The sequence below is a fragment of the Allobosea sp. 47.2.35 genome, assembly GCF_024655635.1.
Lineage (GTDB): Bacteria > Pseudomonadota > Alphaproteobacteria > Rhizobiales > Beijerinckiaceae > Allobosea.
This window is the reverse complement of the sequence record NZ_JANLGI010000012.1, coordinates 114287-170658: the sequence shown is the minus strand read 5'-3', so window position 1 is coordinate 170658 and position 56372 is coordinate 114287. Positions and strand designations below refer to the sequence as shown.

The following is a 56372-nucleotide window of genomic DNA, read 5'->3' as shown; positions in this document are numbered from 1 at the left end:
CGGATACGGCGGTGGCTGCGGGCCGAGGCGGCGATCCGGTTGTGGGGGATCGCCTTTCCGGCGGTCACGCTTGCCGTGCTGCTCGGCTACGGGCTCTGGCTGATGCGCGAGACGGTCGCGAACCCGCGCCAGCCCGAGATGCGCGTCGAGGTCACGGGGGAGCAGTTCTGGTGGCGCGTCACCTATGACGGCCCGGCCGGCAAGCCGGTCGCCGAAGCCAACGAGATCCGCATCCCCGTCGGTGTCGAGGTCGAGTTCGTGCTGCGCAGCGCCGACGTCATCCATTCCTTCTGGGTGCCGAGCCTTGGCGGCAAGCTCGACATGATCCCGGGACGGACCAACCGGATGTGGCTCAAGGCCGAGCGCCCCGGCATCTATCGCGGCCAGTGCGCCGAATATTGCGGAACCGCCCATGCGCAGATGGCGCTGGAGATCGTGGCGATGCCCCAGCCTGAGTTCGACGCCTGGCTCGCCGCGGCCGATAGCCCTCCCGCGCCGGCCGGCGAGGCCGTGGAGCGCGGAGCTGCTCTCTTTCTCGCCTCGGGCTGCGGCGCCTGCCATGCCGTGCGCGGCACGCCGGCCGCAGGCGCCATCGGCCCGGATCTCTCCCGCATGGGCGGACGGCGCTTCCTCGCCGCCGCGACAGTGCCGAACACGACCGAGAACCTCGCGCGCTTCATCGTGGAGCCGGCCGCGCTCAAGCCGGGCAGCCTGATGCCGCCCTTCGCCATCCTCTCGGGCGAGGAGCGACAAGCGATCGCCAACTATCTTGCGAGCCTGAAATGACGGCCTCCGACTCTCACGCTCCGGACGAAGCGGCGGGCCTGCCGTCCGCGCTGCCGCGGCCCGAGGGCGAGCGCGAGCGCCTCGAGGCCGTCTGGCGCTCGCCGCGCGGCTGGCGCGTCATCACCGAGGTCAACAACACCGTCATCGGCTATTTCTACATCGCGACGGCGTTCCTGTTCTTCCTGCTCGCCGGCATCCTCGGCCTGCTGATCCGGCTGCAGCTCGCGGTGCCGGGAAACGATTTCCTCTCGCCTCAGACCTACAATCAGATCTTCACCATGCATGGCACGGTGATGATGTTCCTGTTCGCCGTGCCGGCGGTGGAGGCGGTGGGCATCCTACTGCTGCCGCAGATGCTCGGTGCCCGCGACCTGCCGTTCCCGCGCCTCGGCGCCTTCGCCTTCTGGGCCTATTTCGTCGGCGGCCTGGTGTTCTTCTGCACGCTGTTCTTCGGCACGGCGCCGGATGGCGGCTGGTTCATGTATCCGCCGCTGACTGGCGAACGCTTCTCGCCCGGAATCGGCGCCGACTGGTGGCTGCTCGGCATCGGCTTCATCGAGATTTCCGCGATCGCCGGTGCGATCGAGATCATCGTCGGCGTGCTGCGCACGCGCGCTCCGGGCATGACCCTGACGAAGATGCCGATCTTCGCCTGGACGCTCCTGATCTTCGCGGGGATGATCGTCTTCGCCTTTCCCGCCGTGATCCTGGCGACGATCCTGCTGGAGCTGGAGCGGGCCTTCGGCTGGCCCTTCTTTATCGCCGAGAAGGGCGGCGATCCGCTGCTCTGGCAGCACCTGTTCTGGTTCTTCGGCCACCCGGAGGTCTACATCATCTTCCTGCCGGCGGCGGGCATGGTCTCGATGATCGTACCGACCATGGCGCGGGTGCCGCTGGTCGGCTACCGCCTGATTGTGGTGGCGCTGATCGCGGTCGGCTTCTTCTCCTTCGGGCTGTGGGTCCACCATATGTTCACGACAGGGATTCCGGCGCGTTCGCTCGGCTTCTTCTCGGCGGCGAGCATGGCGGTGGCGATCCCGAGCGGCATCCAGGTCTTCGCCTGGATCGCCACCATCGCGGCAGGCCGGCTCAGGATCACCGTTCCGTCGCTCTTCGTGATCGGCTTCCTGATCATCTTCACACTGGGCGGGCTGACCGGCGTGATGGTGGCGATGGTGCCGTTCGACCGGCAGGCTCATGACAGCTATTTCGTCGTCGCCCACCTGCACTATGTGCTGTTCGGCGGCATGGTTTTTCCGCTCTTCGCGGCGATCTACTACTGGGCGCCGGCCTTCAGCAGGCGCCCGCTCTCGGAACGGCTGGGGCGCTGGTCCTTCGGCCTGATCTTCCTCGGCTTCAATATCGCCTTCCTGCCGATGCATGTGACCGGGCTGATCGGCATGCCGCGACGCGTCTACACCTATCCGGCCGGAATGGGCTGGGAGACGCTCAACCTGGTCTCGACGCTCGGCGCCTTCATGCTGGCCGCGGGCATCCTGGTCTTTCTCGTCGACGTCATCAGCAACATCCGCCTGACGACCGCGGAACCTGCCGGCAATGTCTGGGATGCCGGTTCGCTGGAATGGCTACCCAACCATGCCTTCGGCACGCGCAGCATTCCCAGGATCGACAGCCGCGAGCCGCTCTGGGATCGGCCAAGCCTCGTCCGCGAGGTCGAGGCGGGCGCGCATTACCTGCCCCGAACCGCGACCGGCGGGCGCGAGACGATCGTAACCTCCCCGGTCGAGGCCGAGCCGCAATATGTGATGCGGCTGACAGGCCCGGGCTATGCCCATTTCGCGGCGGCGGTCTTCACCGCCGGCTTCTTCCTGCTGCTGACGGTCAAGGCCGTGGTGCTCGCCGGTCTCTGCGGCATCGGGGCCATCGTCGCGATCATGCGCTGGATGTGGGAATGCGATCAGGCGCCGGTCGGCGAGATCGATATCGGCGGCGGCGTCAGGCTGCCGAGCTATGCCTCGGGATCGATGTCGCATAGCTGGTGGGCGATGGTCGTGCTGATGCTGGTCGCCGCCGCGCTCTATCTCTCCTATCTCTTCGGCTATCTCTATCTCTGGACCGTCGCACCGCAAGTCTGGCCGGGGCGAGAGCAGCTTTCGGCACTCCCGGCCCTACTGGTGCCGATGGTCTTGCTGATTGTCAGCGGCCTGCTCCTCGAGGCCTCCAGGCGGCTGCTCGACGGCGGAGGCGGGCGGCGCGGCATCATCGCCGTCCTCTTGCTGCTGGGAGCGATCGCTCTCGTCGGCGCGCTCGGCGTCGACATTCTGCAGCATTGGCGGGCGGGCCTCAGGCCGCAAACAAGCGGTTACGCCGCCATGGTCTATGCGAATGCCGCGTTGCAGGCGCAGATCGCGGGGGCCGTGCTGCTCTCTGCCGGATTCGCCGCAGCGCGGCTGGCGACGGGGCGGGTCGACCGCATACGCCGCGTCGTCTTCGACAACCTTGCGCTGCTCTGGGCCTATTCGCTCGGACAGGCCGCCTTCGGCCTCGCGCTGACACATGGCTTTCCGCGGCTGGTGGCGACATGAGAGCGGCTTCGTCTCTGCGCTTGGCCGCCAACGTCATCGTCGGCCCGATCCTCTGGGCCACTCATTTCCTCGCGGTCTATGCCTCGGAATCACTGCTCTGCCGGGCCGGCCTGCCGGGCTGGCACAATAGTTTGGCGACGGGGGCCACCCTGGCGGCACTGATGGTTATAGCTTGGCACTTTGCGAGCTTGTGGCGCCGGACAAAAATTGCGGGAGCCTGGCATGAACGCACCCACATCGCGATCGCCTTGGACGTACTCTCGGCGCTTGCTGTCTCCTTTACGGCACTGGCGGCCGCAGCCTTGCCGGCCTGCGTCTGAACTTGTGATGCGTGAGATGATTCGAGGCATGCGTCTGCGACTCGCGGTTAGTTTGTGGGATGAACCTGAGCAGTCATGAGGAGCGAGATTCCCGCTGGGAAACCCCGGCCGTCGAAGAAAATTCTGCAGCAAGGAGGCGATCGCCTACGTCTACGCCGGCGAAAGCGAGCGGGAAGCCTGTCGAGCCCGTGCGATTAGAGCGGCTCTGATACGACTAAGACGGTCGTTCTCGAATCTGCAGCGGGTGGCGACTTTCGGCAATGGAACTACCGCTGCGTACATCGTCGCTCGGGAACGGGAGGATCGGTTTGCGACGACGCGCTCGAACCCTGAGCCAGACAACTTGCCCGGCTCGCATTGGCGTATTCAGGAGGTGGGCTAACGCTAACGCTGAGATAGGATTCAAAGGCATAAATCGCCCCAAATTCGGAGGGCATTCCCTTCGCACCCGCCCGTAACCCGGAGCCCCGAGGGCACGGCTTTGGTTTGGCTAGAACACGATCATTCTATGGACTAGTAGCAGCCTGCGGACGTCCTGACTCTGGAGCCGGCAAAGTGGCGGCCAAGACCAATAGGAGGTCGGAAATGGCAAACGGAAACCGTGAACTGCTCGACGATCGGATCGCGCTCCTGCGAAGGCAGGTCTCGGACCTGACTCAGCGGGCCTCAGCTGCTGATCCACCCCCGTTGAATTGGTCCACCCTGAACTATGTCTTTTGGCAGACAGGAGGACCGCAATGCCGAAGAAGCGTCACAAGCCCGAAGAGATTGTCGCGAAGCTGCGCCAGGTCGATGTGCTGGTCTCGCAGGGTCAATACGTTGCCGATGCGATCCGCTCGATCGGCGTGACGGAGGTTAGTTATTACCGCTGGCGCCGAGAGTTTGGCGGCCTGAAGACGGATCAGGTGAAGCGGATGAAGGAGCTCGAGGCCGAGAACGCCCGGCTTCGTCGCGCCGTCGCGGACCTGACGCTCGACAAGCTGATCCTGAAGGAGGCGGCTTCGGGAAACTGGTAAGCCCCGCGCGTCGCCGTGCCTGCATCGATCATGTTCGGCTCGTCCTGAAGGTGTCGGAGCGGCGGATATGCCATGTGCTCGGACAACATCGCTCGACCCAGCGCCGGATCCCGCGCGGACGCGACGACGAGGAGAGGCTTACGGCCGACATCGTCGAACTGGTCCGCCGCTATGGCCGCTACGGCTATCGCAAGATCGCCGCGCTGCTGCGCTCGACGGCAGGCTGGGTGGTCAACGACAAGCGGGTTGAGCGCATCTGGCGACGCGAGGGGCTGAAAGTTCCAGCCCGACAACCCAAACGCAGCCGTCTCTGGCTCGCGGACGGAACCTGCATCCGCCTTCGCGCCGAGCGGCCCAATCACGTGTGGTCCTACGACTTTGTCGAGGACCGCACCCATGATGGGAGAAAATACCGGATGCTGAACATCATAGACGAGTTCACGCATGAATGCCTGGCAATCCGCATCGATCGCAGGCTGAAGGCGATCGACGTCATCGACGTGCTCTCGGATCTGTCCATCCCGCGCGGCGTGCCGGAGCATGTTCGGTCAGATAACGGGCCCGAATTCGTCGCCAAGGCCGTGCAGGACTGGATCGGTGCGGTCGGCGCCAAGACCGCCTATATCGCGCCCGGAAGCCCCTGGGAGAACGGCTTCAACGAGTCGTTCAATGCCCGGTTGCGAGACGAGCTTCTCGACGGCGAGATCTTCTATACCCTCGCTGAAGCGAAGATCGTCATCGAAAGCTGGCGGCGCCACTTCAACACGGTGCGCCCGCATGGCTCGCTCGGCTACAAGCCGCCGGCTCCGGAAGTCTTCGTGCCCGCCATGACCGCGCGGGCGGCTGCGCTATCCAGACCGGCTACGCCGCCTGCGCTGGCGCCGAGGCCAACCGTCCACTAACAATCCCCATGGACCTCTCGGCGGGGGCGGATCAAGTGTCACGTGCGCTGCGGCCTCGATGTACCGGCTGTGGATATCGTCGGGGTCTCCGGGCAGCCCCCGGCGCGTCAGGACCAGCGGGCTGCCTCGCTTTGCAAGGATGGCGACGCCGTTCCAGCTCTTCTGGCCCTGCCAAATTGCCTCATACCCCGCCTGCCGCAGTTCCCGCTCTGGAAATCGGGCGTCGGAATATTTCAGCTCCTGCAGGCAGACCACATCCGGCCAGTCCTGCTTGAGCCAACGCAGGAGAACCTGAAGGCGGCCGTTGATGCCGTTAACGTGTAAGTAGCGATTTTCAACGGCGCCTGTCCTCGCGACGCGCACTCCCGGCCAAGCCCGTCACAGGTGCTCCCGCAAAAACGCCTGCGTCCTCGATATCGCGTCAGGCCAGCTCGCTACGGAGAGCCCGTGTCCTTCGTCTGGATAGATGTGGCTCTGGACCTGGCCGCCATTGCTCTTGATCAGTTTCTCGATCGCGCCGGCGTTCGATACCGGAACGACGCGGTCGGCGTCCCCATGCAGAATGAGCGTAGGAGGAAATGATGCCCTCTCCAATCCTGCCGGGAGGAAACCGAAGAAGTCAACGACAGCCTTGACCCTGCTGTCGCGAGCGGCGAGTGCCAGAGCCAACGCTCCGCCGAGCGAGAAGCCGACAACAGCGAACCGATCCTGTCTTTCGACCTTGATGGCCTCGATCGCTTCAAGCCAGATCGGAAACTTGGTCTTGATCTCACAGTGGCGGGCTCGGCGATCGCCCGTTGCCTGGAAATAGCGCGGTAGCCAGACACTGTAGCCGGCGGCGACGATCATCTGCGCGGCGAACTCGTATCGACCGCCGTTGGTCAGACCATCGGAGCCGTGAAGAAGGATGACGCTGCGTCCAGGAGCCATCGGCCCGAAGCGATCGACCGCGATGCTCGCGTGAGCCGGGCCAGCGACGATTGTCGCGCCTACGCTTGCCACGAAATGGCGTCTGTCCATCAGTCGGTGGCCTCGGACCATCGCTCTTTCGCCTCAGTAGCCGGGACGATCAGCTTGATCGTGTCGCCTTCGATGCCGATGACGAGCCCCAGGTCGATGTAGTGGTGAGCGCCGCCCGACTCGGGGTCATTCTTCTTGAGTTTGATGAGCTGGCCGCTCAGAGCGTCGACGGTTCCGACGTGACCTCCATCGGATCCGATCACGCGCTGGCCTTCCTTAATCTGCTCGACGAACATCATCGCTGGATTTCCTTCCTGAAGCTGTCCCGGAGCAACGGAGGGTCGTGTGCGGAGGTTCCGCCCGGCGCAGCGGAACCATCGCTCGCCCGCGAAGTTTGCAGCGGCGATGCAGTTCGTCAGGGCAGGCGTTATGGGTGCGGACGGATTTCGGTGCGATAGTTGCGGCTCGCCTAGTATCGCCGTGCCCTCGGACCTACGGCCCACCAGCGATGTGTGTTGCGGCGGCTGCTCCCGCCGCCTAGCGACCTGGTCGGAGTATCGCGCCTTCGTGGCGACGGCAGTCAGAAAGGGCGCGAAGGGCCGTCGGCCCCTCGTCGCTGATCCGCTCTCCGCATAGGTTTCTCTCGCGGCTGTGAAAGCTTGGTGAGCCCGACGGCGCCCTTTTGCCTGCGATGAATAAAGACGAGCTGCAATGTCGAAATGCATCAGGCTGTTGAGCGGTCGGGAACTCAGGCACCTCACGGCAGCGAAAGCCTATTTCAGCGGACTGCGCGAAAGCACCCCGATCGGATCTCCAGTTGCCTTCGACGCGGCATTCTGCCGGAAGCTGCTCAGGTCTTGCGCAACTTGCCGAGGTTCCCTGGAAGGCCCGACAACCGAAGATCGTCCGGACGGTTCAACCCCTCCGCCGGCTCGGGTCCATGATTGTTCGCTCCCTTGTGCTCCTCATCCCAGGCTCGGATAGCTGCGACCAGACCGGCATGTTCGGCCGCGGAAGGAGAGCCCTTGGGCGCATCTGAAAGCGAGCTCGCCCGCGCGACCGCCGCCTCGTAGTCGTCGTGGTTCGAGATTTTCACGCTATTCTCCTTTCCCGTCATGCAGCCAACAGCTTGTCGATGGTCATGGGAAGATTGCGCAGGCGCTTGCCTGTCGCGTGGTGGATCGCATTCGCGATGGCGGCCGCAGTGCCGACGATGCCGATCTCGCCGAGTCCCTTGACGCCGATCGGGCTCGCCTTGTCGTCGTGCTCTTCGACGAAGACCACGTCGATGTCGTAGATGTCGGCGTTTGCCGGGACATGATATTCGGCCAGCGAGTGGTTCACGATGCGACCGAGGCGATGATCGGTCAGGGTCTCCTCATGCAGCGCCATGCCGATGCCCCAGACCACACCGCCTATGATCTGGCTGCGGGCGGTCTTGGGATTGAGAATGCGGCCGGCCGCGACCGCATTGACGATGCGCGTGACACGTATCTGCCCGAGTTCCTCGTCGATCCGAACCTCCGCGAACACGGCTGAATGAGTGTAGGAGGCGTAGCGCATCGCCCCGATCAAGCCGGGGCTGGCGCTCTTCTCCGCCTCCAGTTTCGTTTCGCCGGACGCCGCAATGACCTCGGCCAGAGAAACGGATTTCGCGGGATTGGTTCGTAGGAGTATGCGGCCATTCGCGAACGCGATGTCATCCTCGCCGGCATCCGCGAGCGGCGAGCCATCGACTTTCCGCGCCAGCTTGAAGAGCTGCGCCTGCAACTCTTGGCACGCTGCCATCACAGCGCTGCCAGCTGAGGCCGCCGTCCACGACCCGCCCTGCACCGGCGAAGCCGGAAGGGTAGAGTCTGCCAGCCTCACGGTGACCTGTTCCATCTCCAGGCCAAGCGTCTCGGCGCCGATCTGGCTCAGGATGGTGTAGGTTCCAGTGCCGATGTCGGAGGTCGCGCAGGAGAGCTCCAGGCGGCCATCGGCCGTGAAGACCGCGCGCGCGGCTGTCTTCATCATGCCTGCCTCCCAGACGCCGCTTGCCATGCCCCAGCCGATCAGCTCGCGGCCGTCGCGCATCGAGCTCGGCTGTGCGTTGCGCTTGCTCCAGCCGAACCGTGCTGCGCCCTCGCGATAGCAGGCCCGGAGCTCCTTCGAGGTGAAGGCCTTGCCATTGTTCTCATCATGGTCAGTGTAGTTCCGCAGGCGCAGATCGATCGGGTCGATATTCGCGGCGATCGCCAATTCGTCCATCGCGCTTTCGAGCGCGAACAGACCGAGCGGTGCGCCCGGCGCCCGCATGTCTCCGGGAGAGTAGATGTCGAGCTTGGCCAGTTCGTAGCGCAGGTCGACATTAGGCGCGTGGTAGAGCATTCCCGACCAGTTGACGACGTTCTCCTGGTGATCCTCGAACTGCGAGGTCGCGGCGACCGCGTGGTGCTGGATCGACACCAGCTTGCCGCCGGCATCGGCGCCGAGCGACACGGCATTGATCGTCTCCGGCCGGTGGACGTGGCTGAACATTTGCTGACGCGTCAGCTCGACGCGCACCGAGCGTTCGAGCGCCAGTGACGCCATCACGGCGAGGAAGAGCTGGTGCTGTGGGCGCAGGCCGGAGCCGAAGCCTCCACCGACGTAAGGCGCGACAACGCGGACTTCGTCGCTCGAAAGCCCGAAGACGCTGGCGACATAGGCTTGGCTGTTCTGCACGCCCTGAGTCTTGTCGTGGACCGTGATCTTGCCCTTCCCCTCCCAGATCACAGTCGTCGCGTGCGGCTCCATCGGATTGTGGTGCTCGGCCGCGATGGAGTACTCCGCACTGACGCGGACCGTAGCCTCGCTGAACGCTCTGACGGCATCCCCGCGCGGGTCGGGCGGAGGGGCGATGCCCATGCGCTTTTTGGGGGGCTCGTAGGCATCGCTGCGGGCGATGCTCAAATCCGTCATATGCGGTTCCTCCTCGTAGGAGACCGAGACGAGAGCGGCAGCTTCGCGGGCGGCGTCGAAGCTGGTCGCCACGACCAACGCGATGGGCTGCCCGCTATACTGGATCTCGTCGCTGTAGAGGGGGCGGAAGGGCGAGCCGGGAGGTCCGACCTGGTCGCGGTACTTGTAGGTGAACCAGGCGGTCTGAGGCCGATTTTCGTGCGTGAAGATCTTGATCACGCCGGGTGCCGCTTCCGCCGCGCTGACATCAATCGAGCGGATGCGCCCGCGGGCGATCGAACTCTCGACGATATAGCCGTAACCGAGACATTCGGCGGCGAACTCGGCCGCGTAGGTCGCGGCGCCGGTTACCTTGGCCGGCCCATCCACGCGGTTGCGGGGAGAGCCGATATGCGGATCGTTTCTCAGCATGGCGTTCTCCTCACGCGATCCGCTTGTCGGTCAAGGACTGCGGTGTGCCGGCCGCCGCCTGAGACAGCGCGCGAACGATCGCGCGGCGCGCGAGATCGATCTTGAAGGCGTTGTGTTCGTGCGGCTGGGCGCCTGCGAGCAGGATATCGGCGGCGCGGGAGAAGGGTGCGTCGTCAGTGGACATGCCAACGAGAACCTCCTCGGCTTCCAGCTTCCGCCACGGCTTGTGCGCGACGCCGCCCAGCGCCAGCCGCGCCGCAGCGATCCGCCTGCCGTCGACCTTCAGTGCCGCCGCCACCGAGACCAGCGCGAAGGCGTAGGACAAGCGGTCGCGCAGTTTCAGGTAGGTGTAGTTCCCGGCGAAAGCTGACGCCTCTCGCGGCAGCGTTACCGCGACGACGATCTCGCCTGGGCGCAGGGTGTTGTCGCGCTGAGGTTCGTCTCCGGGAAGGCGATGGTAGTCGGCGAAGGCGATCCGCCGCTTGCCATCCGGCCCGACAACCTCGACCTCAGCATCGAGCGCTGCCAATGCGACGCACATGTCCGAGGGATGCGTCGCGATGCAGTAGTCGCTTGCACCAAGGATGGCATGGATGCGGTTGACGCCACCGATCGCGCTGCAGCCCGAACCCGGTTCGCGCTTGTTGCAGGGCGTGGCGACGTCGTTGAAGTAGTAGCAGCGGGTGCGTTGGTTGAGATTGCCGCCCGTCGTGGCGGCGTTCCGCAATTGCGGCGTCGCACCTGCGAGCACGGCATGGGCCAGCAGCGGATAGCGCGCGTTGATGCGCTCGTCATAGGCGACGTCGCTGTTGGGCACGAGCGCGCCGATGCGCAGCCCGCCATCCGGGGTCTCGGAGATGCCGCGCAGTTCGTCGAGACGGGTCACATCGACCAGTTCACCCGGGCGCTCTACCTCGTATTTCATCAGGTCGACGAGGTTCGTCCCTCCTGCGATGATCGCTGCGGCCGGGTTGCCCCGGAGATGTGAGATCGCGTCCGCAAGTGTTTCTGCGCGATGATAGGAAAAGCGGTTCATTCAGCGGCCTCCCGACTTACGCCCGAGCGCTGGACCAGCACGTCCTCGATCGCGTCGACGATGTTGGGATAGGCGCCGCAGCGACAGATATTGCCGCTCATCAACTCGCGGATCTCGTCTCGCGTGGCGGCATGCCCTTCCTCGATCAGCGCGATGCCGGAGCAGATCTGTCCAGGCGTACAGTAGCCGCACTGGAAGGCGTCGCGCTCGATGAAGGCCTGCTGCAACGGGTGCAGTTGGCTGGCCTGCCCGACGCCCTCGATCGTGGTGATCTCCTTGCCATCCTGCATGACGGCAAGCTGAAGGCACGAATTGATGCGACGGCCGTCGATGAGTACGGTGCACGCGCCGCATTGCCCGTGGTCGCAGCCCTTCTTCGTTCCCGTCAGGCCCAGATCGTGCCTGAGCAGGTCGAGCAGCGTGTTCGACGCCTGCACCGCAATGCGGCGCGGCTCGCCATTGATCGTGATCTGGATTTGAATACCGGGCGAGCCGGGTTGGGTCTGGGACATCCGGAACGCTCCGATCCGATGATGACGACCCCCCGGCCGCTGATGAGGTTCAACAGGGCGCCTCGATTGAAGTTCCCTGGAATTGGAATAGCTCGTGCGTCGTCGCCGCTCAGGCGGGCAGATCGACGTCCTCCAGTTTTCGAGGCTGGTGCATCGGGCAACCGCTGTGCTCGGATCGGAAGCGCGCCGAGCTGCGATAGGCAGCCTTGCGCAACCGCATGATCGAACCGAGCGGACGATGCGCCGCGAGCCCATGCCAGGGACTGAAGAACTGACCGTCATCGATCGCGCGCGACTTCTCCTCGTTCCAAGCGACCTGCGAGGGGGCACTGATCGTCGCGACGGTCCGATATGGACTCTGTTCCTCCGGCCACTCGACGCTAGCGTCCTCGATCGGCATCGTCTCAAGGTCGGTGCAGAGCTGGACGCGGAGCTCCCAGCGGCCGCCATGATGGGCGAAGAAGGCGTTGCAGGCCTCGCGAAGCCCGTCCGGGTGCCCAAAGACCTTGACCGGCTGATCGGTGAGGCTGGTCAATTCAGGGAGGACGGGGACGAGCTGGACCTTGGCCATGTAATCCCCAAACAGGATCGGCGCGGCGCTGAAATAGGTCTCTCCGAGCGGATGGACCGCAGGGTGGGCGCCGAGCTGCTTGAGCGTCGCGCTCTCGCCGCCAACAGCTTCGACCGCGCTCTCGATGCCGCGGAGGGTGTAGCTCAGGGCCTTCTTCAGGAACTGTAGCTTGTCTGTCGTCGCGGCGAGCAGTTTCAGCTTACCCAGGAAAGCCTTGCCGGTGGGAGCGGCGAAGACGGGGCCATTGACGAACACGAAATCCTGGACGACGTCATTCTCCGAACCCGGCAGCCTTTCGCCCTCAACCCCGATCACCTTGAACGCCAGACCGCGAGGCACCGAGACGTCGTCGTCGAGGACGTCGCCGGGGATCGTCGAGAGCCGCATGATGACGGGGTAGCGGCCGGGCGCGGAAAACAGGCCCTGGGCGAGTTCGGGCGGAAGGTCCGGGGCTACCGCCAGTTCCCCTTGGAGCAGCGCATGGCTCTTGGCGTGGACGCTGCGCAGCGCAAGACCCTCTTCCTTGAATGTCGTTTCGCTGATGCTGCGCAGCGTCGAAACGAGCCCATCCTCCGTCGCGCGCTCCTGCGGCTCGGGTTGTTCGAACTCTGGATGATAGACCAGAGGCGGGGTTGGTAGCTCGCTTTGGCGGGACATTGGGGGCTCCTGGGTGAACCCTTGCCAAACACCATTCGAGCTCGACCAGTTCCAGACCATCGACTTTGAGCGCCGATGCGCCCCCGTACGGAGCTGCGCCCTGATGCGGTCCTTGATAATTCGAGTATCCGCGCATCGTCTCACTGCGGCCGCTGCAAAAGGGGAACATCCCTTGAATCGGGCTGTTCTGCTCAGAGTCAAAGCGCTGGGGGAACTGCGCTCGTAGACGGCGGGAACCATGTCCCGCGTCTGCGCTGCCCAATCCTCTGGAGAGCATAATGGTCCGCACCGTCTCGGATTTCATCTGGAGCCGACTGCACGAATGGGGTGTCAGGCGTGTGTACGGCTACCCCGGTGACGGCATTGGCGGACTGATCGCGGCCCTGCGGCGGCGAGAGAAAGACATCGAATTTGTCCAGGCCCGGCACGAGGAGATGGCGAGCTTGATGGCATCGGGCGAGAGCCGCTTCACCGGAAAAGTCGGAGTGTGCATCGCCACGTCGGGACCGGGAGCTGTGCACCTTCTGAACGGCCTCTACGATGCGCGGCTTGATCACCGTCCCGTCGTGGCGCTGGTCGGGCAGCAGGCTCGCTCGGCGATGGGCTCCCACTATCAGCAGGATCTCGATCTTCAGTCGCTCTTCAAGGATGTTGCGGGCGCCTATATCGAGACAGCTTCTGTCGCTGCTCAGGTGCCTCATCTCATTGATCGGGCCTTCCGGATAGCCGAGGCGGAACGTCGCGTGACCTGCGTCATTCTGCCGAACGATCTTCAGCTCGAAACCATGGAAGAGCCGACGCGCGAGCACGGTATGACCCATTCCGGTGTCGGGATCGAACTTTCGCCCGTGGTCCCGGCAGGGCCGGCTCTGCAGCGCGCGGCCGATGTGCTCAATGCAGGACAGAAGGTCGCTATCCTGGTTGGAGCCGGTGCACTAGGCGCGACCGATGCCGTGCTCGCCACGGCGGAGAAGCTGAAGGCCGGCATCGCCAAAGCGTTGCTCGGCAAAGCCGCTGTCCCGGACGACGTGGCGTTTTGCACCGGGTCGATCGGATTGCTGGGCACAAAGGCCAGCTGGGATCTGATGCAGGGCTGCGACACGCTGCTGATGGTCGGTTCGGGCTTTCCGTATACGGAATTCTTGCCGGCGCCGGGACAGGCCCGCGGCGTCCAGATCGACATCGATGCAGGCATGTTGGGTTTACGCTATCCGATGGAGGTCAACCTCATCGGCGACGCCGAGGCAACGCTGGAGGCTCTCATCCCTCTGCTGAAACCCAAGGCGGACGGCGAATGGCGTACGACGATTGAGGCGAATGTCAGCGAAGCCTGGCAAGAAGCCCGGGACAGCGCATCGGTTGAGGCCTCGCCGATCAATCCCCAGCGCGTGGCATCGGAATTGTCGGATCGCCTTCCGGACCACTGCATCGTCACCGCCGACAGCGGGACCACGACCGTCTGGTATGCCCGGCATCTCCGATTTCGGCGCGGGATGATGGGATCTGTTTCCGGAACTTTGGCCACGATGGGCTGTGCCATTCCTTATGCGATTGCAGCGAAGTTTGCGCATCCTGGCCGGCCTGCGATCGCTCTAGCCGGCGACGGCGCGATGCAGATGAACGGTATGTCCGAACTCGTGACGATTGCGAAATACTGGAAGCGGTGGAGTGATCCCCGCTTGATTGTCATGGTGCTGAACAATCGCGAGCTGGCCTATGTGACCTGGGAAGAGCGCATCCAGGCCGGCGACCCAAAATGGCCGACCAGCCAGGATCTTCCTGATATCCCGTACGCCGATATCGCGAAGCTCATGGGTCTGGGCGGGCGTCGCGTCGAAGACCCCGAGCAGGTCGGGCCGGCATGGGACGAGGCCCTCGCAGCCGACCGCCCCTTCGTTCTCGACATAGTCACCGATCCAAACATTCCGCCGTTACCGCCTCACATTACCTTCGCTCAGGCGCGTGGATTGGCGGGCGCCCTGATTAGCGGCGATCCCGAAACCGGCAACGTGGTCACCAATACCGCGCGTTCGCTCATCGGGACGCTTTTGCCGTCGCGAAAAGATCGCTGAGTACCCCCGCCGCAGGTGGGTTCGCCAGAACGGCCTTCAGCCTCAAAAACGATTGGATTTCCAAATGACGCTCAAGATCTTGGCTCTCAATTGTACCCTGAAATCCGAAGGTGAGTCTTCAACCCAGCGCATCCTGGAATTGGCTCTCGATGAGTTCCCCGACAACTGTAAGCAGGAAATCGTTCGAGTCGCCGCGCTCAACATCAAGCCGGGTGTCTCCTCCGATGAAGGGAAAGGCGACGACTGGCCGGCACTCAGGCGCAAGATCGATGCTTGCGACATCCTGCTGATTGGCACCCCGATCTGGCTCGGGCAGACGTCGAGCGTCGCCAAGCGGGCGCTGGAGCGCATGGATGCGTTCCTCGACGAAGCGGACGATCAGAACCGAACGCCTGCCTACGGCAAAGTCGCTGCCATCGCGGTCGTGGGCAACGAGGACGGAGCCCACCACGTCTCCGCCGAAATCGCCCAGGCATTGTTCGACGTCGGGTTTACGATCGCGGCGGGCGGCCCGACCTATTGGGTCGGCGAGGCGATGGGCAGCGTGAACTTCATCGATCTCGACGAAATTCCTGAAACGACCGCCAAGACGAACCGCATGCTCGCGCGCAATGCAGCACATCTAGCCGGGTTGCTGAAGCGGCATGCCTATCCGGGGTACTGAGAGAAAAGAACGCCGTTGGGGCGCTGCCCCGGCGAACTCGAACCTTACTCGCCCAACTGGGCCCGCCTTTTTCGCCACGTGGCAGAAGTCTGCGGCTTCACAAAGACCGAGACGATGTCCGAGCGGCGTTTCCTCAACCTCGCTTCGATGCGCTCCACGCAATCCTCGATATCACCGGTGGATCTGTCATCCTTGAATTCGAGACTGAGAGCCACGACGATCTGGTCGGGCCCCAGATGAACCGTTGTCAGGCCGTTGACACGCTCGATATCCGGATCACCCTCGACCGCATCCCTGATCTCTTCCTGCACATGGGGCAGAGCGGCTTCCCCGATAAGCAAGGCCTTGCTTTCCCGTGCGAGGAGCACCGCGGTGGCCGCAAGAATGATGCCGATCAGGATCGAGGCCACTCCATCGAGCTCGGGCCGCTCGAAGTAGGCCGCTGCGCTAATGCCAATGAAAGCGATGAGCAAGCCTAGCAGTGCTGCGGTGTCTTCGAACAGCACCGTGAAGACGCTCGGGTCCTTGCTCTGGCGCACGGCGGCGAAATACCCCAGTGAGCCGTTGGCCTCCCTGAACTCCTTCAACGCAATCCGCCAGGAATAGCCTTCGAACAGGGCCGAGAGGCCGAGCACGACATAGTTCGCGGTCAGGTTCGTTGCTGGATGCGGCGTAACGACATGCGTCACGCCCTCGTACAGCGATACGCCGGCCCCAATCGCGAAAACCAGCAGCGCAACAATGAAGCTCCAAAAATAGAGTTCACGGCCATGCCCGAAGGGATGCGTGAGATCGGGTGGCCGAGCGGCCCGATTCAAGCCATAGAGCAGAAGCGCGCCATTGCCTGTGTCGACCAAGGAGTGGACGCCCTCCGACAGCATCGCCGAGCTGCCCGTCCAGGCCGCAGCGATGAATTTGGTCACCGCGATCAGGAGATTGCCTGCCAGCGCCGCATAGATGACTTTTCGTGATCCCGAATGCGCCGCCATGCCGCCTCCCGCCTCGGCGCAACGAGCGGTCACGACAAGGGTTCCCGACCCGCATCGACGAGCACAAATAGAGGATGGTCTCCCGTCGCCTTTGCTCAGAGGACCCGTCGAGCGCCGCTCTGCTACGCGACAAGCGTGCCGCGTTTTCGTCAAGCTCGCGTCCCCCGATGCCCTGATCGAACTCCGACGACGTGAGGCAGATTTCCCCGAACCCGAAGCCCCGGCGCAGGCGAGGCTGCTCTAAGTCGCGGCAGCGCGGATCCCCTCTCCAGATCACACGCCGAGACGCAATCGATCAACGGAAAGGAGGGCCGGCGTGACCAACCCGGCGGCGAGCATGATGACGACAAACGTCCTCAGCCAGACGGCGCGGGTACGGGGTGAAAAGATCCAAGAAATCTGCATGCTTTTGCGACGTCACTGGCCGGTTTTAGCGGAACGCCCCATCCAGCCGTGAAGTGTGGCAGTGGGTGAATATCGGAGTGCGCCCGCATAGTAGGCGACCTTGCCGATCAGTGCTCTCGAGGCGGCCCGAGCGCCGGGAACGCGATGCGTCGAGGTTAACATTCCCGATTAGGCGGCTAGTTTGGCGGCGTCCATTTCGATTTCTGCGACGAGGCCGGAAGCGCGCCAGTCGAATTCCATGCGGGCGCCGAGCTGCGATTTGGCCGCGCGGTCGACGAGCAGGCTGCCGAACCCCTGCCGTTGGGGATTGCTTACGATCGTAGGCCCCCCTTGCTCCTCCCATCGCAGTAGAACGCGTTCGCCGGCAGCCCGGACGGTTACCCGCACCTTGCCGGCATTGGTAGAAAGAGCTCCGTGCTTGACGGCGTTCGTGGCGAGTTCGTGGAACACGAGGGCAATGGCGGTCGACGACGACTGGCCCACTTCGACTTTGTCGCCGTGAACTTCGATACGGCTCTTCCCGCCGCCGTTGTACGGCGCGACCAGACGGCCGATCAGTTCAGAGAGAATGTCAGGTGAATGGTCGCCCACTTTTTTGAGGACGATGCTATGGGCTCGGCTGAGGGCCGAAATCCTTCCGACAATCTCGTGGGCGAAGTCAGCCGCTGCTGGCTCCTCCCGCGCAGCCATCGATATTAGGCTGCCGATCACGGTGAAGATGTTGTCGATGCGATGCTGGAGTTCGCGGGCAATCAACTCGCGCTGCTCCTCCGCAGTGCGGCGGGCCGTGATGTCGATATGGGCTCCAATGAGCTTCATTGGCTTCCCGGCATCGTCACGCTGGATTTCGGCCTTGGCCAGAATCCATCGCAACTCCCCGTCCGCGGGCCGAATAATCCTGTATTCGGCCTCGTACTCGCTGTCGGAACCGAAAACGCTGCGATGGAAGTGGCTGACGACACGCTCGCGGTCTTCCGGATGAATCCGCGCGACCCACGCCTCGTGCGTTTCGTCGGCCGCCTCGGGCGGCAGGCCGTGAACCGCGAGATACTCCGGCGAGCGCTTATTGCGAAACGCACCTTCTCGGAGGTCGACCTCGAGGCCACCGATCTGGCCGATACGCTGGACGCGCGCAAGCTCGGCCTCTCGCGAGCGCAATTGTCTGAGGGCCTCGTCTAGCGGCAATTTGCCCCCCCTGCTCAAACTGATATTCACTTCGGTAACCGTCGCTGTTGCCGTTCGCTACCGTTTTCTTGCGATCGGCGACCGATAACCGGCTTGCAGATCCTACACTCGATCTTTCGCGGAGACCTTCCAGGCGCCGGCTGTGATTTGGCGCCCGGAGCTTGCCGTAGACGAAAACTCTACTGCGGCGCATCGCCTCGGCAGATGCAGCGAGCGCATGCGGTGAACCTCGTTCGCTCGCGGAGGAACCAAAGAAGTGCGGCTGAGTTCTTCGCCGTCTGGACAGGGCTTTCTGCAAAATGGCGCAAGCGTTGGTCGTGTGTCGGGTGGGCACGCAGTGGGCATTCCGTGATGTGACCGGAGCGTTCTACGGGCATTCTTCTGAACTGCATTCCACCATGGAATTGGCGCAGCACATGGCTGCGCGGGCTGGTAGCCATGTCGTCCTCAGCGCAGAGGCAGACGAGGCGCTTCGCTCCTCGACATGTTCCAAGGGGTTTGACTCCGGACGGGCCGCCGAGAAAAAACCTCGTCCTCGTTTCGGATTGCTATGGGCGCGCCTTGGACAAGTGCGGCGGAGAAAGTGAAACCGACAGTCGACGGGTTCACGGTCGCTCTGCCTTGGTACGAGCCCGAGGACTTGGAGCAGCTCTGGTATCTCGCGCATGAAAGGCGGAGATGCCGAAGGGTTACGACTTCTGGCACGCTGCTGCGACGAGGGTCATCAACGAATGGCTGGCTCGTGGAAGGGGGCTTGAGATCGTTAGGCTAAAGCCGGACGAGTTCCTTTCGTGGCCCGACGCGCAGGGGCTGCCGAATACCGCCGCCTCACGCTTGAAGTACGTCGAGGAGCGAGCATCGGGAGCTCAAGGTCCTTCCCCAAACGGCACGCCTGAGGGCCAGCCCAACCTGCCGCCGTCGGTGCATTAGCACCGGACTCGACACTGTTGTTCCCCGAACACGTCGACCTGTGTGTAAGGTCAGCCAGAGACCGTCGCGATATGATTGGGGACGCCACCCAGGCGCCGCTGCCAGCAGAAATGGCACCTCGGAACTAGTAGCCTCGCGATCCATTGATCCGCTCAAGGGAGGATCGAATGGCAGACGACAGGACCAACCGCGGCTACCGGGACCGCTCTCGCATCGATGTGAGTGAAGACTTTGAAGTCCGCTACTGGACCGACAGGCTCGGCGTTTCCAAATCGCAGCTTGAGGAAGCAGTCCGAGAGGTCGGCCCCACGGCGGAAGCCGTGGAAACCGAACTTCGCAGGAAGACCCTGGCGGCCGGTCCGTGAACGAGACTCTCACGATCCGCAGACTGGGTGACGACTGGCTCATTTGCGAGCCCGGCTCGCGCACCCGCATTGTTTCGCCCGGCAGCGGCGTGGTGGAGCACATCGTGGCCGACTGGAACGCAGAGGAGACGAAGCCTGTGAATATCGATTCGATCGCGGCCTACGAAGCGGCGGCGGCCAAAATCCACTAGCTTGCTGATGCCAGAGAAGGGTCGCCGGAGGCGGCCGAGTTGGCTGCTTTGGTCGCGGCGGTGAAGAATTGGGAGGAGCGCGGGCAGGGCGCTGGGGCAACGCCAGCTCCCGGAAATTACAAAACGCCCGCGCGGCCGGGCCAGCCAGGCAATGAGCGTGAAGAGAGGCAAGGCCCCAATCCCCGCTCAGCCCACTCCAGCAGTCCCCATCCGCCATACGACGTCAACGATCAGGAGGGCGCGGCGGCGGAAAAGCATGCCGCGGGGGCATCCGATCACCAGGAGTCGGCGGCGCCCGCCAATCGCCCGAGCGGAAACATCAGGTCGACATAGCACGAGCGAACGGCCATCTCACATGACGACGGATCCAATTCGGACCTTCGAGGAACTTGCGCTGGCCTTGAAGCGCTTCGAGGAGCTGTTCGGAGCCGCCGAAGGGTCTCCCGCGGCTAGCGAGCTGCGGAGTGTGTCCGCGCGCCTCAGGAGCTTCGAAGACAGGGTCGCGGCCGCACTGGCAGCTCAAAAGATCCGATCGCGGTGCACACTCGATCGATTGTCAGCCTACTGTCAGAAGCCAGCGAACTCGCCGTAGCCGGAATGCCATCGCCAGACCCCCCGTACCCCTCCGGGCCAAACCATAGCTCTGACGAGGCGCGCGTCAGCGGACTAAGCGTAGATAGGCTTGAAAGTGCTGGGATATTGGCTGAGCGCCTCATCTCGCTCTGCCTTGCGAGAAAGGAGCGCGTTGTGGTGGCGGAATCGTGCACCGCCGGCTTGCTCGGCCAGACGCTCTCATGCTGTTTCGGCGCTGCGACTGCCTTCGAGGGCGGTTTCCTGACTTATACCAAGGAAGCCAAGTCGCAGATGCTGGGTGTACCGAGGGATTTGCTTAGGGGCTGCACCGCGGTTCACCGCCGCGTCGCAGTCTCGATGGCCGAGGGGGCGCTCGCACGGAGTCCCGGCACGGTCTCTCTGTCGGTTACCGGGGTTACCGGCGACGCTCCAGACGAGGACGGCAACCCAATCGGTCGCGTGATTGTAGGTTGCGCGACCGCAGCAGGGACGCAGACAATCCACTGCGAGTTCGGACGACTGACTCCGTCCGCGCTCAATCAGTTGGCGGTCGCTGCCGCGCTGGCATTCGCCCTGCGCCAACTCGGAGATGAGAGTGTCTCTCCAGCCTTCTAAACCTTCGCGCCGTCGCGGTTGCCCTCGAATTGGTCCGTGCCCTGCAGGGCCGACAGCCAGTGCTCCCGTCGTAGCACCCACAGCTCGTACTGCGGGGTAAGCGTGCTCGGAGCGTCGTCGAGCGAACCGATGCGGATCTCGATCTCGTTGCTGCCATCGCTGGACGAGAAGAGCGTCGACCCGCAACTTGGGCAAAATGTCCGGTGATCGGTCGAGCTTGTCCACTGACTGGTCTCGCCCGTCACTCGAACCGCGTCGCTTGGCCATACCGCGAAGGTCATAAAAGCCGACCCCGTCTCGCGCCGGCACGTCTGGCAGTGACAGAGGCCAGTCCTGGTCGGGTTCCCGGCCGCCCGGTAGCGCACCGCGCCGCAATTACAGCCGCCGCTCCTTACCAACGCCATCGGCGCTACTTCTTCACGACCGGGCGGCCCGGGTCGATCGGGCTCCAAGAGGCGGAGGGCTTCCGATCGCCGTCCTCCGTCGCGGGAGGAGTTTGTTGAGCGGGTTTGGGCTGCCCCGCCGCAGGCGTGCCCGAGCCGGGCCGAGGCCTGCTGTCCGTCGCTCGTCGAGGTTGGCCGACTGTGTCGTCCTTGGGGTTGGACATTGCGCTTCCTCCACGTGTTCTCCGCGAAGAATTGCGAACGCGTTGTTTGGTTCCGCGAAAAACAGGAGGGCTAGGACGGCTTCCTGCCTCGTGAACTCTTTCGGCGGCAAGATCGGAGCATCGCATGCCTCCGCCATTTCAAGACCGAACAGCGTTTCGCCCTCGGGATCGGGCGAAACGTCAGGCAGCTGCGGCAAGTCAAGAAATTGGACCCGCTCAGATGCCTGACATCTCGCCAAGGGCGTGAAGGAACAGCAGGCATCCCCGAGGTGTTGCGATCTCACCGTCACCCTCGGGATCGCAGCATGGAAATCCGCGTCGGCTACCGCATAGAGATCACCACGACGCAGCCTCTGTCGTGCATGACGCTGCTCGACCCGCACCTCAGCCGCAGGGGCGATGTGGTCGGCGCCCCGACGCCTCGAGTCACGTCGCTTGGCGACGGCACTGACGTTCCGGTCCGCGAATACATCGACGGGTTCGGGAACAGGTGCCGGCGGCTCATCGTGCCCACGGGCGGCGCACTCTTCACAAACGACATGATCGTCCGTGATGCTGGCGTCCTCGACCAGTGGGACAAGGACGCGCCGGAGGTCCCCCCGGACGACCTGCCGTCCGAGATACTCGAATTCATGCTGTCGAGTCGGTACTGCGAGGTCGACGAGTTGTTGGCCACGGCATGGAGCCTGTTCGGCAACTTCGCCCCTGGCTGGAATCGCGTCCAGCAGATCTGCAACTACGTCAACGCGCAGATTGGGTTCGACTACCAGTTCGCCAGAAACACGCGGACCGCTGCGCAGGCGATGAATGAGCGTGTCGGCGTCTGCCGTGACTTCACACACCTCGCCATCGCGCTATGCCGGGCCATGAATATCCCCGCCCGCTACTGCAACGGATTCCTCGGCGATATCGGCGTTCCGCCGGACCCCGCGCCGATGGACTACAACGCTTGGTTCGAGGCGTATCTCGGCGGCCAGTGGTACGTTTTCGATGCGCGCCACAACGTCCCGCGGATCGGTCGCATACTGGTGGCACGAGGACGGGACGCTGCCGACATCCCCATGATCCACACTTTCGGACCTCACATGCTCCAGCGCTTCGAGATCGTAACCGAGGAGGTCGTCGCCGCCGCGGTGTGATCCGGAACATCCCAAATAAGGTGGCGTTGGAGCCCACGACGCCGCATGGGCGGTAAGGTTATAGGAGATGCTCCGATGGGTAGCACGACCGACAAGATCAAGGGCATGGCCAACGAGGCCGCCGGTAACGTCAAGCAGGCCGCCGGCAAGGCGATGGACAAGCCCGGGCTGCATGCAGAAGGCGTGGCGCAGGAGCGTAAGGGCGAGGCCCAGCAGGCGCTCGGCAAGGGCAAGGAAGCCGTGAAGAACATCGTCGACAAAGCCTGAACGTCTGCGTTTTCGCAGGTGGGGCGGTCGCCGAAGGGCGCCCGCCCTTTTTTCTTTTGAAGCCTCGGCGAGAGCATCGCCGAGGCTTCGCAGCATCAGGCGGCCTTCGCCACGGCAGCGCTGTTGGCCGGACCGCCGAGCTGCGTCAGCGTCTTGTCGGTCTTCGTCTCCTCGGCGAGCGTGGCGTCCAGCAGCTTCACTGCGTCCTTGTGGCCAAGCTGCTGCGCCCACGCTTTGAGCGTGCCGTAGCGGGCCATCTCGTAGTGCTCGACAGCCTGCGCGGACGCCACCAGGCCAGCGTCGATCGCGGGGCTGTCGCCGTAATCCTCGATGACCGCCTTACCTTCCTCTATGATCCCGAGGATTGCGTCGCAGGTCTTGCCGCGCGGGGCCTTGCCAATCAGTTCGAAGACCTCCGCGAGGCGCTCGACATGGCCCTCGGTCTCATCGCGATGGGTTTCGAAAGCCTTCTTGAGCTCTGCGGACTGCGCCGCTTTCGCCATCTTTGGCAGGGTCTTCAGGATCTGCTTCTCGGCGTAATAGACGTCCTTGAGCATGTCGTGGAACAGGTCGTCGAGCGGCTTCGGGGTCGTGGCCATGGTCGTTCTCCGGCGATGAGTGGGTGGTGGAGGCCAAACGGGCGCCAGGCCCCCGTGTTCCTTCCCATTTGAAGGCAGGGGCTTGGAACTTTGGTGGTCAACTTGCCGTTTGGTTGTGCATCGCGGCAAACGCCGCCGCCTGCCTAATGGAGACCATCATGAAAAAGCTGCTTATCGCAACGTTGATCGCCTCCGCGACGTGCTTCGCCGCCCTGGCCCAGACGTCGACGACATCGCCCATGCCGGCGCCCAAGGCCGATGCCGACAAGAACGCCCCGCTGCCGGGTGCCAACAGCTTCACCGAGGGCCAGGCCAAGAGCCGCCTGGAGTCAAACGGCTATTCCAACGTCGGCGCCCTCAAGAAGGACGACAACGGCGTCTGGAAAGGAACGGCCACTCATTCCGGTGCGCAGGTCAATGTGTCCGTCGACTATCGCGGCAATATCACCCGCAACTGATCCGTACCGCTCGCACCCCGAACTTTGGAGAACGACATGACCCGCACCCTGACCCGATCCTACGATAGCCACGCCACGGCCCGTTCGGTCGTCGAACAGCTGGAGGCAGCCGGCGTTTCGAGCAGCGACATCAGCATCGTCGGCCGAGATGGCGAGACCGGTGAGACCAATGCCGCAGAGGGCGCCGGCATCGGCGCGGGCGTCGGCGGCGCCGCTGGTCTGCTGACCGGTCTCGGACTTCTCGCGATTCCCGGCGTTGGTCCCGTCGTCGCGGCCGGTTGGCTGGCGTCCACGGCGGCGGGCGCCGTCGCCGGTGCCGCCGCCGGCGGACTGGTCGGATCCTTCGTGAAGGAAGGTCACGACGAGGACGAGGCCAACTATTACGCCGAGACGGTTCGCCGCGGCGGCTCCGTGGTTTCCGTCCGAACCAAGCCGGAGCACGAGGCCACCGTCCAGGCGATCCTCGACGGCGCCACGCCGATTGACCGCTCGACCCGCGAGGCCGACTACCGCGCTGGCGGCTGGTCGCGTTTCGATGAGAACGCCGATCCGTATGTCCGCGACGCCACGGCGGCCGGGCGCGTGCCGCCAGCGGTCATCTGATCGAGCCCACCCTCGGATTGATGAACGGCCCCGGTAATCCCGGGGCCGTTCCGTTGGCAGGGCGTTGGTGACAATGGAGTCTAATGTTCGCGGCTATTGCCGAGGATGCGTTTTGATCTAGCACGAGAGACAGCTTTTAACCCCCTCAAGACCTACCAATGGGCATGCGAAGGCCTTTGTGGGTGGTAGGCCTACCAACGCCGGATTCGGGCGTTCCTGACCAGGCTTGATGACCCACGGGCGGCCACGTCCCGGAATTCATGTGAATCCATGCATTCCAAATGATATGATGCTCTCTCAGGAGGTTCTGATGACCGCAGTAAGAGAGAAGGCGTTTTCAACATCGCTAACTGGCGATGTCGCGATGCGCGTCAAAATGATTGCACATCGCGAGAACCGCTCACAGGCGAACGTTATCGAGAGTGCCGTGAAGGCGTTCACCCTCCTGCCCAAGGAGGTTCGTGACGTCCTCCTTGATGCGAGCTCGGATGCCGACAAGGGCCGCAAGCGTCTGGCCGAGATCGGCCGGCGGATCCTGTATCAGGATGCGGTGCAGCGGTTCGGCGAGGCGATCGAGAAGGCGGCCAGCCAGATGAAGATCGAGGCGGATCCGGAGGACTATGACGACGCGGTCATCACGGAGAGCTATCCGCGACGTCCCCGCTTCGGGTCGTCCTCGATATCAATTTCTTCGTCCGACTAGCTAAGGCCAGTCTCCAGAAACGATCCAATACCGCCGTTCAGCGCGTATTTTCCGCTATCGCGGCGGGCTGGATCTCCGGACGACCGGTGCAGCTCGTCGCGTCGTTTCAGATGATCGACACGCTCTCGCAGGTCCTTCAACGCCTATCGGTGGAGGATGACGTTGCCGATGAGGTCGCCCGGACCGTGATTGACATGATGGCGAGGGGGCCAGAACAGCTAAGCCCCTATGTGATCCTCGGCGGCAGTCCTGATCTGACGCTCAAGGACGCTGAAGACGGCGGAGGGCTCGCCACAGCGTTCGCTGCCCGCGCCAACTTGCTCGTCACCGACAATCTGGCCGACTTCATGCCGGCTGGATGCGAGTGTTTCCAAACATCGACTATGCGGCTGACCGATGGCACCGAACGGATTCTCACCTGCCAGATCGTAAAGCGGAGCGACGGCCATGAGATCGTGGTCGCGCACCCTGTCGATGTCCAAAACTGGGTCGGCAAGCAGCTCGATGCGACAACGGACAATGTGCGAGCTTTGTTCACCGGACGAAAGCACGTTCCCGCGAGCTCGCAGAAACAGCCGTAGACGCAAGCTCTAGTATGGTAGGCAGGGGTCAAAACCGCTGCCCTACCAATCCGCTGCTGGCGCCTACTCCGCCGCAATTGCCGCCAGCTTGGTAGCGACTGGTATCTCGACCAAGGGGTATAAAAGGCGCGGAACTCCACGACGAAGCCGATCTCAACGCCAAGATCGATCCGCATTGCTTTAAGGTCATGCTCGTCGGCCTTCGGTGGCTGCCACGCGCGGAGGCAAGATGAGGTGGGTTGGAACCTTTGCCGTAGGCTGCTGTTCGCAAGGTTTAACCACCCAAACTGTGGAGGCAGGCATGCCACGGGGTGAAAAATCCAAATACACGGACAAACAGGAGCGCAAGGCCGACCACATCGCCAAGGGCTACGAGAATCGCGGAGTTTCCGAGAAGGAAGCCGAGCGCCGGGCGTGGGCGACCGTCAACAAGGATGATGGCGGTGGGAAGAAGGCGGGCGGGTCCGGCCGCGGGAAGGAAACCGGCCATCCCGCCGCGCATAAGGGCGGCGAGAAGGGCGGCAAGGCTTCCGCCGAGCGCAGCGCCGCCGATCGATCGGCATCGGCAAAGAAGGCGGCGGCGACGCGAAAGCGCAATGCCGAGCACAGAGCTAACCACTGAAAAGAGGTTGGAACAGCCCGGCGCCTGGGTGGTTCACTCCATGACCGCTCAATCGGTCGTCTCACCTCAAACCGAGATTCTCCGATTTTTCGGAGAGCAATATATGGAGCGAGTGATGGCTCATAACCAAGGCTTCGCCAACAACCCCCGACAAGGCCCGCGAGGCGGGTAATAAGGGAGGCGAGCACAGCCACCAGAACGAGCGCGGGCAGCAGTCCGCATCGAATAGCGATCGCCACCAGAGCGGATCGGACGGCACCGAGCGTGGCGGAACGGGCAACTTTGCCAGTGCCCGCGAGCGCGCGTCGGAAGCAGGTCGCAAGGGCGGCCAGAACTAAATCAGCGTCGCAGTGCGAATTGGGTTGGGCGGGTCCTTCGGGGCTCGCCCTTTTCACAGTAGGGAGGCCAGAATGCTTCAAGTTCAGAAGATCACCCGAACATACGAGACGTTCGAAGACGCCCGAAATGTCGCGGTCCGCCTGGCCGAGGCTGGCATTCAACCAGAGAGCATCGGCCTTCTCGGGCAGCAAGCCGGCGGAGACGACAATACGGCTTCAGCGGCGGGAGTAGGAGGCGCTGCTGGTGCCGCAACGGGGCTCGCTCTTGGCTTGGGCGCCCTGACCATTCCGGGCGCCGGGCCGATCATTGCGACCGGCTGGTTCCTGTCCGGCGCGGTTACCGGCGCATTGGCAGGAGGCGTTTTGGGCGCGCTTGTCGATGCCGGTGTACCGGCGAATGACGCCGAACGTCACGCCAGCGAACACGCGCTGGGTCGGTCTGTTGTCTCCGTGCGTGTAGAAGAGCCCGACGTCGCGCTGGCAACGCGGATCATGGATGCCGCAATGCCTGTTGAAGCAAGTGAAGCTCCTCAAGCCGACCTCGCTAAGGTCGTATCCTGACGCCCATTCTCGGCCGCAAAGGGGGAACTAGTCCTGGCCGAGACGGTTCGACGACAAAGCGCTGGGGGGCGATTAGCTGCGGCAGCGCCGCGGCCCGACGTAAGGAATGTCGAATGCTCAAAGATGCCATGATCCACGAAGACGGCCTTCCGGGGCATGAATTCGCCCTGACACCGAAGCCGGACTGGGAGCCGCGCTATCCGGGAAGCGATCGTCTCAAAGGAAAGGTCGCGCTCATCACGGGAGGGGACAGCGGCATCGGCCGAGCGGTTGCCGCGCTTTACGCTCGCGAAGGAGCGGACGTCGCCTTCGTTTACCTGAGCGAACGTGATGACGCGCAAGAGACGGTGCGCATCATTGAGCAAGAGGGGCGGCGAGCCATCGCGATCGCTGGCGATATCGGTGACAAGGCGTTCTGCAGCACCGCCGTGTCACGGACGATCGAGCAATTTGGGAAGATCGATATCCTGGTCAATAACGCCGGCGAGCAGCATCCGGACAAGGATATCACTGACATCACCGAGGAGCAGCTTCGCCGGACGTTCCAGACCAACATCTTCGGCATGTTTTTCATGACGCAGGCGGCGCGTCCGCATCTGAAAAGTGGCGCCGTCATCGTCAACTGCACATCGATCACCAGCTACCAGGGTTCCAGCGAGCTGCTTGATTACAGCTCGACAAAGGGCGCCATCACGTCGTTCACGCGAGCCCTTTCAGAGAACCTGGTTGGGAAGGGAATACGTGTGAATGCGGTGGCTCCCGGGCCGATCTGGACGCCTCTCAACCCGATGGGCGGAGCAAGCCCCGAGAAGCTGAAGCATTTTGGCAAAAGCACGCCGATGAAGCGGCCGGGACAGCCGAACGAGGTCGCGCCTAGTTTCCTGTTCCTGGCTTGCGACGATTCTAGCTACATGTCCGGTCAGGTGCTTCACCCGAACGGCGGCACGGTCGTGAACGGGTAGGTCAGGCCAATGGCGATCGACAGACCACCCCCGCCCAAAGCAAGAAAGGCAGCTATCGGCGTCGCTGTCGTGGTTGCCTTAATCATCGTGGCGATATTCATCGGCTTCAACCTGAACCATGCTCAGACGCAGCGTCAGCTGCAATCCGGCCGCGTCGATCCAAGAGATGCTCCGAAGAGCCCCACGGATCTGCAGGCGCCGAGGCCTCCTCAAAAATGAATACGCTACGCTGAAGACGAAATATATGGGGGAGGACGCCGAGTTATTGATCCAGCGGCTTACGGCGCTCGATCGATACCGCGCCAAGCCGGCGGTCATTTAGGTGGACTCAGAGGTGTGAATTTCACCTCGGAACTTGACTCCTTGAAGGCGATCGTTCTCATAATGTTCTCATTATTGAGGACGCGACCATGCCCCCAGTCGTGCTGAAACAGGCGCCTGCTCCGAAGCCTATGGAGCAACAGATCGATTCCGTCCTGGCGGAGTTCGAGGGCGATGCCCGGGCTGCCATCGGGGCGTTGCTTCACAACCGCGATGAGCTCTTGCGGGATGCCGATCGGGCAGCTTCACTGGGCTTTCTTCGCGGTCGGTTCTCGGAAAGAGCGCGGCCAGTTCGGGAATTGAAGGCATGAACGCCATCGCTCCGATCAGCTATCTCGACGCGCTCAACCCGGCCCAGCGCCGCGCGGTGATCCATGGCGTTGGCGCGGCGGTTTCCTCGCCGCTGCTCGTCATCGCGGGGGCCGGCTCGGGCAAGACCAACACGCTTGCACATCGCGTCGCCCATCTGATGGTGAGCGGCGCCGACCCGCGGCGAATTCTGCTGATGACTTTCTCACGTCGGGCTGCGTCTGAGATGGCAAAGCGCGTCGAGCGGATCGCCCGGAAGGTGCTCGGCGATGGTGCCGGCGTCCTCGCCGACGCGCTCACCTGGGCAGGCACCTTCCATGGTATCGGCGCGCGCTTGCTGCGCGACTATGCCGAGCAGCTCGGCCTTGATCCCGCTTTCACGATCCATGACCGGGAGGATTCCGCCGACCAGATGAACCTGGTTCGGCACGAGCTCGGCTTCTCAAAGACAGAGTCGCGGTTTCCGACGAAGGGCACCTGCCTGGCGATCTATTCGCGCTGCGTGAATGCCGAGCTGCCGATCGACGACGTTTTGCGCCTGTCCTACCCTTGGTGCGCCACTTGGGCCGCCGAGTTGAAGGAGCTTTTCGCGGCCTATGTCGAGGCCAAGCAGAGCCAGAACGTCCTCGATTACGACGACCTGCTGCTCTACTGGGCCCAGGCCGTGACCGATCCCGATATCGCAACGGACATCGGCGGCCGCTTCGACCATGTCATGGTGGACGAGTATCAGGACACGAACCGGCTCCAGTCCTCGATCCTGCTGGCGCTCAAGCCCGACGGGCGCGGCCTGACCGTCGTTGGTGACGATGCCCAGTCGATCTATTCGTTTCGGGCGGCGACGGTCCGCAACATCCTCGACTTCCCCGCCGCCTTCGTGCCGCCGGCTGAGGTTATCACGCTCGATCAGAACTACCGCTCGACCAGCGCCATTCTCTCGGCTGCGAACGCTGTCATCGATTTGGCAGCGGAGCGCTTCACCAAGAACCTCTGGACCGATCGTGCGGCAGGATCGCCGCCGCAGCTCGTGCATGTTCGGGATGAGGCTGATCAGGCGCGCTTCATCGCCGAGAAGGTGCTGGAGAACCGCGAAGGTGGATCGACGCTAAAGCAGCAGGCCGTCCTGTTTCGCGCGTCGCATCACAGCGGCCCACTCGAAATCGAGCTCACGCGCCGGAACATCCCCTTCGTCAAATTCGGCGGGCTCAAGTTCCTCGACAGCGCCCATATCAAGGATCTGCTGGCGCTTCTGCGTTTCGTCGAAAACCCGCGCGATAAGGTCTCTGGCTTTCGGGTGCTGCAGCTCCTGCCCGGTGTCGGCCCGACATCGGCGCAACGCGTCCTTGAGTATGTTGCCCAGACCTCGGCGCCCCTCGAGGCACTGGAGAACGCTCCGGCTCCGCCGCGGGCCGGCGACGTCTGGTCGTCGTTCGTTTCCGCGGTCTGCGAGCTGCGCGCCGGCGCGACGGGTTGGCCGGCAGAGATTGAGCGCGCTCGCCGCTGGTATGAGCCTCATCTGGAGCGCATCCACGAGGACGCCAGCACCAGGCAAGCCGATCTCGTGCAACTCGAACAGATCGCCAGCGGCTATCCGTCGCGTGAGCGCTTCCTGACCGAATTGACGCTCGATCCGCCGGACGCGACCAGCGACCAGGCCGGGGTACCGCATCTCGACGAGGACTATCTCATCCTGTCGACGATCCATTCGGCAAAAGGGCAGGAATGGAAATCGGTCTTCGTGATGAACACGGTCGACGGCTGCATCCCTATCGACCTTGGTGCCGGCGCGCGCGATGAGATCGAGGAGGAGCGTCGGCTGCTCTATGTCGCGATGACACGAGCCAAGGACGACCTGCATCTCGTCGTGCCGCAGCGCTTCTTCACACATGGACAGTCGGCGACGGGTGACCGACACGTCTATGCCAACCGCACCCGCTTTATTCCGAATGCGCTGCTCGGCCAGTTCGAGCGGACGGCTTGGCCCATCGCCGCCGCGGAAGTCTCGCGGGCGCCGTCTGGTGGCCCGAAGGTCGATGTCAGGGCAAAGATGCGGGGTATGTGGCGATGACTGGGCACTGGCCGCACGAGGTCGAGATCAAGCTGGAAAGGACAACCGCGGCCGAACGCCTACGCCGGATCGAGGCATGGTGCACCGTTTGGCAAATCGGCTTCCGCGTTCTGGCGCATGCCGCCCGAGAACTGTTGCGAATACTCAAGAGCTATCTATGCCTCCGACCATTGCCGTGGAGCAAGCCAAGGGCTTTGGGCTCTGGATGCAACCCGCGGTGATGTTTGGTCGCGGAGACGAGGTCGTCGACCTGGCGCGCACAAACCTTTTGCCGCGTTGAATCTGGCTAAGAATCGCCAAGCGACCCGAATGATCGAATTTCGTTCATTCGGGCTCGTCGATATCGATCCACGAACACGATGTCCTCGCTTCAACCGACGTCTTGTTCGACACCCGGATCCTACGCAGCGTCGGGGATTGGCCCAAAGCCGACGGAAGATCCGGTTCTTGGCCGCTTGGGCGCTCGGCGCACGCGCCGCTAATGGCTTCCGACAGCGCATGACTGCTTGCTCAGATTTTACCTTCCGCGCGGTACCGGGTGAATAAGTCTGCCGGCGGCTTGAAAAGATGACGACGTCGCGTGGCCGCAGTGCGAGGTCTTTAATCTCAAAGCTACGCGATCAACATCATCCTTTCAAAGCCGAGCTTTAGGAAGTCAGGAGATGCTTTAAGCAATCGTGACAAAGACATGTGGGGTTCATAGGATTGGAAGCGGGCCGGAATCGATCGTTGCGGCAGGCTGTGCTCGATACCGCTGTGCCGCCTTGTTACGCGCGGCAGGAGCCATCAGCCTTCGCAGGCGGTTTCAGGGGAACTCCATCCCCATCTGATCAGGCAATTCTGGGAAGCTGCCAGCGGCAGCGGAAGCCAACTATGCGCGATGCGGCGTTGCGCTCAAAGTAGGTGGAAGCCCATCCAGAGCGCCATGAAGACCATCATCAGGTTTTCGGTCAACGAGACGAAGCCGAGGGGCACCTTGCTGGAGCCGCCGACGCAGGCGCATTTCAGCTCTCGCCCATCGACATAGACCGCCTTGATGACCGAAACGGCGCCGATCGTGCCGATGATCGCGGCAAGTGGCGCCGAGAACCACGTCGCCAGCCCTGCCAGCATCAGCACGCCGGCGGCGAGCTCCGCATAAGGGTAGATGTAGCCGTAAGGCACCCAGCGCCGCGCCAGCAGATCGTAGTTCAGGAACATCGTCGAGAAGGTCTCGACATCCTGGAGCTTCAGCATCGCAAGCAGGCACATGCTGGTCGCGATGAACCATTCGAGCGAGCGGCCGAAAGCGAGCATGCCGAAGGCGGCCCACTGAGCCGCAAGGGCTATCAGAAGCGCAACAGCAAAGACGGCGATGACGGGCCGGTAAGAGGGGACATCGGGATCGGCGACAGACAAGCCGAAATGGCGCCGCAGATCGTCATATCCACCGATCCGAGCGCCCTCGATGAAAACCTGGGGTGTGGTCTTCACATCGTGGCTGCGCTTGTATGCGTCGGTCTCCTCGCGCGAGCGCAGCGGGTGGTCCTCGACGGAAAAGCCTTTCCGTTTCAGCAGGTCGAGCGCCTTGAGGCCATAAGGGCAGACATGTTCGGGCGTGACCATCCGGTAGAGTTCAGCAGACGGCATGAGCCGATCCTCCGTATGCGGGCGTCACCGCGCCTTGCGTTCCAGGTCGCCGATCAGCGAGGTCATCTCCGCGATCTCCTTGCGCTGGGTCGCGATGATGCCGTCGGCGAGCTGCCGGACGCGCGGATCCTCGATCTGCGCGCGTTCGCTGGTGAGAAGCGCGATCGAATGATGGGGGATCATGGCCTTCAAATAGGCGACATCGCCGACCGTCCGCTGGCTGCGCACGGCCCACAGCGCGCCGGCGAAGAGGATGGCGGCACCGACCAGGATCGCGATGTTCGCGGTTCGGTTCCGGTACATCGAGGTCATGAAACCGAGCATCACGACAGCCATCGACGCCCCCATGACGAGCGCCATCCAGAGCCGCGTCTGGCTGAACCAGACATGGTCGAACGCATAGCTGTTGACGTAGGTGAGACAGAACATGATCGCGGTCGAAACCGCGATCATCGCCAGGAAACGTAGGTATTGCATCGCGATATCCTCCGTGGCGCCTGCGGCCATGATGGAGCAACGGGTGAGATCCAGAGAAGGTCCGCCTGTTACCGAATGCAACAATCCGTGCGAGCGGGAGCCACCATCGTCTTCGTACTGCTCAGGACGCTAGCGCCATCGTCACGATCGAAGGCGTTAAGCTTCGCGAGCGCCCGTTTTCCGGTGATCCGCAGAAACGCCACACGGAGGGCAAAGGCCAGGAAGCCGGCGACTAAGGGCCCTGATGACGCCTTCCCGGTCCTGAAAAATCAGGCCTTGCCAGTTCATGCGTCATGCTGTTGCCGGGCCCCGTCGACAGCATCTTCATGGCCCCTTGCGGCCAGCGCGCGGAAGCCTCTGGGCTTCGCGATCATCCTTTGCGTCCGAGCCGAGGCCGAGGCCCCGACCAGCGCTAACGTTGCCCTTGGCCCCGCCGAGATCGAAGCCGGGACGGTTGGTTTCCGCGGCCTGCTTCGCCTTGTCCTCATCGGTAAGGGGCTGCGGCTTGATCTTGTCCGCGCTCATGACGACTGCTCCTCATCGAATTTAGGTCGCCGGTTCGCTGGCGTATCCTTGTACTCGTCCACCTGCACGCCTTTTCCGTCGAGGCCCCTGCCGGGTGAACGTTGCGCCTTGTCGCGGTTGCTGAGGATATCGTTCTTGCGAACGTCCTCGTCCTGCAATTCGGTCAATGCGCCGGTTCCGCTTGTCTGTCCTGCTGGCATTATAGCCTCCCTATGGCTCCGTTGGAGCGGAGCGACATGGAGACAACCCCTCAGTAGCGGAAAGGCTCCGTATGATCGTCTCGCAAGTCGACCGAGGTCTTCCCTAGAAAGCGCCTGCGAGTGTCGCGGTCGTCAGTAGGCGGTGTCGGGCACGGATTAAAGCGGCGCGATGGATCGAGCGAACATTGCCCTGACCACAAGCACAACGATGATACCCCACCAAAGTCAATGATTGCCCGACGGATAGGCACGGCAAGTCAGAAAGATCCTAGCGCTTCTTGGCGTTGGCGCTCCAGATCCCGAACTCCGGCGGGTCGATTAATCGGTATGATAGATGAAGGTCGAGCCGGAGAGGGCGAAGGAGTGCTGAGCCTGGGCCCTTTTCATTGGCAGCATCCGGCTACCCAGAGAAACGCGAAGCTCGATGGTCGGCGGGATGATCCTCATTGCAGCAACGCGGGAGGTCGGGAAGCGGGCAGATTATATATTAGGAGTGATATGAGGCTTCAGTTCGGCCCGGAGGAGCGCTGGACAACAGCTCTCAGGCTCAAGCCCTGAATGACGATCGTGAAGATGACGGCGGCGTAGGTCGCGGCCAGCAGAATTGGCTTTTCGCCGACGCCAGGCAATGACAGCGCCAGCGCGATAGAGATGCCTCCTCGCAGACCGCCCCAGGTCAGAATGGGGATCGTGCCCCTAACGAATTCGGTGCGTGAGCGCAGCGCCAGGACCGGGATCGAGACGGCTAGGAAACGCGCCAACAACACAAGTGGTATGGCTGCCACTGCGGGCCAGAAAAAGATCCGGTCGAAGCTGAGCACCAGAACTTCCAGCCCAATCAGAAGGAATAGGACCGAATTCAGAACCTCGTCGATCAGGGTCCAGAACGCGAAGAGATAGCGCTGAGTCTCGTCGCTCATCGCATCCCTTGGGCCCTGGTTGCCGATCAGGATGCCGGCGACCACGACGGCGATCGGCCCGCTCATATGAAGCTTCGAGGCCAGGGCGTAAGTGCCCATCACGAGCGCCAGCGTAATCAGCGTCTCGATCGGGTAATCGTCGATCGCGCGTGTGGCGCGATAGGCGACATAGCCTGTGATCAGGCCGAGGATGGCGCCGCCGAGCGCCTCGACGAGAAAAAGATGCGCGACGTGTGCAGCATTCACGGCACCGTTACTCGCTCCCGCTGCGATTGCGACGAGGACCGTGAAAATCACGACGCCGACGCCGTCGTTGAAGAGCGATTCTCCGGCCATATCGGCTTCGAGCGTTTTCGGAACGCTGACTGATTTTAGCGTGCTCAGGACTGCGACCGGGTCGGTCGGGCTGATCAGGGCGCCAAAGACCAGCGACCAGACGAGAGAAACCGGTGCGCCAAACACGGCTGATAGCCACCAGAAGCCGACACCGACAACGCCTGTCGAGATCACGACGCCAATGGTCGCCATTAGGCCGACGGCCCAGGCCCTGCTCTTGAGGACGCCGAGATTAACGTGGAGCGCGCCGGCAAACAGCAGGAAGGCCAGCATGCCGTTCAGCACTGCCTCCTGGAAATCAATCTGCCGGAGGAGACTTCGCAGATCATCGTAGAGGGAGATGTTCGGTACGGCGATCTCGACCCCGATCAGGATCAAAGACGAAGCCAACCCCATCACGAGCAGGCCGATCGCATGCGGAAGGCGGATAAAGACGTGATTAAGCCAGCCGAAGATGGCGGTCAGGACAATCAGGATGGCAATGAGGTCGAAAGCTGACAGCATCGCTCTTGGATCCTGGAAGCGTGGCATGCCACTACGGAGTACGGCGACAGGAGGGCTCCATCGCTCATCGCCGATCGGGCCAGACATCGCAACCTGACGCGATGGGCCCGCAATATATCAACCGGCTCCTCTTATGAGCATAGGACCAGGAAAAAATCCGGACAGAACTCGGCACCCTTATAAAATCTCGCTGGCTCTGGCTCGCGTTTTAACTCAGCCGGCGTCGAGAAGTTGATTGCGCCACTGCGTGATCTGGTTCGGATGCACATCGAACTTCTGTGCCAACTCGACGGTCTTCTTTTCGACCCTGACGGCTGCAAGGGCCACCTTCGCCTTGAAGGCCGGCGTGTGGTTCCGCCGCGGTCGTTTCGCAATGGTCTCTCCTGTCGCCGCCATCATGCGCCTTCAGGCAGAAACTCCACTTATCCCGACTGTCCAGTTTTCCCGAGCCTGCTCTGATCGCTTTCCTTCAATCTGGACGCCGCCATGAAGCGGTCGACGGAAGGGCGCCCGTCGTGAAAAGCTATTTCTTTGACGATTGCGTCCCAGCGGCATCGCCGGCAGGCACTGACCACGTTGCAGTCCAGGTCTCGCTCAGGGTGCGATTCCGCGCTCTCAGGAACATGCGAAGCTCGGCCGACTGGCCGTCGGGCAGCGTCGCGTCGACGATGGCGCGCACGCCTTTCAATGGCGCATTGAACGTCAGGATTTTCGTGGTGATCGCGCCGGCCGTCGTCGTCGCGACGAGCTCCAGGCGGTCGGGCTCGCTCTGGTAATAAGCGAGGTCGCCGCCGGCGAAATCGACGATGAAGCGTTTCGTGCCTTGCCCTTGGGAGACGCCGTCCTCGATATCGGAGCCGTTGAAGCTCTGCTGCACCTGCGCATAGGGGTGCAGGTGCCAGGTCGTTGACAGTGCCGAGATGCGGTAGCTGAATGCGGCGGCTTCTCCGACGGGCAGCGGCTTGCCGGGCGTCCAGCAGGCGACGATGTTGTCGAAGGCTTCGTTATTCGTCGGGATTTCGATGAGGTCGACCCGGCCTTCGCCCCAGTCGCCCTGAGGCTGGACCCAGTAGCCGGGCCGCGCATCGTAGCGCGCTTCCAGGTCCTGATAGCTGCCGAAGTCGCGGTCGCGCTGCATCAGTCCGAAGCCGCGCGGGTTCTTGTCGCCGAAGCTCGATATGCGCAGTGCCTTGGGATTGCGAATGGGGCGCCAGATCCATTCTCCGCTGCCGGATTGCAGCATCAGCCCGTCCGAATCGTGGATCTCGGGGCGGAAATCAGTCCGCTGTCCGAGATCACCCTCGCCAGCCTGGAACATCGAGGTCAGTGGCGCGATGCCGATCCGCTCAATCTCCCGGCGCGGGATGATGGTCGCCGTGACATCCATATGCGTGTCCCGGCCCGGGCGGACGACATAGCGGAAGGCTCCGGCGACCGAGGGAGAGTCGAGCAGGGCGTAGATGACGAGCTCGGTCGTGTCGCGCGATGGCTCTTCCACCCAGAGCGCCCGCATGAACGGGAATTCCTCCGCCCCCTGGCCGCCGACATCGAGCGCCAGCGAGCGCGCCGAAAGCCCGTAGCGGTGCTCGCGGCCGATCAACCGGAAATAGCTCGCGCCGAGGAAGGAGATGACCTCGTCCTGCACCTTCGGATCGTTCAGGTTGGTGGTCACAGCGAAACCCGCGAAGCCCAGCGCCGGCGACAGACCCTTGGGGACGGGCACCTTGCCGTATTCGAACAGGCCGGTCGTGAACGGGATCGGGATCGCATTGCCGTGGTTGATGATGTAAACCTGAACCGGCTTGTTGTGCAGAAAGCCGAGATGGAAGGGCAGCAGGCGGAAATCCGAGCCGCCCTCGCGCCAGAAGGCCTTGTCGCGGCGGAAGCGGATTTCGCGGTAGCTATCATAGGTCAGCTTCGACAGCTCGTCGGGGATCTTCGCACTCTCGACATCAAAGGGCTGCTTCGCCAAGGCCGTTGCTTGCTGTACGACGTCTCTATAGCCGAAGGTTCCTTTGGGTGCCTGGGCCTGCACCGAATGGCTTGCGAGCGCGTAAGCGCTCGAAGCCAGAGCGAGAAACGCGCGGCGGGATGGTGCATACACGGATAATCCCCCCGGATTGAAATTGACCTCAATACGCCGACCTTAAAACGCTGCTAATCTAAGCTAGTTCCGCAGACCCTACTTCCCTCTGCGGCCTTCGATCGTCGCCCGGTAAGCGCTTTTGCAATCGAACTTTTGGCGACTGACCGCAGAGGGCAGAGCGGCAACTGCAGGTGCCGCGACTGCGAACCTTGCGCGCCGTGGGCTCCGAGGCCGGCGTACTGGCAGCGTTATCAGGTGCAATCACATTGCGCGCAGGTGATGGCTTGGGCTGCCGATGTTGGTGGGCATCGGCAACAGCTCTATTCCTTCACCCTGCACCCAAATGGGAACTCGTAAAAACCACTGGCGTTGAGCGATTTCGGAGGATCGCTCCTTGACCGGCAAGCTTCAAAGTTATCGCGCCAAACGTGACTTCAGGAAGACGAAGGAGCCCAACGACGACGTGGCCGTGTCATCGTCCAACCGATTGCGCTTCGTCGTCCAGAAGCACGACGCCACGCGTCTTCACTACGACTTGCGCCTTGAACTCGACGGCGTCTTCAAGTCATGGGCCGTGACCAAGGGGCCTTCCCTCGATCCGCAGGACAAGCGTCTCGCGGTCGAGGTAGAGGACCATCCGCTGGCGTACGGCGACTTCGAGGGCACGATCCCGAAAGGTGAATACGGCGGCGGGACCGTACAGCTCTGGGATCGCGGCTATTGGCAGCCAGAGGGAAAACTCAGCCCGGAGCGCCAACTCGAAAAGGGCGATCTCAAGTTCACGCTCGAAGGCGAAAGGCTCAAGGGCAGTTTCGTACTCGTACGGATGCGTCGCGATCGGGACGGCGGCAAAAGGACGAATTGGCTCCTCATCAAGCATCGGGACGCGCACGCGACCGAGGGGAATGGCGAGGCCGTGCTGAAAACCGACACCTCCGTCGCCTCCGGGCGGAAGATGGCGGCTATCGCGGCAGGCGAGGGCCGCTCACCCAAGCCCTTCCTGCTGGCTAAGGATGTGCTGGCGCCTGATGCGGAGTGGGACAGCAGCGAGGGCCTCGCCGCTCGGCGCCGCAAGTCGCCCGCGACAGAGCGTCCAGTTCGCAAGACCAAGCCTGGCAAGATCCCCGCGTTTATCGAGCCCCAGCTCTGCCGGTCGGTGGACAGGCCCGCCAATGGGTCCGGCTGGGTGCATGAGATCAAGTTCGACGGCTACCGGGTCCAGCTCCGCGTCGAGGCTGGCAAGATCACCCTCAAGACCCGGAAGGGGCTGGATTGGACATCCAAGTTCACGGCGATCCAGAAGGCTGCTGCAAGCCTCCCGGATCTTATCATCGACGGTGAGATCGTCGCGCTTGATGAGAACGGGTCCCCCGATTTCGCTGCGCTTCAAGCCGCGATTTCGGAAGGAAAGACCGACGATCTCGTCTTCTTCGCCTTCGACATGCTTTTCGACCGCGACAGGGACTTGCGGGAAGAAACGTTGCTGACCCGCAAGGAGCAGCTCAAGGCCTGTCTCGACGACAACGGCGACGGCGTCATTCTTCGCTATGTCGAGCATTTCGAGACGGGCGGCGACGCGATATTGCAATCCGCCTGCAAGCTGTCGCTGGAGGGCATCGTCTCCAAGGCCGTCGACGCGCCTTATACGTCGGGGCGCAGCGACAGCTGGACGAAGGCGAAGTGTCGCGCCGGGCATGAGGTTGTGATCGGCGGCTGGGCGACGACGGCGGGCAAGTTCAGATCGTTGCTGGTGGGCGTCAACCGGGGCTCGCACTTCATCTACATCGGCCGCGTTGGGACCGGTTACAGCGCGTCGAAGGTCGAGGCCCTGATGCCGCGCCTGCAGGCGGCGGCTGCGAAAACGTCGCCTTTCACCGGCGCGGGTGCGCCGAAGCGAGAGACAGGTGTGACCTGGCTCAAACCGGAACTCGTCGCCGAAATCGAGTTCGCTGGCTGGACTGGCGACGGCATGGTGCGCCAGGCGGCTTTCAAGGGCCTGCGCGAGGACAAGCCGGCCGACGAGGTCGAGACCGACCTGCCTGCCGACCCCGCTAAGACGGAAGCGCCGACACCGCGCCCGTCGCGCTCGCGCGGCGGCAGGGCCGATGTGATGGGCGTCGGCATCAGTCACCCCGAAAAGGCGCTCTGGCCGGACGCCGAGGACGGCAAGCCCGTCTCCAAGCAGGATCTCGCCAAGTATTTCGCTGCCGTCGGCGCGTGGATGCTTCCCCATATCAAGGGTCGGCCCTGCTCGCTGGTGCGTGCGCCAGACGGGGTCGGTGGCGAGACGTTCTTCCAGCGCCATGCGGGAATGGGAACGTCGAATCTTTTCGAGCTTGTCCGCGTCTTCGGGGATAAGAAGCCCTATCTGCAGATCGACCGCGTCGAGGCCCTGGCGGCCGCCGCCCAGATCGGCGGCATCGAGTTGCATCCGTGGAACTGCGCGCCGGGCGACCCCGAGACGCCCGGCCGCCTCGTCTTCGATCTCGATCCGGGGCCGGGCGTCGAGTTTGCCGACGTCATCGACGCCGCGAAGCAGATGCGCCAGCGATTGGAGGCGCTCGGGCTGACGAGCTTCTGCAAGACGACCGGCGGCAAGGGGTTGCACGTCGTCGCGCCGTTGGCGACAGGCAAGCGCGCGTCCGTCGATTGGCCGGCGGCGAAGGACTTCGCCCGCTCGCTCTGTGCGGAACTCGCGGCGGACGAGCCGTCGCGGTACGTCGTCAACATGGCCAAGCGTCTGCGGAACGGGCGGATCTTCCTCGACTATCTGCGCAACGACCGCATGGCGACGGCGGTGGCGCCGCTGTCTCCGCGCGCGCGGCCTGGCGCGCATGCCTCAATGCCGCTGGCCTGGGCACAGGTGAAGGCCGGTCTGGATCCGGCGCGCTTCACAGTCAGGACCGTGCCGGCCCTGCTGAGGAAGACGACGGCGTGGGAAGGTTACGACGACGCCTCGGGGTCGATCGCCGATGCGATCAAGAAGCTCAGCAAACGCGCCAAGGCCGCCTGATGGATTTCGCGCCGCTACGTGGAGGAACGATCTCCGCCGTTCCGGCGTTCAGCCGAGCAGATCGGGAGAGCTCACATGGCGCCGCGGACCTTCTGGAAGGGCTATCTCAAGCTTTCGCTTGTGACCTGTCCCGTCGCGATGATGCCAGCCCGCTCCGAGAGCGAGAAGGTCCGATTTCATACCCTCAATCGAAAGACCGGCCACCGAATCATGAGCCGGTTCGTCGATGCGGTCACGGGCAAGCCCGTCGCCGAGGATGACGAGGTCAAGGGCTATCCGAAGGGCGACGACGACTATGTGATGCTGGAGGAGGACGAACTGGACGCTGTCGCCCTGGAAAGCACCCGCACGATCGACATCGAGACCTTTGCCCCACGGTCGTCCGTCGGCTGGATCTGGTACGACACCCCGCATTACCTTGTGCCGGACGGAAAGGTCGGCGAGGAGGCCTTTTCGGTCATACGCGAGGCGATGAAGCGCACCAGGACCGTCGGGATATCGCGCGTGGTGCTGTATCGCCGCGAGCGCGCCGTTCTGCTCGATGCACGCGACAACGGCATCGTGCTCTGGACCTTGCGCTATGGCGACGAGGTCCGGCCGGAGAAGGACTATTTTTCCGGCATCAAGGATGCCAAACCAGACGCCGACCTGCGGCCGCTGATGGATAAGCTGATCACCAGCCGAACCAAGGACTGGTCGCCCGACCTCGCGCAGGACCCGGTGGAGGACGAGCTGCTTTCCATCATCAAGGCGAAGCAGAAGGGCAAGAAGCCCGCCAAGGCGTCCAAGCCTCAGGCGAGTGACAGCAACGTCGTGAGCATCATGGACGCGCTGAAAAAGAGCCTGGAGCCGCGCCGGAAATAGTCAGCTCGCCTTCTTGCGGGCCGCGGGCGCCTTTGTGGACGCGGCCGCTTTTGTCGGTTTCCTGCTCGCGCTTTTTCCGCTGCCAGCGCCCGCGCTCTCCCGCAGCGCATCGAGGAGACTCACCACCTTGGTCGGCTCCGGTCGCTTCTGCGGCTTCATCTTGCGGCCTTCGATCTTGGCCCGCACGACCTCGGCGAGCGCCGTCTCGTAGCGATCGTCGAAGCCCTTGGGATCGAACTTGCCAGCCTTGGTCTTGATGATGTGCTCGGCAAGATCGAGCATCTCTTCCTCGATCTTCAACTTGGGGACATCGCTGAAGGCATCCTCGGCGGATCGCACCTCGTAGTCGAAATTAAGGGTGGTCGCGATCAGCCCCTTGTCATGCGGCCTGATCAGGATCGACCGCATCCGCCGGAAGATCACCGTTCGTGCGAGAGCTGCGGATTGCTTTCCCTTCATGCCCTCGCGAATCAGAGCGAACGCCTCGGCGGCCACGGGCGTGCTGGGCGCGACGTAATAGGGCCTGTCGAAGAAGATGTCGTCGATCTCGTCGCAGGGCAGGAATGTCTCGACAGCGAGCGTCTTGTCGCTATCGGGGACGGCCGCCGCGATCTCCTCCGGCTTGAGGACGGTGTACTCACCGTCGCCATTGTCGTACCCCTTGACCTGATCCTCGGTTTCCACAGGCTTGCCCGAGACCTCGTCGATGAACTGACGATGGACGCGGTTTCCGGTTTTGCGGTTCAGCGTGTGAAAAGAGATGCGGTCCGAGGTCGAGGCGGCCGTGTAGAGCGATACGGGACAGGTCACCTCGGCGATCTTGAGGACGCCTTTCCAGACCGCGCGCGGAGCCATGGCTTCGTTCCTACATTTCGCGCTGTGAATAAACGCAGGCGAGGAACTTGCGGGAGGCGAGACTGGTTCCGCTCCCAAGCTTCAGTCGAGAGAGGCCTAGCGTAGTACGCTCTTATAAGGAGAATGACGCACTTATGGGGTGCGTAACAAACGGAGAGTGTGACGGATGACTTTTCATAGGGATTGCATCTTGGGGTGTTGGGTCCGAAGCTGAGCTTCGAGGGAGGCGAAGTTATGCGTACGCCTGACAACTCAGAAGCCTCTAAGGCTCGGATCAACGGCATCCTGATCCGCGGTGCCATCGTCGTGGCGATCGCTGCGGCGACGGTGCTTCCACTGATACGCTAGTCGTTTCAGGCTGAAGACGGGCGTCAAAGTCAGCGCCATCTGGGGCTCGCGTTGACGGAATGCCTTTGAATCTGACCGAGATAAAGGCTTTGAACGCTCTGGAGCTTGCTCCGCGCCTGATCGGTATGAAGCTGTTCGTCGACGGCGTCGGAGGAACAATCGTTGAAACCGAGGCCTATCTCGCCGACGACCCAGCTTCGCACAGCTTCCGAGGTCCGACACCGCGAAATGCTGCCATGTTCGGGCCTTCCTGGCACGCTTACGTCTATCGGTCCTATGGGCTTCACTGGTGCCTGAATATTGTCGCCGCGGGCGATGGCGCGGTGTTGATCAGAGCCATAGAGCCGACAGACAGGCTAGCTGACATGCGGGCGCGTCGCGGCAGCGCGGACAACCTATGCAACGGGCCAGGGCGCTTAGCACAGGCGCTTGGGATAACGAGCGTCCATAATGGACTGAGTTTGGAACGGGCGCCTTTCGCGATATTTGACCGTTCTCATGAGCCCGAGATTTCATGCAGCACTCGGATCGGAATTTCGAAGGCTGCGCATCAGCCATGGCGGTTTGGACACGCCGGCTCGCGCTTCTTAAGCCGCGCGATCTTCGAAAGGTAGGCTACCGGGCAACCGCGGAATCCGCAGTTATAGCTGAGACCGTCCGGCTAGGAAGGCTTCGGCCTCGAGGCGATCATTTCCGCCCTCTAACTTTCAGAAAACAAGTTGGGTTGGGGTATATCACCGGTCGCAACCTGGGCCGGCGTCTGATCGCTCCGAGTTGAATCGGTCGCCATCGGCCTCGGCGAAAATCATAGCGAATTGCCGGGAGCAGCCGAGTGCATCGTCGATGAGACTGGGCGAACCGCCAAGTTGAAGGAGCGAGGCGTTTTTGAACTTGAGGTATCGGCCCGCGGCTGAAGTCCTAACAGAATTGCGAAGCTTGATCTTGGAGCGGGGGCGCTCCGTACCGCCGGTATCCGCACCTCTGATGCTTGAAGCAGTTACTTCAAGGAATCAGGCAAGCCCTTTTCGGGCGAAAGACGTCATCCGGAAAAGAATCTGGAAACTCTAAGTCTAAATGAGCGGCCGATGCCTCTCTGGTGAAGGACGTTTTCACCAATCCTCGGCAAGTGTGGCTCGGTGGAGGTGGCGATGCCGACAAAAGATGAAGTCTACGATGCCGCTGACCGGATGCGAGCGAATGCCGAGCGGGTCTCAGTCCGAAGCGTGCAGAAGGCACTCTTGAAAGGCGGCTCGTACCGCTCAATTGGGGAACACTTAGCTGCTTGGAAAGCCGAGCGTTGCTATCAGCACACGTTGGAGAACGCAGGTCTTCCTGAACCGCTTCAGCGGCAGCTAGCTGTGCTGGGAAAGGTTCTCTGGGAGCAGGCGATGCAGGAGGCGACACGGCAGTTCGCGGCGGATCGCGCTCGCGTTGAGGCTATCCGGGCCGGCGAAGAGCAACTGAGGGATGAAGGCCTCGCTCTGGCTGATGTAGCTGAATCCCGCATCGCCGCAGCAGAAAAAAGAGCCGAGCAGCTCGCATGCGAGCTCGCAGTGGCCCGCGAACAGATCAAGGGGCTGAGACGGAAGCGGAAGGTGGTCGACGCATCCGGACCGGGCGCTGCCGCTATCCGACGGGATGAGCGTAAATCTTCCGGCGAGATTTGGGACGAGGTGATGGTTCAGACCCATGCCTGGATGGAGCGGATGAACAATGCGGGTAGGGGCGATGGCAACTTCCAACCTGCAGAGCTGCTGGCCGCGATTCCCAAAGATCTGCTGGAAAAGGCGACCAGCCGTGGCGAGATTCTCGACGCCGCGACGCTTTCCAGTCGAATGGCAACGCGAGCGAAACATAGGAAATTTTTTGTGCGCGAGGTGGCGACAGGCTCGTTTGCTTTGCTGCCGGGCTATCACCATGTCGGTAACAGGTAACGGCAGCGTGGCGGCGTTACCTGTTACCGACAGCAAGCATTCTCAAATCGAGGTCTAATTTTCGATGCTGCTCCAATGCGCTGATAGAGTCGCCTGGGCCTACCAAATGGACCACGTTCGAATTGGGTACGATAACCGCGCGCAGATCTGCATCCCTGACTGCCAGCTAAAAGTAGGCTCGCCCGTGGGAGTTTGGATCGATGATGACGCCATCGCGATCGAACAATTCGGGGTTGAAAGGTATCGCTGGCCGGTAATGAACTCGACGAGCGGGAAGCTAGTAACCGCAGCAGGATTGGAAGTCGTGGAAGACCACAGCGGCTCGCAGGGACCTCATGGGCGGCTTGGACCGACGCTTCACACCAACATCGCGATGTTCGATCATGTGAGAGAAATTTACGACATAATGATCGACATCGGCGACCGGCTGGATTTTAGCGGCGTCACCTTCAAAATCGATGGGCTCGCGGAAATCTCCGTTCCAGTGACCGGATTGAATGCGGGCTCCTCATTCAAAGTCGGAATAGGCGAAAAATTTCTATCCATCCTGCAAGATGGCGAGGAAATGAGCAGATTAAAGATCGATGACCAGGTGCCCCGTGCCCTGCGTCGAGCTACTGCAATAAACATCGTCGAGCATTGGGAAAACGGCGTCGATGAACACGATGTACCGGTTCTTGCGTATATTGGATATCCGGTGCTCGAACTTGTCGAGCTCGTGGAGCCGCCGGCACATTGGTGATTACTGATTGACAACCGATTGCCTTCGGCTTCGCTGTATAATTGAGAGCAATTCTGGGTAGACGCGAGGAGATTTTGTTTTCTTCCGGTGGATTCTTCGGCTTCCTTGAAAGCATCGAGCAAGGATACAATTCGGAACTCGTGGATGACCCGGCGGGAAACCTCCTCCCCTCGGGATGGAGCGTGCATAATAGCCCGGTGCGATTTAGATTCAGTGCTGTGAGTATTTCAGCGTTCGATCGCATTGTTACACAAATTACACCGATGCCGATATTTCCGCTTGCGGCAGATAGGGCTCTCCGGCTCAGTCAACTTCAAAGAAACTTGCATGCCGAGATGTTGCCCGTCTTGGACATTTATCTGTCCGCTTGGCTGCCTCAGACGAGGCATGTGCGAGAGTTTGCGCGGCTCGGAGGATGGTGCGCAATCCAGGTGCGTTCAAAACGCCGGCGGCGGTCACCCCCGAGGCCGGAGAGGAGCTGATGCGTGGCTATCTAGACAGCCTTGATCCCGTATCCAGATGGAGAGCTGCGCAGTTGCGGGACGTTTTTTCGCTAGCTCATGTTGGAGATTGGGGTGAGGAAGAGGACGGCTCGGCTGCACCGGTGTCTCCGCCTCGGCCCTCCTCTGGCGAGGATCCATTTGTCATTGAGGTCGTATCGAGCCACCGCAGCTATCAGGCCCAGGAGCGGTTTCTCCAAAGTGACGAGGTAATGACCGAGGACGTGGAAGGGCAAGCTACACAGTTTCTGACGGAATGACCGTGAAGCCTAAACGCGAAGCCATAACGGCGCGGACAGAGAGCTCAGCCCTTCCAAATCCTCTTGATGGGGTCGCGGGTCTCTCTGGCGTGCGCGTTCATCATGTCGGTCAGGGGGACGCGTTGAGCCTCTTGGACAGCGATCAGCAGTTAGTGCTCCGGGTCGATTATGGTGGCAAACAGAGCAGCCCATTTCCGTCCGATCACGGGAGGGAGGCGAAAATCAATGCTGCCTTACCCATCCATGGCGGCCGGCACCTATTCCTGTCACATTGGGACGAAGACCACTGGTGCTCCGCGCGAGAAGGCACAGCCGTACTCAAACAAGCGCGATGGCTTGTGCCAAGGCAGCTGACTTCACCGCGCGCAGTCCTGCGATCGACGCAAGTATCGACGATACATTGCATTCCCGAAACGCTGGTGGGCAAGGCCGTGAAATTTGAGGCGGCTAGAGGCGATGCATTCTGGCTCGAAAAGCTGGGAAAGTTCGATGCCGATGCTGGCAGTGAGGATTGCAATTTAACTGGGCTCGCATTCGCCGCGACCTCTCTGGCTCGCGAAGTCATCTTGATGCCGGGCGACGCGCCATTTCATCGCGTCCAGCACTATTGGTATCTGAAAGCGAGTGGGTACCGGCTACGAGGCCTGTTGGCGTTCCATCATGGGGCGAAGACGCACTGGACCTCGGACACTGATGAGTTGCTGAGAGATTGGCCGCCTTCCGACAATGGGCAGATGGTCGCGTTTTCATACGGCAATCCCAATAAGTATGAGCACCCTCATCTCGAACGCTATCGAGAGCTTTTGCCCCAGGCTGGATTTTTGGGCTCTCCTCTAAGTCGGGATGGCTACGTAGATCTGCTGTTCGTCTGAGTTCTGTTGGCCCTTTTTCGCGTCGGGCGACGGTCCACAACGGACTTGGTCCTAAAATGCAAAATGCCCGCCGGGAGGCGGGCATTCGCTCTTCAACCGAAGCTCAAGGGGAGGGGATCACGAGCTTCGGGAGAAACTACCTGGAACGCGCCGCGCCGGATGACGCGGTGGTTCTACATCGTCAGGCAGCGGCGTGCGAGCGCGCGACGAAGTCGATCTCGGAGCGCGACACGCCGAGGTCGGCGAGCTCACGGTTGGAAAGACGCGACAGCTCGCGAACGGTCTCGCGGTAGCGGATGAAGGCGCGAATTTTGGCAGCGATTATAGTGACGAACATGGTGATCTCCCTAAGCAGCTCTTCCGGACCGGGGCGGTGCCCACAGCGACAATCTCGTTGTGCGCTGCACATAAACCGATCACGCAGCTGCAATAAGACGGTGCAGCACAGCTCTGTTATGCATGTTTATCATGTCAATCTCATGAATCTCCTGAATGTCGCTATTGTCATGCGTCTGGCGCATTTCCTTGGAGGCGCTATTTTCTGCGAGCAATTAGGCGTCAGGTCCTGCTCGGACAGTACCGTCTCAGACCCATTCGCAGGCACGCTTTGACCGCTGGCTGATGGGGCCGCAAGGGCGCGGAGCTCGTCTGATTGGGTCAACTCTCACCAAAGCGAAGGAGACCTTCCGCTGCGAACTCCTCCTACACTTCAAGCTGGGCCACCGTCTCGTCATTATTCGCGCGGATAGCTTTGCGGGGCTTGGTGTGGCCTGGGACTGTTGGGCACGAAGCTCCAGGGCTCGAAACGCAGGGCAGCCACGGCGGTCTGTATAAACTGACATCTCCCACGGGCGATCTTTGAACGCCGTCGCCGGATGGCAATTCCTCGTCGGAGGCTGCTTTGATTCCAGAAACCGCCCAGGACCATGAAGGCCCAAGGCGCCTGCCGTCCTAGCGATCATCCCAAAGTGCTCGACTAGCGGAAAGTGCCTATTTCCAATTCAGTCGCTGCTATGCGGCTACAAAGGCGGTCCTGGCTATCGTCACGTTGCCTCTGGGGAATGCATCGGCTTTCGCGATCTCACAAAGAAATGCGGTAACCCGCCTGTTGCAGAGTGCGTTTTCGAGAATGCGCCGGGCACAGGCGCCAACCGGGAATGCGTACTCGGGGGACCGCGTCAGACGCGATGAATTCGGGGCTGCGATCGCCGGCCGCTGTACATTCGCATAGTTAGGGTAAGCGCTCCTTGGAGCAGACGATCCGGTTCTTCAACTAACCAACGAGTTCGGTGCTCGGGACGTCATACATTTGCGCGCTCAGCCGCGATTCCAGTCGATGATCGAGGAGAGCGATGAATATGTCCCGACCGCTCTCGACCGTTGCGACTATCCGCCCGCCTTCATCGAACGCGATGTTCAAGTTCATATCTGCGCATTGGGCCCGTAGGCGCTGCATGAACGCGACGTCGCGATAGTGGCCTTTCTGCTGGATCGCCACTGCGCGGCGGAGATGGATTTTGTTCGTCCCAACATATGCTGTCAGCGGCCCCATATCTGCGAAGATCGCAGCAAATTCCGCTTCCGTCCGAAGCTCCTCAAACACGCGCTCGTGACCCTCCCTGTAGGCCAGGAGAGATTCGAAGCGTGGCTTGCTGCGGATAAAGATCCGGTCCGTCAGAACAAAAAAGTCGAAGTCGGGGCGGATCGTGAAGGCAGGATCGTCGTCGACGTCCAGCTCGTCATCCGAGTAAACCATCCGGATGAGGCCACCTGACTTGCGTGTGGACCAGGAAGCATCAGTTTTGCGAACGGCGAGCATGACCTGGTCTGCGAGCGCGAAACGCGCCACGTAGAAGTCAGTGTCCTTCAAGTCGGCGAGGTTGCGGACTTTGAGGCCGTCCGTCGGCTCCATGATTTGAGCCGCGATTCTATGAGCTACGGTTTCATCCGTATCGATGATTAGTGCGCTGCCCTCGTTGTTCTGAGCAAGAACGCCGTACTCGATCGTTTCCGTTATTCCTTCGAGATTGGTTTGAACGGCGTCCCTAAGCCGGCCTGCGAGGTCCTCGGTGATCCCGATCCAGCGGCCGCGAAACTGGACTTCGCCTTTAGTCCTTGGCTTCCTGAAGACCCAAACTGTCACTTCGGCTGCCTGCAGGTCGAAACTCTGCAGGTCCTGTAACGTCGTCATCCTCGCCCCCTCAGATCTCGTCGGTGACGATCATCACATCCTGTAGGCCATTTTGACGATAGCTCTGGCCCGCGCTTATCGAGGTTTTCGACAGCATTCGCCCAACATGGACCACTTCGCCGCCGATGAAAGTGTATTTGATCTCGTAAAGCTTCCAGCCAAGGACCGTCAGGAGTGGGTTCAGCGCAATCTGGCCGGCCTTATACGTGATCCAAAAAATCCACCCGAGGAATACGACAAACCCGAGCATCTTCGATGTCTGCTCGTAATCCAGGCTCATGAACGAGACGACGTAGGGGATCACATAATTGATCAGGTCGGCAGGAACGTGCTTGCTCTCAACGACTTTCACCGTGTGACCACGGGGCAGCAGTTTGAACGCTGCCGCTGTCACGACCACGCCGATAGCGCAGATTGCGACGGCAGGGAGCGACCGCCACGGTTTCTTCAGCAAATCGGCGCATTGCCACTGCTCAAGGGCCAATAGTGATGAAACGCATAAACCGAACTGTTCGGTTTGCAGGTCTTGAACCAGCAAGATGATGCTGAGCGGAAGGTACGAGCCGAGGAAAATTGCCACTGCAACGGCGATGCGAAGCTGCATAGGTGCGAGGCCCAACCTGTCTCAGTGTATGGTCACGCCGACTTCGAGAGGATCGTGGAGCCGACATATCCATAGTGGCGAATGATCTGGTTTGGAGCCAGAGGCAGCGTGGATCGGGCTTGGGAGAACGCTCAGCTCTTTGCATTCGAGCCCGTCATTCCGGTGAGAGAACGCAAGAATGCCTGGCCAGGAGCTCTCATCTCCCCGCCAGGCTGATTCACTGTAGGAAGGTGACCCAGGCGTCCTGGATGCGACCAGAGGCAAAGTCTTCCTGCATAGCGAGCACCGGGCGCTTCCGCCCGAGCTCGGTATCGATCTCAAAATCCAACGGCTCGTACCAGAGATCGTCGAAATCTTGATCGGGCAGCAAAAACGGCGAGGACCGATCCGAATTACGGATGCCTCCCGCGATCAGGGCTGCATTTGGAGACAGGGTCTCCGGTGAATTTCCGAGCTTGCGCATCGGAGCCTCCTGCGAGTGTGTTCGCAGAGCTCGCGCCCGATGAACGGTCCATGCTCGGGGAAGGTCGATTAGCGCCGGGCACAAGTCTCACGGACGAGCCGTGCATCTTGTCGTCTGCGGGCTGCTTTGGAGGGGCGCCTAGCCCTCCGTTTGCACCAACGGTGCGACGGCAGGGAGCGTTCCTGCATTGCGGCCCTTGGAAGGGCGTATGGTCGAACCGTTGAGCATGCCGCTCCTATAGGCCGGGCTAGTGCGCTGCCGATAGTGGTGAGGGAAGCCTGACTGGCGCATTGGCTGAAAGCTCCTTGAGGCTCCGGATAAAATTGAGCGGACCCGCAGATGCAGCCGGCTAAAGAAAATGGCGTTAATTTCCAAGGTTTGGATTCGAACCGTGACAACTTATGGGTTTGAAACGAGAATTCGGGAGCTTTTCCAGGACGATGATTTTCGGACTTTGGCTGAGGCGGGGCCGCCAGCACTCTCCGCGCGCCGCCTGAGCCGAAGTCGAAAAAATTGGAGCGGCTGATCTCGGGTGCTGCGCGAACCTGCCCATCTATTGGCGAGGCTCGCTCTACGGCGGCGGGGGTTGGGCTGGCTATCCACCGCTGCTCCGGCAATCACGGCGAGCAGAAAAATCTCAGGCGAGCGTTGGCCCTGTCCCGCGGAGAGCAGGAGTCGAGGAACGAGGCAAAATCGAGCGTATGCATCGAATGTGATCCGACGCCTTCAGCCGAAAGAGGCTCATGGACTACTGCTTCGCCGTTGCCCAAGCGGGCGGTCGAAAATAGCCCTGCAAACGCGGAACCGAACTACGTGATTGAAAGGTTGATTGACCGCAGGATGGCGGAAGAACTCACAAGAATGATCAAGGGAAGCCCTGCCGCCCATTGATGGCATGCAGCTACGCGTAGGATCTTAAGACAATCCTGACGTCAATGCCGCTGCCCTTCAGCTCCCTGCAATTCTACCTCGAACCGCAACAATTGCTCGAATAGCGGCATCTTCCGGAAATCCTCATCCAATGCCCAGGGCCAAGTCCCCTCCCGCTTTCGGCTTTCCATGACGCCCAGCCATGTCAATGTTCGCAGTGCCCGCGCCACCATTGCGTATTCAGGTAGGTCGGCGGGGGGGATCTTCACCCAAGATGCCGACCATAGAGCAATTGGACGTGAGTTCTTCCGCGCTGCACCAGCTATGGGCCGCGACCGACAGGCTCCAGAGGACCACGCCGATGTGGGGTTGCGGCCAGGAGTCGATGGGTATCCCGTCGAACATCTGAAGGCGTATTTTCCAGAACGCCGCTTGAAACAATTCAGCTAGCAGTGCGGGGGCTGCTTCGGGGGCGAGCAAGGTCTTGGCTGCTTCACTCGGCTTCAAAATCCCTGAGCGCTCCTGCAGGAGCCTGCTCGCCTGTAGCATGAACCTCGTAAAGGTAACCCCGTGGGCATCACCCTCATTGATGACCTTATTAGCGGCGAGGACGTCTGACTTCTCGTAGCCTGGCCATTCGGTCTGGTCGAAGACTTACCAGACATCGGCACGCTTCATGCGTCCGCCAGGTGTGAGAACAAGGCCGTTCTTCTCAACGGCCCGGGATAAAAGGAGCCTTGCCGCTTTGACCATAGGGGAGCGGAGAGCGGCTTCCACCTCGACATGATTGGGCGTGAGCCGCAGCGCATGCGGGAACTTGCCGGGAGGCTCCACAAGCGCCTGCAGAGAGTGGGGCTGGAGATGCATCCAGACGGGTGGAGGATTCGTGACATGAGGAGCTTAGGCCGGCAGAAGAAAAGGCTCAACAGCTGGCCGAGAATGCGCTCGAAAATGAGGTCTAGCCGAGCACGCGGGGCAAGCCAGCGAAGGGGTAACAGCTTTTTTGGAGGTTTCTCTCACGCTAGATCGAGGTGGCGGCCATTGCGACCCATCCCTCAAGCGCCACGATACCTCCCGCTGTGCACCGCCAAACATGTTTCAAATTATGGCTCCGAAGCGGGACACAAAATGGGTTGGAGATCGAAATTCCGTTGATCGATCAGGTGTCACAGTTTCACGATCTGAGTGACGAGGCCGCCTGCGTCGGCGGCACTTTCATGCGAGGACCAAGCGTTCGCTGTCCGGTGGCGGCTCGTGGAAGCGGCAGTCGATGGCGATTTTTCCCTTAAGGGCTCCGAAGCGTCGCTTGCCCCGTGAGTTGATCGGTACCAAGCGTACCGGAGGTACGCCGCTGCGCGTTATGACCACGCAGACCCCTTGGAGAGCGTGATCGATCAATTTCGGTGGGTCGGCCTTGGCCTCATCAATCGAACTCTCGATCACGATGACAGCTCCCAGGTCCGGATAGGCGCGACCGTGTTTCAAAATATGGCTTCGAATTCGACCATAAAATGGGTTTGAACCGAGGAAATGTTCAGAAAATCAATGCTCCAACTTGCAGAGTAAGGCTCGTCTCTGGGCTGACTGCACTCTCGCCCTACGGGGCGGGATGCTCGACCTGGCGAGGCAGGGGCTTCATCTGCGCGAGACCGGCCCGGCGCGGCTCATATCCGCGCAAAGGCGGAGCTCGGCTCATCATCCGCTGGGGTGATCCAAGGGAGATTGGCCGGGCGCACGCAAGTTTCAAAAGACGGCTTCGATTTGGGACATAATATGGATTCGAAGTCTGATTCTTGCTGGAAAAGTAGGGCGCCGATTTTCCTGAATTGAGGGCGCTGCAGGAATCTACCGCTCATTCCTGCGGCCGATAAGAGGCCCGCAGCCGCAGGAGAACGCGGCGCGCGACCTTGCTAGACGTCCAAGAGCCGAAAGCGCGGACGAAAATCGACTTCGCTGGCCTCGGAGGTGGCGCTCAACCAACGAATCAGATCTCAATTGAGAGCACCGGTTGCCCTGAATCGTGGCGATCGCGGAATTTTCCTCGGCGAGGGGGAGTATACGCCCGATTTTAGGCCTCCGAGTCACAGCCGAAGTATGTGTTTCAAATTATGGGGGCAGGGAGGGCGAACATGACCAGAATATGGATTCGGTCGTGTCAAAATATGAGTGCCTGCCGAAGGAAAAAGCTCTTTATTTTCAGAGAGCGCGTTTCTAGATATGCCTAGGTGCACATTTCCACGCAGGCATGAAAAAGCCCCGCATCGGTCTCCCGATGCGGGGCTTTTCGTTGGCAAGTGCCTCAGGCGACGAGGGCGAGCTCGGCATTGGCGTTGCGGATCGCCTCCGCGCGCGCTTCAGGGCCATAGCCCAGCTTCTCGGCGCGGATGAAAGTCACGTCGGTGATGCCCGCGAAGCCGAGCATGGTGCGCAGATGCGGCTCCTGCGAATCCATGGCCTGGGCCGGGCCGCTGCTGTAGAGGCCGCCGCGGCTCTCGACGATGATGGCGCGCTTGTTCTTGAGCAGGCCCTCGGGACCGGCTTCGCTGTAGCTGAAGGTGATGCCGGCGCGCAGCACGTAGTCGAACCAGCTCTTCAGCGTCGAAGGAATGCCGAAATTGTACATCGGCGCGCCGATGACGATGGTGTCGGCCGCTTTCAGCTCCTCGACCAGGGCGTTGGAGAGGGCGAGCGCATCCTGCTGCGCCTTGGTTCCGTTGATGCCGGCGCGAACGGCCGCCGTCGTCTCGGCGTTCAGATGCGGGATCGGGTTGGCGTCGAGGTCGCGCTCGACGACGTGAACGCCGGGATTCTGCGCGCGCAGCCGGGCGACGGTCGCCTGGACGAGCTGACGGGAAACCGAATCGGCGCCCGACGCGCTGCTGTTGAGGACGAGGACGGTAGCCATGATGAAAACTTCCTATCTGGCAGGAGTGATTTCGATGACCCGGAAGGTAGTGGTTCACGAATGGCGCTAGAACCGCCATAATCGGAACCAGACTGTTGCTGCTAGGGGAACACCGATGGCGGAGCTCGACGATATCCGAAGCTTCATCGCCGTGGTCGAGGCGGGCGGTTTCGGCCGGGCGGCGCAGACGCTGGGCCTGGCGAAATCGATCGTCAGCCGGCGGGTGAGCCGGCTGGAGGAGGAGCTCGGCACGCGCCTGCTCAGCCGCACGACGCGCGGCGTCGCAGCGACCGAAGCCGGGCTCGAGTTCAAGGCGCGCAGCGAGCGCATCCTGGCCGAGCTGGAGGAGGCGCGGGAGGCGGTGGCGCAGCGGGCTGGCGGCGTCGCCGGGCGCTTGCGGCTGGCGATGCCGATGACCTTCGGCAACAGGCATGTCGCGCCGCTGCTCGGCGAGCTCGCGCAGATGTATCCGCGGCTCGAAATCGATGTGCAGGCGAGCGATCGTTATGTCGATCTGATCGGCGAACGCTTCGATGCGGCGATCCGGATCGGCTCGCTGAAGGATTCCAGCCTGATCGCCCGCAAGATCGCACCGGTCCATGCTACCGTCGTCGGCAGCCCGGCCTATCTGGCCCGGCGCGGGCGCCCGGCCATCCCCGCCGACCTCAACGACCATGACTGCCTGCTCTATAGCGGCACCAACGATCAGGACTGGGTTTTCCGGACCGGTAAGCGCTGGATCACGGTCAGGCCCCCCGGCCGGATGCACTCGGACAGTGGCGACACGCTGCTCTCATGGGCTGTGGCGGGGCTCGGGCTGACGGTGCTGCCGACCTTCATCGCTTCGGACGCGATCCGTTCAGGCGCGGTCGAGCCGATTCTGCTGGATTATCCGATGCCGACGCGGGCGCTCTATGTCGTGCGCCCGCCCGGCGCCTATGTGCCCGGCAAGGTTCGGGTGCTGATCGACCTTCTGGTCGAGCGCTTCGGCGGTACGCCCTATTGGGATCCCTGCCAGATGGAGGCGCACCAGCGCGGCTTGAGGCTCGATGAGCCATTGAGCGAGCAGCTTACGCCCGTCACGAAACCCGAGCATCAAGCGGCGTGATCCCGCGCATCACGCGAATTCGCGTGGCTTTGCAGCGGGGATTCGGCACTCTGCCGCCGCGTTGAAACGGAGGTCGCGATGCTGCTCGTCGGAATGCTGGATAGCCCCTATGTCCGCCGCGCGGCGATCACGGGGACCTTGCTGGAGGTGCCGTTCGAGCATCGCTCGGTCTCGGTCTTCCGGCACATGGAGGAATTCCGGGCGATCAACCCGCTGATCAAGGCGCCGACGCTGATCACCGACGATGGCATCGCCATCAGCGAATCCCTGCTGATCATCCAGCATTTCGAGGATGTCGCGGGACGCTCGCTGCGCCCGCTCGAAGGCGTGGCGCGGCGCCGTGATCTGGCGCTGACCGGCATCGGCATCGTCGCGGCCGACAAGGCGGTCTCGATCGAATATGAGCGCAAGCGCCCGGAGGCGCAGCGCTACGCGCCCTGGCAGGAGCGCATCGTCAGCCAGCTCCATGTCGCGCTCGATCTGCTTGATGCGGCCGCGAAGGAAGGCGAGTTGACGGCCGGGCCGGAATTGCTGCCGAGCGATGTCGCGGCCGCCATCGCCTGGGGCTTCTGCCGCTTCGTGATCCCGGAATTCGCGCCGGAGGAGCGCTGGCCGGCCTTGGCCGACCAGGCGCGCGCCTGCGAGGCACTCGACGTGTTCAAGGCCTGGCCGATCGACCGGGAATGAACGTCAGTTCTGGACGAAGTTCGTCGGCAGCGGGCGGACGGCCGGGCCGGAGAAGGTGCCAGGCTTGGCATCGACCGGGTCGGCATGGCTAAAGCCGAGCGCCGCGGCCGGGCTCGGGCCGGCAATCGGCGCGCCTGACGGGCCGGCGGCCTTGGCACGGGCGGTCGCGACATTCACCGGCTTGCCGGGTGTGCTGCCGGTGCGGGAGACGGCGGCGAACAGGGAGTTCAGGCCGCCGCGGTCCAGCGCGGCGGTATCCTCGGGCTCTTCCGGAACCGGGACGGAGCGCTGGGTCGCGGTCGCGAAGCTTACGCCGCCCTCGCGTGGCCGTACCGGCGGCAGTGATGCGGTGACGAGGCGGCCTTCCGCGGCTTGGGCAAGCGGGGCTTCCGGCGCTCCGGTGCCGCGCAGCGAGGCGATCGCGGCATCCGCCAGGGCGGTCGGCCGCATCGGCGGCAGCGGGGCGTTGGTGGGCTGGCCGGCGACGACGAGCTCGCTCGGGCCGGCCACTTCGCCGGGGCGGCGCGGCGGCAGAGAGGCCAGCACCAGCTTCTGGTCAGGCTGCGGCGCGAAGGCCAGCGCGCCACCGGCCGCGGGCAGGGCGGCGATCTGGACAGGTGCGCCGTCGTCTGCGGGCACGGAGAGGCCACGCGGCCGCGCCAGGGGCAACGGCGCATCGATCAATTGCGGCC

At 62.4% G+C, this 56372-nt stretch carries 54 protein-coding genes, 2 pseudogenes and 1 riboswitch (2 of these 57 running past the window's edge); of the genes and pseudogenes, 29 read left to right on the top strand and 27 right to left on the bottom strand.

The features are described from left to right. The 4 genes from coxB to NUV79_RS16180 form a co-directional block, all read left to right on the top strand. Window positions 1–786, top strand: partial view of a cytochrome c oxidase subunit II gene (coxB, locus tag NUV79_RS16195; protein WP_257734117.1) — the 3' portion only. 195 nt of this gene lie to the left of the window's left edge; only the last 786 of its 981 coding nucleotides appear in the window; its start codon lies beyond the left edge, outside the window; the stop codon is at window positions 784–786. Then, window positions 783–3332: a cytochrome c oxidase subunit I gene (gene ctaD, locus NUV79_RS16190; protein ID WP_257734116.1), complete on the top strand. Its 2550-nt coding sequence runs from the start codon at window positions 783–785 to the stop codon at window positions 3330–3332. Before coxB ends, ctaD begins: the two co-directional genes overlap by 4 nt. Window positions 3333–3352: 20 nt before the next feature. Next, window positions 3353–3652, top strand: coding sequence for a hypothetical protein (locus NUV79_RS16185; protein ID WP_257734115.1), 300 nt, complete (start codon window positions 3353–3355; stop codon window positions 3650–3652). A 737-nt stretch (window positions 3653–4389) separates the two neighbouring features. Continuing rightward, window positions 4390–5570 (top strand): IS3 family transposase gene (locus tag NUV79_RS16180; RefSeq protein ID WP_257734114.1). Its coding sequence is split into 2 segments (ribosomal slippage): window positions 4390–4654 and window positions 4654–5570, totalling 1182 coding nucleotides; the frame shifts between segments, so codons are not numbered across the junction. Between the two features lie 48 nt (window positions 5571–5618). Here NUV79_RS16180 and NUV79_RS25315 read toward each other — a convergent pair. From NUV79_RS25315 to NUV79_RS16145, 8 genes and pseudogenes are all read right to left on the bottom strand, one after another. Further along, window positions 5619–5908, bottom strand: a pseudogene (locus NUV79_RS25315) (endonuclease/exonuclease/phosphatase family protein); the annotation flags it as partial. Between the two features lie 40 nt (window positions 5909–5948). Beyond that, window positions 5949–6590 (bottom strand): dienelactone hydrolase family protein, encoded by a 642-nt coding sequence (locus tag NUV79_RS16175; RefSeq protein ID WP_257734113.1) that lies wholly within the window; start codon window positions 6588–6590, stop codon window positions 5949–5951. After that, window positions 6590–6829 carry a DUF2171 domain-containing protein gene (locus tag NUV79_RS16170; RefSeq protein ID WP_257734112.1) on the bottom strand — a complete coding sequence of 80 codons (240 nt, stop codon included), beginning with the start codon at window positions 6827–6829 and terminating at the stop codon, window positions 6590–6592. The genes NUV79_RS16175 and NUV79_RS16170 overlap by 1 nt, the downstream gene beginning before the upstream one ends. Before the next feature lie 551 nt (window positions 6830–7380). Continuing rightward, on the bottom strand, window positions 7381–7626 hold the full coding sequence (locus tag NUV79_RS16165; protein ID WP_257734111.1) for a hypothetical protein: 246 nt from the start codon (window positions 7624–7626) through the stop codon (window positions 7381–7383). Window positions 7627–7643: 17 nt separating this feature from the next. Beyond that, window positions 7644–9884 carry a xanthine dehydrogenase family protein molybdopterin-binding subunit gene (locus NUV79_RS16160; protein ID WP_257734110.1) on the bottom strand — a complete coding sequence of 747 codons (2241 nt, stop codon included), beginning with the start codon at window positions 9882–9884 and terminating at the stop codon, window positions 7644–7646. Between the two features lie 10 nt (window positions 9885–9894). Continuing rightward, entirely contained in the window at window positions 9895–10920 is a 1026-nt protein-coding gene (locus tag NUV79_RS16155; protein WP_257734109.1) for an FAD binding domain-containing protein, read from the bottom strand. Beyond that, on the bottom strand, window positions 10917–11432 hold the full coding sequence (locus NUV79_RS16150; protein ID WP_257734108.1) for a (2Fe-2S)-binding protein: 516 nt from the start codon (window positions 11430–11432) through the stop codon (window positions 10917–10919). The genes NUV79_RS16155 and NUV79_RS16150 overlap by 4 nt, the downstream gene beginning before the upstream one ends. Before the next feature lie 109 nt (window positions 11433–11541). Then, the gene (locus tag NUV79_RS16145) at window positions 11542–12660 is read right to left on the bottom strand and encodes a catalase family protein (RefSeq protein ID WP_374679286.1); all 1119 of its coding nucleotides are present in this window, start codon (window positions 12658–12660) and stop codon (window positions 11542–11544) included. Between the two features lie 278 nt (window positions 12661–12938). Between NUV79_RS16145 and NUV79_RS16140 the strand changes: the two genes are divergently transcribed. After that, on the top strand, window positions 12939–14732 hold the full coding sequence (locus tag NUV79_RS16140; RefSeq protein ID WP_257734106.1) for a thiamine pyrophosphate-requiring protein: 1794 nt from the start codon (window positions 12939–12941) through the stop codon (window positions 14730–14732). Window positions 14733–14796: 64 nt separating this feature from the next. Beyond that, on the top strand, window positions 14797–15396 hold the full coding sequence (locus NUV79_RS16135; protein WP_257734105.1) for a flavodoxin family protein: 600 nt from the start codon (window positions 14797–14799) through the stop codon (window positions 15394–15396). A gap of 44 nt (window positions 15397–15440) precedes the next feature. Here the strand turns inward: NUV79_RS16135 and NUV79_RS16130 are convergent, their stop codons facing one another. Together NUV79_RS16130 and NUV79_RS16125 are read right to left on the bottom strand one after the other, a co-directional pair. Then, window positions 15441–16385 carry a cation diffusion facilitator family transporter gene (locus tag NUV79_RS16130; RefSeq protein WP_257734104.1) on the bottom strand — a complete coding sequence of 315 codons (945 nt, stop codon included), beginning with the start codon at window positions 16383–16385 and terminating at the stop codon, window positions 15441–15443. 573 nt (window positions 16386–16958) lie between these two features. Next, complete coding sequence (locus tag NUV79_RS16125) at window positions 16959–18005, bottom strand: PAS domain-containing protein (RefSeq protein ID WP_257734103.1); 1047 nt, start codon at window positions 18003–18005, stop codon at window positions 16959–16961. A 1067-nt stretch (window positions 18006–19072) separates the two neighbouring features. On the opposite strand from NUV79_RS16125, the gene NUV79_RS16120 reads away from it, so the two are divergent. From NUV79_RS16120 to NUV79_RS25310, 3 genes are all read left to right on the top strand, one after another. Then, window positions 19073–19270, top strand: coding sequence for a DUF3606 domain-containing protein (locus NUV79_RS16120; protein ID WP_173044585.1), 198 nt, complete (start codon window positions 19073–19075; stop codon window positions 19268–19270). After that, window positions 19267–19461 carry a hypothetical protein gene (locus NUV79_RS16115; protein ID WP_257734102.1) on the top strand — a complete coding sequence of 65 codons (195 nt, stop codon included), beginning with the start codon at window positions 19267–19269 and terminating at the stop codon, window positions 19459–19461. Before NUV79_RS16120 ends, NUV79_RS16115 begins: the two co-directional genes overlap by 4 nt. Before the next feature lie 597 nt (window positions 19462–20058). Then, the gene (locus tag NUV79_RS25310; RefSeq protein WP_374679281.1) at window positions 20059–20649 is read left to right on the top strand and encodes a CinA family protein; all 591 of its coding nucleotides are present in this window, start codon (window positions 20059–20061) and stop codon (window positions 20647–20649) included. On the opposite strand, the gene NUV79_RS16110 is transcribed toward NUV79_RS25310, so the two are convergent. Continuing rightward, the gene (locus NUV79_RS16110; protein ID WP_257734101.1) at window positions 20646–21053 is read right to left on the bottom strand and encodes a GFA family protein; all 408 of its coding nucleotides are present in this window, start codon (window positions 21051–21053) and stop codon (window positions 20646–20648) included. The two genes, NUV79_RS25310 and NUV79_RS16110, sit on opposite strands and share 4 nt — an antisense overlap. Before the next feature lie 508 nt (window positions 21054–21561). Between NUV79_RS16110 and NUV79_RS16105 the strand changes: the two genes are divergently transcribed. Both NUV79_RS16105 and NUV79_RS16100 read left to right on the top strand, forming a co-directional pair. Further along, window positions 21562–22395 carry a transglutaminase-like domain-containing protein gene (locus NUV79_RS16105; protein ID WP_257734100.1) on the top strand — a complete coding sequence of 278 codons (834 nt, stop codon included), beginning with the start codon at window positions 21562–21564 and terminating at the stop codon, window positions 22393–22395. A gap of 75 nt (window positions 22396–22470) precedes the next feature. After that, window positions 22471–22662, top strand: a complete 192-nt coding sequence (locus NUV79_RS16100) for a CsbD family protein (RefSeq protein ID WP_173044595.1) — start codon at window positions 22471–22473, stop codon at window positions 22660–22662. 95 nt (window positions 22663–22757) lie between these two features. On the opposite strand, the gene NUV79_RS16095 is transcribed toward NUV79_RS16100, so the two are convergent. Further along, complete coding sequence (locus NUV79_RS16095) at window positions 22758–23261, bottom strand: YciE/YciF ferroxidase family protein (RefSeq protein ID WP_173044597.1); 504 nt, start codon at window positions 23259–23261, stop codon at window positions 22758–22760. A gap of 158 nt (window positions 23262–23419) precedes the next feature. On the opposite strand from NUV79_RS16095, the gene NUV79_RS16090 reads away from it, so the two are divergent. The 10 genes from NUV79_RS16090 to NUV79_RS16040 all read left to right on the top strand — a co-directional run bounded on the left by NUV79_RS16090 (window position 23420) and on the right by NUV79_RS16040 (window position 30787). Then, window positions 23420–23719, top strand: coding sequence for a PepSY domain-containing protein (locus NUV79_RS16090; RefSeq protein ID WP_257734099.1), 300 nt, complete (start codon window positions 23420–23422; stop codon window positions 23717–23719). 36 nt (window positions 23720–23755) lie between these two features. Continuing rightward, window positions 23756–24322: a hypothetical protein gene (locus NUV79_RS16085; protein ID WP_047577867.1), complete on the top strand. Its 567-nt coding sequence runs from the start codon at window positions 23756–23758 to the stop codon at window positions 24320–24322. Between the two features lie 310 nt (window positions 24323–24632). Then, window positions 24633–25025 (top strand): hypothetical protein, encoded by a 393-nt coding sequence (locus NUV79_RS16080; protein WP_257734098.1) that lies wholly within the window; start codon window positions 24633–24635, stop codon window positions 25023–25025. Continuing rightward, window positions 25004–25606, top strand: coding sequence for a PIN domain-containing protein (locus tag NUV79_RS16075; protein ID WP_257734131.1), 603 nt, complete (start codon window positions 25004–25006; stop codon window positions 25604–25606). The genes NUV79_RS16080 and NUV79_RS16075 overlap by 22 nt, the downstream gene beginning before the upstream one ends. A gap of 301 nt (window positions 25607–25907) precedes the next feature. After that, complete coding sequence (locus NUV79_RS16070) at window positions 25908–26228, top strand: plasmid stabilization protein (protein ID WP_257734130.1); 321 nt, start codon at window positions 25908–25910, stop codon at window positions 26226–26228. 122 nt (window positions 26229–26350) lie between these two features. Next, window positions 26351–26566: a KGG domain-containing protein gene (locus NUV79_RS25305; protein WP_374679285.1), complete on the top strand. Its 216-nt coding sequence runs from the start codon at window positions 26351–26353 to the stop codon at window positions 26564–26566. Window positions 26567–26638: 72 nt separating this feature from the next. Next, the gene (locus NUV79_RS16055) at window positions 26639–27127 is read left to right on the top strand and encodes a hypothetical protein (protein ID WP_257734097.1); all 489 of its coding nucleotides are present in this window, start codon (window positions 26639–26641) and stop codon (window positions 27125–27127) included. Window positions 27128–27240: 113 nt separating this feature from the next. Beyond that, window positions 27241–28089: an SDR family oxidoreductase gene (locus NUV79_RS16050; protein ID WP_257734096.1), complete on the top strand. Its 849-nt coding sequence runs from the start codon at window positions 27241–27243 to the stop codon at window positions 28087–28089. A gap of 9 nt (window positions 28090–28098) precedes the next feature. Further along, entirely contained in the window at window positions 28099–28308 is a 210-nt protein-coding gene (locus tag NUV79_RS16045) for a hypothetical protein (protein ID WP_257734095.1), read from the top strand. A gap of 409 nt (window positions 28309–28717) precedes the next feature. Beyond that, on the top strand, window positions 28718–30787 hold the full coding sequence (locus tag NUV79_RS16040; RefSeq protein ID WP_257734094.1) for an ATP-dependent helicase: 2070 nt from the start codon (window positions 28718–28720) through the stop codon (window positions 30785–30787). 770 nt (window positions 30788–31557) lie between these two features. Continuing rightward, a riboswitch (Fluoride riboswitch) is annotated at window positions 31558–31620 on the bottom strand. Between the two features lie 61 nt (window positions 31621–31681). On the opposite strand, the gene NUV79_RS16035 is transcribed toward NUV79_RS16040, so the two are convergent. The 7 genes and pseudogenes from NUV79_RS16035 to NUV79_RS16005 all read right to left on the bottom strand — a co-directional run bounded on the left by NUV79_RS16035 (window position 31682) and on the right by NUV79_RS16005 (window position 37413). After that, window positions 31682–32416 carry a MauE/DoxX family redox-associated membrane protein gene (locus tag NUV79_RS16035; protein ID WP_257734093.1) on the bottom strand — a complete coding sequence of 245 codons (735 nt, stop codon included), beginning with the start codon at window positions 32414–32416 and terminating at the stop codon, window positions 31682–31684. A 24-nt stretch (window positions 32417–32440) separates the two neighbouring features. Further along, window positions 32441–32893 carry a DUF305 domain-containing protein gene (locus tag NUV79_RS16030; RefSeq protein WP_257734092.1) on the bottom strand — a complete coding sequence of 151 codons (453 nt, stop codon included), beginning with the start codon at window positions 32891–32893 and terminating at the stop codon, window positions 32441–32443. A gap of 324 nt (window positions 32894–33217) precedes the next feature. Then, window positions 33218–33418 carry a hypothetical protein gene (locus NUV79_RS16025; RefSeq protein ID WP_257734091.1) on the bottom strand — a complete coding sequence of 67 codons (201 nt, stop codon included), beginning with the start codon at window positions 33416–33418 and terminating at the stop codon, window positions 33218–33220. Then, complete coding sequence (locus NUV79_RS16020) at window positions 33415–33618, bottom strand: hypothetical protein (RefSeq protein ID WP_047581787.1); 204 nt, start codon at window positions 33616–33618, stop codon at window positions 33415–33417. Before NUV79_RS16020 ends, NUV79_RS16025 begins: the two co-directional genes overlap by 4 nt. 506 nt (window positions 33619–34124) lie before the next feature. Then, on the bottom strand, window positions 34125–35378 hold the full coding sequence (locus NUV79_RS16015) for a cation:proton antiporter (protein WP_257734090.1): 1254 nt from the start codon (window positions 35376–35378) through the stop codon (window positions 34125–34127). Window positions 35379–35600: 222 nt separating this feature from the next. Further along, window positions 35601–35753 (bottom strand): annotated as a pseudogene (locus NUV79_RS16010) (transposase); the annotation flags it as partial. A gap of 148 nt (window positions 35754–35901) precedes the next feature. After that, complete coding sequence (locus tag NUV79_RS16005) at window positions 35902–37413, bottom strand: OpgD/OpgG family glucan biosynthesis protein (RefSeq protein ID WP_374679284.1); 1512 nt, start codon at window positions 37411–37413, stop codon at window positions 35902–35904. 445 nt (window positions 37414–37858) lie between these two features. Between NUV79_RS16005 and ligD the strand changes: the two genes are divergently transcribed. Together ligD and ku (NUV79_RS15995) are read left to right on the top strand one after the other, a co-directional pair. Continuing rightward, entirely contained in the window at window positions 37859–40477 is a 2619-nt protein-coding gene (gene ligD, locus NUV79_RS16000; RefSeq protein ID WP_257734088.1) for a DNA ligase D, read from the top strand. 75 nt (window positions 40478–40552) lie between these two features. Then, window positions 40553–41341, top strand: a complete 789-nt coding sequence (gene ku, locus NUV79_RS15995; protein ID WP_257734087.1) for a non-homologous end joining protein Ku — start codon at window positions 40553–40555, stop codon at window positions 41339–41341. On the opposite strand, the gene ku (NUV79_RS15990) is transcribed toward ku (NUV79_RS15995), so the two are convergent. Further along, a complete protein-coding gene (ku, locus tag NUV79_RS15990) occupies window positions 41342–42196 on the bottom strand; it encodes a non-homologous end joining protein Ku (protein ID WP_257734086.1) in 855 nt (284 codons plus the stop codon). Between the two features lie 407 nt (window positions 42197–42603). Here ku (NUV79_RS15990) and NUV79_RS15985 point away from each other — a divergent pair, with 407 nt between their 5' ends. From NUV79_RS15985 to NUV79_RS15970, 4 genes are all read left to right on the top strand, one after another. Beyond that, the gene (locus NUV79_RS15985) at window positions 42604–43158 is read left to right on the top strand and encodes a DNA-3-methyladenine glycosylase (RefSeq protein ID WP_374679280.1); all 555 of its coding nucleotides are present in this window, start codon (window positions 42604–42606) and stop codon (window positions 43156–43158) included. Window positions 43159–43692: 534 nt separating this feature from the next. Then, a complete protein-coding gene (locus NUV79_RS15980; RefSeq protein ID WP_257734085.1) occupies window positions 43693–44478 on the top strand; it encodes a DNA-binding protein in 786 nt (261 codons plus the stop codon). Window positions 44479–44584: 106 nt separating this feature from the next. After that, window positions 44585–45220, top strand: a complete 636-nt coding sequence (locus tag NUV79_RS15975; RefSeq protein ID WP_257734084.1) for a hypothetical protein — start codon at window positions 44585–44587, stop codon at window positions 45218–45220. 882 nt (window positions 45221–46102) lie between these two features. Continuing rightward, a complete protein-coding gene (locus tag NUV79_RS15970) occupies window positions 46103–46852 on the top strand; it encodes a ComEC/Rec2 family competence protein (protein ID WP_257734083.1) in 750 nt (249 codons plus the stop codon). A 181-nt stretch (window positions 46853–47033) separates the two neighbouring features. Here NUV79_RS15970 and NUV79_RS15965 read toward each other — a convergent pair whose 3' ends face one another. The 6 genes from NUV79_RS15965 to NUV79_RS15940 all read right to left on the bottom strand — a co-directional run bounded on the left by NUV79_RS15965 (window position 47034) and on the right by NUV79_RS15940 (window position 53885). Continuing rightward, window positions 47034–47189, bottom strand: coding sequence for a DUF1127 domain-containing protein (locus NUV79_RS15965; RefSeq protein WP_257734082.1), 156 nt, complete (start codon window positions 47187–47189; stop codon window positions 47034–47036). A 936-nt stretch (window positions 47190–48125) separates the two neighbouring features. After that, the gene (locus tag NUV79_RS15960) at window positions 48126–49043 is read right to left on the bottom strand and encodes a Kiwa anti-phage protein KwaB-like domain-containing protein (RefSeq protein WP_257734081.1); all 918 of its coding nucleotides are present in this window, start codon (window positions 49041–49043) and stop codon (window positions 48126–48128) included. A gap of 10 nt (window positions 49044–49053) precedes the next feature. Further along, window positions 49054–49647: a hypothetical protein gene (locus NUV79_RS15955; protein ID WP_257734080.1), complete on the bottom strand. Its 594-nt coding sequence runs from the start codon at window positions 49645–49647 to the stop codon at window positions 49054–49056. A 217-nt stretch (window positions 49648–49864) separates the two neighbouring features. Beyond that, a complete protein-coding gene (locus tag NUV79_RS15950; RefSeq protein ID WP_257734079.1) occupies window positions 49865–50110 on the bottom strand; it encodes a hypothetical protein in 246 nt (81 codons plus the stop codon). 1110 nt (window positions 50111–51220) lie between these two features. Continuing rightward, a complete protein-coding gene (locus tag NUV79_RS15945) occupies window positions 51221–51529 on the bottom strand; it encodes a hypothetical protein (RefSeq protein WP_257734078.1) in 309 nt (102 codons plus the stop codon). A gap of 1750 nt (window positions 51530–53279) precedes the next feature. After that, window positions 53280–53885: an FMN-dependent NADH-azoreductase gene (locus NUV79_RS15940; RefSeq protein WP_257734077.1), complete on the bottom strand. Its 606-nt coding sequence runs from the start codon at window positions 53883–53885 to the stop codon at window positions 53280–53282. A 115-nt stretch (window positions 53886–54000) separates the two neighbouring features. Between NUV79_RS15940 and NUV79_RS15935 the strand changes: the two genes are divergently transcribed. Both NUV79_RS15935 and NUV79_RS15930 read left to right on the top strand, forming a co-directional pair. Next, window positions 54001–54993, top strand: a complete 993-nt coding sequence (locus NUV79_RS15935; RefSeq protein WP_257734076.1) for a LysR family transcriptional regulator — start codon at window positions 54001–54003, stop codon at window positions 54991–54993. Between the two features lie 78 nt (window positions 54994–55071). Further along, a complete protein-coding gene (locus NUV79_RS15930; RefSeq protein WP_257734075.1) occupies window positions 55072–55680 on the top strand; it encodes a glutathione S-transferase family protein in 609 nt (202 codons plus the stop codon). Window positions 55681–55683: 3 nt separating this feature from the next. On the opposite strand, the gene NUV79_RS15925 is transcribed toward NUV79_RS15930, so the two are convergent. Continuing rightward, window positions 55684–56372, bottom strand: the 3' end of a protein-coding gene (locus NUV79_RS15925; RefSeq protein WP_374679283.1) for a peptidoglycan L,D-endopeptidase MepK. Its footprint extends 1009 nt past the window's final position; 689 of the gene's 1698 nt are visible here — the last part of the coding sequence; the start codon falls outside the window, past its right edge; the stop codon is at window positions 55684–55686.

Coding starts and splice junctions, on each gene's coding strand:
- ctaD (WP_257734116.1), top strand. CDS start 783: ATGACGGCCTCCGACTCTCACGCTCCGGACGAAGCGGCGGGCCTGCCG.
- NUV79_RS16175 (WP_257734113.1), bottom strand. CDS start 6,590: ATGGACAGACGCCATTTCGTGGCAAGCGTAGGCGCGACAATCGTCGCT.
- NUV79_RS16170 (WP_257734112.1), bottom strand. CDS start 6,829: ATGATGTTCGTCGAGCAGATTAAGGAAGGCCAGCGCGTGATCGGATCC.
- NUV79_RS16160 (WP_257734110.1), bottom strand. CDS start 9,884: ATGCTGAGAAACGATCCGCATATCGGCTCTCCCCGCAACCGCGTGGAT.
- NUV79_RS16155 (WP_257734109.1), bottom strand. CDS start 10,920: ATGAACCGCTTTTCCTATCATCGCGCAGAAACACTTGCGGACGCGATC.
- NUV79_RS16150 (WP_257734108.1), bottom strand. CDS start 11,432: ATGTCCCAGACCCAACCCGGCTCGCCCGGTATTCAAATCCAGATCACG.
- NUV79_RS16145 (WP_374679286.1), bottom strand. CDS start 12,660: ATGTCCCGCCAAAGCGAGCTACCAACCCCGCCTCTGGTCTATCATCCA.
- NUV79_RS16140 (WP_257734106.1), top strand. CDS start 12,939: ATGGTCCGCACCGTCTCGGATTTCATCTGGAGCCGACTGCACGAATGG.
- NUV79_RS16135 (WP_257734105.1), top strand. CDS start 14,797: ATGACGCTCAAGATCTTGGCTCTCAATTGTACCCTGAAATCCGAAGGT.
- NUV79_RS16130 (WP_257734104.1), bottom strand. CDS start 16,385: ATGGCGGCGCATTCGGGATCACGAAAAGTCATCTATGCGGCGCTGGCA.
- NUV79_RS16120 (WP_173044585.1), top strand. CDS start 19,073: ATGGCAGACGACAGGACCAACCGCGGCTACCGGGACCGCTCTCGCATC.
- NUV79_RS25310 (WP_374679281.1), top strand. CDS start 20,059: ATGCCATCGCCAGACCCCCCGTACCCCTCCGGGCCAAACCATAGCTCT.
- NUV79_RS16110 (WP_257734101.1), bottom strand. CDS start 21,053: ATGGCGTTGGTAAGGAGCGGCGGCTGTAATTGCGGCGCGGTGCGCTAC.
- NUV79_RS16105 (WP_257734100.1), top strand. CDS start 21,562: ATGGAAATCCGCGTCGGCTACCGCATAGAGATCACCACGACGCAGCCT.
- NUV79_RS16100 (WP_173044595.1), top strand. CDS start 22,471: ATGGGTAGCACGACCGACAAGATCAAGGGCATGGCCAACGAGGCCGCC.
- NUV79_RS16095 (WP_173044597.1), bottom strand. CDS start 23,261: ATGGCCACGACCCCGAAGCCGCTCGACGACCTGTTCCACGACATGCTC.
- NUV79_RS16090 (WP_257734099.1), top strand. CDS start 23,420: ATGAAAAAGCTGCTTATCGCAACGTTGATCGCCTCCGCGACGTGCTTC.
- NUV79_RS16085 (WP_047577867.1), top strand. CDS start 23,756: ATGACCCGCACCCTGACCCGATCCTACGATAGCCACGCCACGGCCCGT.
- NUV79_RS16080 (WP_257734098.1), top strand. CDS start 24,633: ATGACCGCAGTAAGAGAGAAGGCGTTTTCAACATCGCTAACTGGCGAT.
- NUV79_RS16070 (WP_257734130.1), top strand. CDS start 25,908: ATGCCACGGGGTGAAAAATCCAAATACACGGACAAACAGGAGCGCAAG.
- NUV79_RS16055 (WP_257734097.1), top strand. CDS start 26,639: ATGCTTCAAGTTCAGAAGATCACCCGAACATACGAGACGTTCGAAGAC.
- NUV79_RS16050 (WP_257734096.1), top strand. CDS start 27,241: ATGCTCAAAGATGCCATGATCCACGAAGACGGCCTTCCGGGGCATGAA.
- NUV79_RS16045 (WP_257734095.1), top strand. CDS start 28,099: ATGGCGATCGACAGACCACCCCCGCCCAAAGCAAGAAAGGCAGCTATC.
- NUV79_RS16040 (WP_257734094.1), top strand. CDS start 28,718: ATGAACGCCATCGCTCCGATCAGCTATCTCGACGCGCTCAACCCGGCC.
- NUV79_RS16035 (WP_257734093.1), bottom strand. CDS start 32,416: ATGCCGTCTGCTGAACTCTACCGGATGGTCACGCCCGAACATGTCTGC.
- NUV79_RS16030 (WP_257734092.1), bottom strand. CDS start 32,893: ATGCAATACCTACGTTTCCTGGCGATGATCGCGGTTTCGACCGCGATC.
- NUV79_RS16025 (WP_257734091.1), bottom strand. CDS start 33,418: ATGAGCGCGGACAAGATCAAGCCGCAGCCCCTTACCGATGAGGACAAG.
- NUV79_RS16020 (WP_047581787.1), bottom strand. CDS start 33,618: ATGCCAGCAGGACAGACAAGCGGAACCGGCGCATTGACCGAATTGCAG.
- NUV79_RS16015 (WP_257734090.1), bottom strand. CDS start 35,378: ATGCTGTCAGCTTTCGACCTCATTGCCATCCTGATTGTCCTGACCGCC.
- ku (WP_257734087.1), top strand. CDS start 40,553: ATGGCGCCGCGGACCTTCTGGAAGGGCTATCTCAAGCTTTCGCTTGTG.
- ku (WP_257734086.1), bottom strand. CDS start 42,196: ATGGCTCCGCGCGCGGTCTGGAAAGGCGTCCTCAAGATCGCCGAGGTG.
- NUV79_RS15985 (WP_374679280.1), top strand. CDS start 42,604: ATGCCTTTGAATCTGACCGAGATAAAGGCTTTGAACGCTCTGGAGCTT.
- NUV79_RS15980 (WP_257734085.1), top strand. CDS start 43,693: ATGCCGACAAAAGATGAAGTCTACGATGCCGCTGACCGGATGCGAGCG.
- NUV79_RS15975 (WP_257734084.1), top strand. CDS start 44,585: ATGGACCACGTTCGAATTGGGTACGATAACCGCGCGCAGATCTGCATC.
- NUV79_RS15965 (WP_257734082.1), bottom strand. CDS start 47,189: ATGTTCGTCACTATAATCGCTGCCAAAATTCGCGCCTTCATCCGCTAC.
- NUV79_RS15960 (WP_257734081.1), bottom strand. CDS start 49,043: ATGACGACGTTACAGGACCTGCAGAGTTTCGACCTGCAGGCAGCCGAA.
- NUV79_RS15955 (WP_257734080.1), bottom strand. CDS start 49,647: ATGCAGCTTCGCATCGCCGTTGCAGTGGCAATTTTCCTCGGCTCGTAC.
- NUV79_RS15950 (WP_257734079.1), bottom strand. CDS start 50,110: ATGCGCAAGCTCGGAAATTCACCGGAGACCCTGTCTCCAAATGCAGCC.
- NUV79_RS15945 (WP_257734078.1), bottom strand. CDS start 51,529: ATGCTACAGGCGAGCAGGCTCCTGCAGGAGCGCTCAGGGATTTTGAAG.
- NUV79_RS15940 (WP_257734077.1), bottom strand. CDS start 53,885: ATGGCTACCGTCCTCGTCCTCAACAGCAGCGCGTCGGGCGCCGATTCG.
- NUV79_RS15935 (WP_257734076.1), top strand. CDS start 54,001: ATGGCGGAGCTCGACGATATCCGAAGCTTCATCGCCGTGGTCGAGGCG.
- NUV79_RS15930 (WP_257734075.1), top strand. CDS start 55,072: ATGCTGCTCGTCGGAATGCTGGATAGCCCCTATGTCCGCCGCGCGGCG.